The following is a 54,960-nucleotide window of genomic DNA, read 5'->3' as shown; positions in this document are numbered from 1 at the left end:
ATCCGGGGATGCGTTCAATTCAATTTTAAAGCTTGACACAGCGAGCAACCGCCCGTTCAATCCAATGATCAACGCTGGGGCCATTGAGGTTGTAAGCCTTCTGTCCGGGCGCTTCTCTTTCGAGCAGATGCTGGAATTTATCCGCACCTTATGTAATGACAATGAAATCGTTCTGGATGAATCCGTCTACCGCTCCGAAAAAGCGACCGGCGACAGGAATCGGGCGATCGGATATCTGTTAAAGAGCAAGGGCGTGTTAAAGGGGGATGTTCTCCAGACTCTGGATCTCTACTTTAAGCTCTGTTCCTTAAGTGTAAATGCCAGATCATTATCAGAATTAGGTCTTCTTCTTGCAAACGGAGGTATTTCCACCACTACCGGAAAACGCCTCCTCGACAAAAAAATCGTCCGAACATTAAAAACCCTTATGCTGACCTGCGGCATGTACGACCGTTCCGGGGAATTTGCCGTTCGTGTGGGAATCCCATCCAAAAGCGGTGTCGGCGGCGGAATCCTGTCCTGTGTGGGAGGCCGTATGGGAATTGGAATCTATGGACCGGCACTTGACGAAAAAGGCAACAGCATCGGCGGCGGATATACACTGGAATATCTCTCTGAACATTTGAATCTTCACATCCTTGATTCCGCCGATGCAAAAGAAGCATAAAATTAAGTCTTTTAATGCGACATATACAGTTTTCATGTAACTGTTGACTGCTTCATAACCATAAGTAAAAAATTGCCTTCGACAATGGGGCAATTGAGTAAAGAAAGGAAATGACATTATGAAAAACAGCAAACCAACAATTTATGATCCGGCATTTTTACCAAACAACATTTACAGCGGAGTTCCGTCTTGGCTGAATCTGCCAGTTCTCGAAAATGAAAGTGAACTTTCCTCCATGGATGCCGTTGTCACCGGTGTTCCGTGGGAAGGCGGATGCACGATCGGCGGATACTCTTCCTGCACAGAAGGACCGAAAGCAATCCGTTCTGTATCGATCCGCTATACCGGCTATCTTCCGGACTTTGACCTTGATGCATTCGATTACTTAAAAGTCGGTGATTTCGGCGATGTCGCATGCAGAAACGGCGACTATCCGCTCACCTTTGAAGCGATCAGAGAGAGGATCGGCCAGATTGAAGATGCCCACGCACTCCCGATCACATTCGGTGGTGACCATGGAATCGCTTATCCGATCATCAGTGAGATTGCAAAGCGTCATCCGAAACGCGTAGGTGTTCTCCACATTGACGCTCATCTCGACAACTACTCCATCTTCGGCGACGATGAATACTCCAGATGCTCTCCTTTCTATCAGCTTTACAACGATCCAAACATGGACTCCACAAAGATTGTCCATATCGGTATCCGTGGTCCGCGTAACCATAAGGAAGAATTCGCAAACGCAAAGAAATACGGTGCAACTGTCATTCTTGCAAGAGAAATTAAAGAGAATGGCTGGAAAGAGTCCATCCGTAAAGCAATCGAGATTGCATCAAAAGATACTGATCTGATGTATATCACTGTTTGCGCTGACTGTCTTGACGCAGCAAGCATGCCGCAGGGACCGCAGGACATGTGCGGATTAACATCTTATGAATTGTGCATGATGCTTCACGAGGCCGGACTCGCAGGTGCAAAGGGCATGGATTTCGTGGAGATCTATCCAGATACTCTGAGCTACCAGACCGCCGCACACGATGCATGCTGGGCAACTCTCTATTACCTGAATGGACTTGCAGAGAGAAAGAAAAACGAGGGCGAACAGAAATAACTTCTGAAAGACGCAGCAGTTCAGCCAATCCGTGGTCGGACTGCTGCTTTTTTATAAAAAAGAATCAAAAAATCAATTTTCTTACCGGTCTGTAGCAGCCGGGACTTAGTACACATGAAGGAGGAAACCACATGAAGACAATTTACGATGTACCAATTATTTTGAGAAGAGAAATTGAAGCACTTATGGTCAAGCCATTTATCGACGCGTTTGAAAAGGAACTCGGCCATGAAAAAACATATGAGATCGTAAAAAAAGTCATCTTCGACATCGCCTTTAAAGAAGGTCAGGAATATGCGGAGCTCTTCGGAAGAAATGACCTGCAGGCAATCCGTATGCAGATGGAACCCTGGTCATCGAACGGTGCCTTAAACCTTGCATGGAGCGGAGACGGAAAAAAACATCTTTGTGAAGACGTTCTGGAATGTCAGTATGTTGCCATGTATGAACGTATCGGGATGAAGGATCTCGGAGCTGTCTTATCCTGCGGACGCGATGAACCGTTTTACAAAGGCATGAATTCCAAGATCAAAATGACAAGAACAAGAACTCTGATGCAGGACGGTAAATGCTGTGATTTTGTATTTGATCTGGAGGAATAGCTGTGGACGTTCTGAAATTCGTAAAAGCGAAAAATGACTATCTCGGCAAGATCGAGGGCGGTGGACTTTCTTGAAAATTCAAATAACGAATGACATCATATTCCCCTATATCCCCCATTCCTTGCTGGGGAAATTTTCAGAATTCCATGACAGTTAAAAAGTGGGACTACTTCACCGACGCTTTGCTCGCCGGACAGCAATCCCACTTTTTATTTATTGATTTCTCTGTATATGATTTTTATTATTTTTGCAAAATATCAGACGTTCTTTGCCTCTCTCTCCTCGCGCTCCCGCTCCGCCTGGGACTTTCTCAGATAGTCCGGCTTATGCTCCATGGCGGTCTCTGTCTTTCCTTCCGCGAAGTAGACAGCGCCCAGAGCGGCCACAGAAGCGGCTCTCTGGCGGTTTACATGGGCCGGGGCAAGATCGTAGGGCACGGTCATTTTCTCCGCGATCTGCTTCTCGTAGACCGGCACACCGTCACCTAAGAAGATCACGCGCTCTCCCATTCCATTTAACTTCCCGATCAATTCTCCCATGTCCATGGCATCCTGATCCATCACAGTCTCAAACTCTCTCTCAAAGCAGTAGATTCCCGTGTAGACCTGGTTTCTTCTGGCGTCCATGATCGGGCAGATCAGGCCGGAAGCGCCGAACAAGTTGTATGCTGTCGCGTCAAGTGTCGGAACATGGATCAGCGGCTTATTTAATGCCAATCCAAGTCCCTTCGCCGTCGCAGATCCGATTCTGAGACCCGTAAAGGATCCCGGACCGCCGGATACTGCGATCGCATCGATCGTATTCAGATCAATCCCTACAAGTTTTACCATCTCATCGATCATCGGCAGCAGGGTCTGCGAATGGGTCATCTTGAAATCCACCGTATACTCCGCCATCGTGATCCCGTCCTCATAGATAGCCGCCGATGCCACCAGTGAGGAACTTTCAATTCCTAAAATCCGCATCTATTTTTCCTCCACCGTGATCTTTCTGTAATCGAAGCCCTTTTCCAGGTTCTTCTCGATGGTGACAGTCTTCACATGCTCCGGCAGGATCTCCTCGATCATGTTGGACCACTCAATAAGAGTCACGCCTTCCCCGTAAAAGCAGTCTTCATATCCGACTTCATCCATCTCGCTGATGTCACCGATCCGGTACACATCAAAATGGTACAACGGCATTCTTCCGCTGTCATACTGCTGGACGATCGTGAAGGTAGGGCTGTTTACCGGCTCCGTGATCCCGAGTCCCTCAGCAAAGCCCTTCGTAAAAACTGTTTTTCCGACGCCGAGATCGCCGTTCAGGCAGATCACTTCGCCCGGCTTTGCCTGTTCCCCAAGCATTTTTCCAAAGGCGAAGGTCTCCTCCGGTGCGTTTGTTTCCTTTATCATGCCTTTAATCCTTTCGTCTTCTTCGGCGGAAGATTCCGCTTGCAGAAATCGACAAACTCCTGTTTTCTCCCTTCAATGGACCGGAATGGCACAAGATATCCGTTTGTCGGTCCGACCTTGATGATATACATGTTCGGGATCCGAACGACTTTCCAGATCTGATCCCATTTCAATTCTCCGGTCACGCCGGCCTGTTCGACCCCGATCTGCTCATCCGAAACGTCAAGATTGATCGGCGTTGAGTATCCGGTCGTTTTCGCATGTGCTTTTGCCTTCATCCAGATCATGATCGGCTGGACAAACACAAAAAGGATGATACAGCCCAAAAGCATGACTCTCTGCATCACTGCCACTGAGCTCCATGCGTATCCGAGGATCCCGATGACCAGGATCAGGAACACGAATGTAAAGATCCCGGCAAATCCCGAATACGCACTGTACATGGAGAAATCAAAGATATCTCTCGCTGTCATTTTTACCTGAATTTTCATACCAGTTTTTCCTCTTCAAATGCCGTCCGGATCCGGTTCATACACTCCTCGATGACGCTGCGCGGGGAAGCGACGTTGATACGCTCAAATCCGCGTCCCTCCTCACCGAAGATATATCCCTCATCCAGAGCGACCTTTGCTTTCTTCTGCATCAGTTCTTCCAGTTTTTTCTCATCCCGGTCAACGTATCCGTTGAGATCAAGCCACGCGAGGTAGGTTCCCTCCGCCTTGACGAGATGGGCCTTCGGAAGGTATTTCTTTAAATATTCGTCGATATACGCGAAGTTTCCATCCAGATAGTCCTTCAGCTGCTCCAGCCACTCTTCCCCCTCTGTGTAGGCCGCGATCATCGCCGTCATACCCAGAGCGGAAGCGCCATCCATGGACAGGCTGCCATTCACATAGTCTTTCCACTTTTTCTGAAGTTCCTTATTGTGGATCACGATGTTGGAGGTCTTCATTCCGGCAAGGTTGAAGGTCTTGCTCGGCGCAGTGCAGACAACGATCCGGTCCGCATACTCCGGAGCTACATTCATGATCGGTGTGAAGGTCACACCACGGCGGATCAGGTCGCAGTGGATCTCATCGCAGATGATCCATTTGTCGTACTTTTTACAGATCTCAACCGTCTTTTTAAGCTCGTCCTCCGTCCAGACACGGCCTGTCGGGTTATGCGGGCTGCACACCACGAGAACCTTGTTTGCCGGGTCCGCCATCTTTCGATCGAGATCTTCAAAGTCGATCCGGTAAGCACCGTTCTCATAGATCAGGGCGTTGTCCACCGGAATGCGGCCGTTGCTGTTGGCCTTATTCGTAAATGGATAGTAGATCGGGCGCTGGAGAACGATCCCGTCCCCCCGCTCCGTGAGGAGGTTGATGAGCGCTGCATAAGCCGCCACAACGCCCGGACAGAAGAACAGATTCTCCCTGCTCTCCTCCCAGCCGTAGCGCTTTTTCATCCAGCCCGTCACCGCGTCCATGCACTCGTCTGCCTCGTACATGGTATAGCCGAAGATCTTCCGGTCGATCCGCTCATGGAGAGCCTTTAAGATCGGTTCTGCGCAGGCAAAGTCCATATCCGCGATCCAGAGGGAGATCGAATCCTTGTCCGCTCCCTTCGGCAGGCGCTCAACCTTCACTGCATGGGTTCCCTTACGGTCGATCACTTCATCAAAATTATACTTCATGACTGACTCCTCCATTTCTTCGGCTCGCCGGAATATTCACCGTCTGGCCCGTGTATTCCTTTTTTATCTGGTTCGTCTCCTTAAAAGCCTTATATCTCTGGCATTCCTACGCTGAAATCAGCTTCTTCCTGCCACAGGGATTTTATGACTTTTCCGTCAACTAAACGTTCCTTCGTATCGATAGTTTAAAATTTATTCCTCGTCCAATATCATAGATAAGGAAATCCTCTTCTTCGCCATATCCACTCCGAGAACCTTCACCTCAACGATATCCCCAACGCTGACAGCCTCAAGCGGATGCTTGATATACTTCCTGGACATCTGGGAAATATGCACCAGACCGTCCTGATGGACACCGATATCTACGAAAGCGCCAAAATCGATGACATTTCTGACGGTTCCCTTTAAGATCATTCCCGGCTTTAAGTCCTTCATATCAAGGACATCGGTCCTTAAGATCGGTTTCTGCATCTCCTCACGCGGATCCCTCGCCGGTTTTTCCAGCTCTTTTACGATATCCTTTAAGGTCTCCTCACCGACTTCAAGCTCCTCGGAAAGTTTCTTGTAATCTGTGATCTTTTTGCTGATTCCGGCCGCGCCGCCCTTCGCGATCTCCTCCGGTTCAATCTTTGCACGCTTTAATAACTCCAGCGCTGCCTTATAAGACTCCGGATGTACGGAGGTTCCGTCAAGCGGATTATCCCCGCCTGCGATTCTCATAAATCCGGCACACTGCTCAAATGCCTTCGGGCCAAGCTTTGCGACCTTTAAGAGCTGGCGGCGGTTCGTAAACGCGCCGTTCTCCTCACGGTATGCGACGATGTTCTTCGCAATCACCTTGGAGATACCGGAAATATACTCTAAAAGAGATGCGGACGCCGTATTTAAGTCGACACCCACCTTATTTACGCAGTCTTCAACAACGTTTCCAAGAGCCTCGCTCAGATGTTTCTGGTTCATATCATGCTGATACTGGCCGACACCGATGGACTTCGGATCGATCTTTACAAGCTCCGCAAGCGGGTCCTGGAGACGGCGTGCGATGGAGACGGCACTTCTCTGTCCCACGTCGAATTTCGGGAATTCCTCTGTGGCAAGCTTGCTGGCAGAATATACGGAAGCTCCCGCCTCATTTACGATCACGTACTGGACGTGTTCCGGGATCTCCTTGATAAACTCCGCGATGATCTGCTCGGACTCTCTGGAAGCCGTTCCATTTCCGACGGAGATCAGGGAGATCTTGTATTTCTCGATGAGCTTCTTTAAGGTCTTCTTCGCGTCCTCCACCTTGTTCTGCGGTGCGGTCGGGTAGATGACCACGGTATCCAGGACTTTTCCTGTGGCGTCAACGACTGCTAACTTACAGCCGGTACGGAACGCCGGATCCCATCCCAATACCACGCGGCCTGCGATCGGAGGCTGCATGAGAAGCTGCTCTAAGTTCTTTCCGAAGATCTTGATGGCACCGTCCTCCGCCTTCTCGGTCATGAGATTTCTCACCTCACGCTCAATTGCCGGGGCAATGAGACGGTTGTAGCTGTCCGCGATCACTTCCTGTAAGACCGGAGTTGTCACCGGGTTCTCTCTGGTGATGACCATCTTATTTAAGTAGCGTAAGATCTTCTCCTCCGGAGCCGCGATCTTTACAGTCAGGATCTTTTCCTTCTCACCGCGGTTTAAGGCGAGAATCCTGTGTCCAGCGCACTTTCTTACAAGCTCCTCGTGATGATAGTACATCTCGTAAACGGACTCTGTCTTCTCGTCCTTCGCCGCGGAGACGATAGAACCTTCCTCTTTTGTCACATTGCGGATGTATGCACGGTATTTTGCCACCTCGGAGATGCGCTCCGCAAGGATATCCTTTGCGCCGTCAATGGCCGCTTTCGCGTCTGCAACGCCTTTTTCCTCGGAGACATACTGGGCAGCCAGTGTCTCAATCGGTTCTTTTGTCACCTGCAGCAGGATCGTATCGGCCAGCGGCTCCAAGCCTCTCTCCTTCGCCATGCTGGCTCTTGTCTTTCTCTTCGGGCGGAACGGCAGGTATAAGTCCTCCACCGCCACCATAGTCTCGGCTTCCTCGATCTTCTTCTTTAAATCAGCCGTCAGTTTTCCCTGATCCTCGATTGATGCGAGAATCTGAGTCTTGCGGTCTTCAAGACCTCTCAGATATTTTAATCGTTCATCCAGGTTTCTTAATACCTCATCGTTTAAGGAACCGGTTACTTCCTTCCGGTATCTGGCAATAAACGGAATCGTGTTTCCCTCGTCAATGAGCTTCACAGCCGCCTCGACCTGGCTCATTTTCACTCCCAATTCCGCAGTCAGTACGCCTAAAATGTCCATGTTCTTTCTCCTTCTAGTTCTACCCCGGAAAGCATAAAGCCGCCGGAGATGTCATTCTCCATTATAATTCAATCCATGCTCTTATGCAACTTAAATGTGGACATGGACGGCATTTCATGTTAAACTATACGATAACTGTTCCGTATTATTTTTCTTAAACATCGAGGAGCTGACCAGCCTTTTTTATCAGGGAACAGTGCTATGAGCATTTTGGCGGCAGCGCCGCAGAATTACAACAGGAGGAATTTTCATGGCAGATTACGAAGATCAGAATTCATCTGAATATAAAGATATAAACCAGGAAACACAGGCTGCTGATCCGAATCCGCACAGCGCCGGAAACGTTCCGCAGGCTCCAGATCCAGCACAGCCGGACCAGCAGAATCCACCCCAGAATAACGGACAGGATCCGTATTGGCATAATCCACAGAACGGACAGCCGATCCCGCCACAGAATAACGGACAGGATCCATACTGGCAGAGTCCGCACAACGGTCAGCAAGTCCCGCCTCAGAATCCTGGACAGGATCCATACTGGCAGAATCAGCAGAACAGCGGGCAGTTCCCGCATCAGAACGGTCAGCCACCATATTGGCAGAATCAGTACAATAACGGACAGCCGCCCTGCTGGCAGAACCAGCCGCAGCGCCCGAGACGCGAGAAAAACTCCTTCGCGACGATCTCTCTGATCAGCGGAATCTTCGCCCTCTTAACGCTCTGCTGCTTCGCCTTCCCGGTCGCTATCATCTGCGGCGTCGGCGCAGTCTGCTTCGCCATTATTTCAAAAAAAGGCCAGCCCTTCAGAGGCACTGCAGTAGCCGGAATCATCCTTGGCGTCATCGCCGTTCTTCTCGGCATCGGCGAGTTCTTCTATGTACTCACCATCACAAACTTAATGAAAGACCCGGCAAACGCCGCGGCATTCAACGAGTTCTTTGAGCAGTTCCAGCGACAGCTCGGAATAAACTAAACACGAAAGTCACAAAGACCATAGACACATTATTTATCAGATAGTGTCTATGGTCTTATTTCGTACTATGAGTCCGCTCAACCTGGCCACCCGCTCACTCGCAAACTCGCGATTACGCGCTCTATTGCCTGCTTCGCAGGCTGTTTGCACGTTAGTAGCGCAGGGAAAGTAAATCTCTGCTTCACAGCCGCTTGTATTTCCTCTGCACTCACTAAAAGAAGACCAGCAGAACGCGCTCACACGTATTCTACCGGTCTTCAGCGATTTCGTATTAAATTAGAATTAAACGAGCTCGATCAGAACTGCCATAGCACCGTCGCCCTTACGCTGACCGATCTTGATGATTCTTGTGTAACCACCGTTACGGGAAGCGTACTTCGGAGCGATCTCGTTGAACAGCTTGTTTGTAAGATCAACTTTCTTTGTGTTTTTCTTCTTACCAGCTGCTGCTGTCGGAACCTCTGTTACGTCATAAAGAGCTTTTACCATCTGTCTTCTTGCATGAAGTCTGGACGGCATGTCCTTCTTGATTTCCTTCTCAACTTCGTCGTATACAGTAACTTTCTTACCGTCAACAACTTCTTTTACTCTCTTGCCGTCAGCGTCCTTGCGGGCAACCTTAGCTGTAACTTTAACAGTCTCGAAGTTATCTTTCTCTTTTACTGCAAGAGCGATCAGGCTCTCAACGATCTTTCTTACTTCTTTAGCTCTAGCCTCAGTTGTAACGATCTTTCCATGATATAAAAGGTTTGTAGCCTGGATTCTAAGTAATGCTTTTCTCTGACTGGAAGTTCTTCCGAGTTTTCTATAACCTGCCATGATTTAATTTCCTCCATTTGTGGAACAGCCGCCCACGCTTCTTTGGACTTACTGGACCGCCGCCTTTTTTTCCATAATGAGTCGCTCTACGCCCTTCTGCGCCCTTCGGACTTACCTTCCGGGTGAATGTATCACAACCAAAAATTTACTGTTCGTCGCTGGAATTGAGCTGTAAGCCCAGTTCTTTTAACTTTGCAAGTACTTCCTCGAGGGACTTACGACCAAGGTTTCTAACCTTCATCATATCCTCAGAAGTGCGGCTGCAAAGCTCTTCAACGGTATTGATACCTGCTCTCTTGAGACAGTTGTAGGAACGAACGGATAACTCCAGCTCGTCGATGTTCATCTCAAGAACTTTTTCTTTCTCGTTGTTCTCCTTTTCAACCATAACCTCTGCAGTCTTTGCATTCTCAGAGAGGTCGATGAAGAGATTCAGATGCTCGCTTAAAACTTTAGCAGCAAGGCTGACTGCCTCGTCCGGATCCAGTGTTCCGTTTGTGTAGATCTCAAGTGTGAGCTTATCGTAGTCTGTCTGCTGACCAACACGGGTGTTCTCAACAGACATGTTGACACGCTCAACCGGTGTGTAAATGGAATCTACAGCGAGAACTCCGATCGGAAGATCGTCGCTCTTGTTCTTATCAGCGCTTACGTAGCCACGGCCGTTGGTGATCGTAAGTTCCATATAGAACTTGCTGTCTGCACCGCCGCTTAAGGTTGCAATAACCTGATCCGGGTTAAGGATCTCGATGTCCGCGTCTGTCTGAATATCAGAAGCGTGAATCACGCCCTCGCCCTCGAACTCGATATACGCAGTCTTCGGCTCGTTTGTATCACTGTTGTTCTTAATTGCTAAGCTCTTGATGTTCATAATGATCTCAGTCACATCTTCCTTAACGCCGGCGATGGAACTGAACTCATGAAGTACACCATCAATTTTCACCTGGCTGACAGCAGAACCCGGTAAAGAAGAAAGCATGATTCTTCTCAGGGAATTTCCCAGAGTTGTGCCGTAACCCCTCTCAAGCGGTTCTACGACAAACTTTCCGTATCTTTTATCTTCGGAAATCTCAGCAATCTCAATGTTTGGTTTCTCAAAATCGAACACAAAAAGCCCCTCCTTTTGGGTATGCTTTGACAAATGCCACGAAGCGTTCTTTTAGAACACAAAGCATCCGGCCGGAAATGGCCAGATACTTTGTAAAAACCGCTCCGGTGAATTATTTGGAGTATAACTCGACGATGAGCATCTCGTTTACAGGAACGTCGATCTCTTCTCTTGTCGGAAGAGTTTTGATCTCGCCCTTTAAGTTCTCATGGTCAGACTCTAACCATGCCGGAACAAGACGGCCAGCTGTGGTCTCGAGAACCAGCTTGTAGTGGTTGTCGCCTTTGTTCTTTTCTCTGATCTCAACAACATCGCCAGCCTTTACAAGGTAAGACGGGATGTTTACGCACTTGCCGTTTACAAGAACGTGCTTGTGGTCAACGATCTGTCTAGCTTCCTTTCTTGTTCTTGCGAAACCAAGACGGAAGATAACGTTGTCAAGTCTGCGCTCAAGAAGGATCATAAGGTTTTCACCTGTCTGTCCGTTTAAACGCTCAGCCTTATCGTAGTAGTTACGGAACGGCTTCTCCAGAACGCCATAGATGAACTTAGCTTTCTGTTTTTCTCTTAACTGAAGACCATACTCACTGATCTTCTTGTTTGCTCTTTTAGATTCTCTGTTGGATTTTTTATCTATTCCTAAATAAATGGGATCAAGGTCAAGGGATCTGCATCTTTTAAGAACAGGAACTCTATCAACTGCCATTTTACTTCCTCCTAATTAGACTCTTCTACGCTTTGGCGGACGGCATCCGTTGTGCGGAACCGGTGTTACGTCCTTAATGCTTGTTACTTCAAGACCACATGCCTGAAGGGCACGGATAGCAGCCTCACGGCCAGATCCCGGTCCTTTAACCATAACGTCTACGGATTTTAAACCATGTACAAGAGCTGCCTTAGTTGCAGTTTCTGCAGCCATCTGTGCTGCATATGGAGTAGATTTCCTTGAACCTCTAAATCCCAGACCGCCTGCACTTGCCCAAGATAAGGCATTACCCTGTGCATCTGTTAATGTCACGATTGTGTTGTTAAAAGATGACTGGATGTGCGCCTGTCCGCGTTCAACGTTTTTCTTTACACGCTTTTTTGTCACTTTTTTAGCAGTGGACACTTTTTTAGCCATTTTAAACTAACCTACTTTCTCATTTACTGAACCCTGTTTCCTGTCTTTAAAACATGCAACGTGATTCAAAACATTTGTTACTGATAATTATTTCTTCTTGTTTGCAACAGTCTTTCTCGGACCCTTGCATGTTCTTGCGTTTGTCTTGGTCTTCTGACCACGGCAAGGAAGACTCTTTCTGTGACGAATACCTCTGTAGCATCCGATCTCCTGAAGTCTCTTGATGTTTAAAGCGATCTCACGACGTAAGTCACCTTCAACAGTCTGAGTCTCAGCGATTACTGCTGCAATGTTCTTTACTTCGTCATCGGTTAAATCCTTTACACGTGTGTCAGGATTTACACCAGCCGCAGCAAGAATACGGTCTGCACTTGCTCTACCGATACCGTAGATATAAGTTAAGCCGATTTCGACACGTTTTTCCCTTGGTAAATCAACACCTGAAATACGAGCCATGAGTGGTACCTCCATTTAAATATTGTAGAAATAGTTATTGCCGACACAACAACGCACTCTCGCGTTTCATGTCAAAGCCGCGCGAAAAAATACAGGCAAATTGCGGCATCAGCCCTGTCTCTGTTTGTGCTTAGGATTTTCACAGATAATTCTGATACTGCCTTTTCTCTTAATAACCTTGCACTTCTCGCAAATCGGTTTTACTGATGATCTTACTTTCACAGTAATTCTCCTTTCCTTCGTAGTCCGCTTCCCTTTACTGCCGGAAACACACCGATTCCGTGCCATCTGGGAACGGCATTACGGGTTGCTATACCTGTATAAAAAGCACCTGAAAATGGGCATAATACAAGCGTTCCAACAAAGTTCGCTTGAGCATTATAACACTTCCTTGGCGGAAAATCAAGCATTTTTATTGGTTTTCTTCAACTTTTTTAGCCCTTTGTCAAGGATACTATTTATCTCTCCAAATAATACGTCCCTTGGATAAATCGTAAGGGGACATCTCTAATGTTACCTTATCACCCGGAAGAATACGGATGTAGTTCATACGCAGTTTTCCACTGATGGTAGCTAATACCTTGTGACCATTCTCAAGTTCAACCTGGAACATAGCGTTCGGCAGCTTCTCAACAACGACGCCTTCGATTTCGATTACGTCAGCCTTAGACATAAAATTTACCTCCTGTTTCGTTTCTTAATGATCTGGACATGCTTTTTATTTTTCCGGAGGACCCGGCCGTTTTCTGCAAGCAGAGAAACGTATGTTCCAAGATCCTCCGATATGACATAAATTTTATCCTTGTCATTTCCGGCAATCGATCTTGCCAGGAATCCCGGGGTCATTTCCATGCCGGACCTCCTATTCAAGGCCCGGGCGCAGGGAAAGGATCTCCGGCTCGCCCTCAGTGATGAGGATCGTATTCTCATAGTGAGCGGACAGGGCATGATCTGCTGTAACAACGGTCCAGTCATCGTCCATCCAGATTACATCCGGTGTGCCGGCATTGATCATCGGTTCAATGGCCAGAGTCATACCCGGCTGTAAAAGGATTCCCCTTCTCTTTGTCGCAAAGTTCGGGACCTCCGGATCTTCATGAAGGTGGGTACCAATTCCATGTCCAACCAGCTCGCGGACAACGCCATAGCCGAATTTTTCGGCGTATGCCTGGATTGCCGTGGAGATATCATTCAGATGATTGCCAGCTTTCGCAAATTTAATACCTTCGTAAAAGCACTGTTTTGTGACATCCATCAGTTTCTGTGCTTCCGGGGAGACGTTTCCTACTGCCCAGGTGCGGGCTGCGTCGGAATGGTATCCCTTATAGATCGTCCCCGCATCAAGGCTGACGATATCGCCATCCTTTAAAATACGGTGCTTATTCGGGATTCCATGTACGATCTCATCATTTACGGACACGCAGATGGATGCAGGATATCCATTGTAATTTTTAAAGGAAGGAATACATCCATGGCTGCGGATCAGACGCTCTCCCAGCTTATCGATGTCCAGAGTGGACATTCCCGGGTGAACAGCTGCATGCAGCTCCTCGTGCACCTGCGCCAGAATTTCTCCGGCTTTTCGCATCAGTTCGATCTCTCTCGGCGATTTAATTGTTACTGCCATTATTTTAAGCTCCTAAAATCTTTGTGATAGCCTCAAATACCTGTTCCATATTCTGCGTTCCGTCTACGGTGTAGAGGACGTGCTTATCCGCATAGAAGCTGATGAGCGGGCGCGTCTGCTCATGATAAACAGAAAGACGTTTTGTAACAGTCTCCGGCTTATCATCATCTCTTAAAATGAGTTCAGCGCCGCACTTGTCGCAGATGCCTTCCTTCTTCGGAGCAGCATATACGATGTGATAAGTCATTCCGCACTTTACGCATGCACGGCGGCCTGCCATACGGGTAACGATCTTTTCGTCCGGTACGTCAACATCGATCGCGAAATCGATCGCCTCTCCCTTTTTGGCAAGAGCCTCTGTGAGAGCCTCTGCCTGCGGGATCGTACGCGGGAAACCATCGAGAATGTAACCCTTTTCGCAGTCCGGCTGGCTGATTCTGTCCATAACAAGATCAACCGTCAGTTCGTCCGGAACAAGAAGTCCCTGGTCCATGAATGCTTTTGCCTTCTTGCCAAGCTCTGTTCCGTTCTTAATGTTTGCCCGGAAGATGTCTCCGGTGGAAATGTGCGGGATTCCGTACTTTTCCGCGATTCTCTGTGCCTGGGTGCCCTTTCCGGCTCCCGGTGCGCCCAACATAATGATTTTCATAATTGTAATTTCCTCCACTCGTCCTAAAAAACCGAAAAAGCGGGCGAAAAGCATCTTTCCGCCCGCTCCGATTTTCAGCACGCAGCTGCTGCTATTTCTCTATTTGATCAATCATTTAAGAATCCCTTGTAATTTCTTACAAGCATCATAGACTCCACAGCCTTGATCGTCTCGAGGATTACACCTGCAATAATGATCAGGGATGTGCCGCCGAAGGAAAGACTGCCGACAGAAAAGAGACCGGATGCGATGATCGGGATAATGCACACGATCACCAATCCGCAGGCACCGATAAATACAATATAGTTTAAGATATTGTTGAGGTAGTCTGAGGTTGGCTTACCTGGGCGGATGCCCGGGATAAAGCCGCCGGACTTCTTCATATTATTAGCAACTTCCAGCGGGTTAAACGTAATGGACGTATAGAAATACGCGAACAGTACGACTAATACGATATATACGAGCATACCAATGGAGTAAGCCGGAGCTTCCGGTTTAAACCAGTTGGATGAGCTCAACGCTAACAGGATCTTTCCACCGATGGTTGAATAATCAACGTGGAAGAACTGAGCAATCATAACCGGCATTGACATGATGGAAGAAGCGAAGATGACCGGAATAACGTTCGCGGTGTTTACCTTCAACGGAATGTAGGTAGACTGTCCGCCGATCATTCTGCGGCCCTGCATCTTCTTGCTGTACTGCACCGGGATCCGGCGCTCTGCATCGTTTAAAACGAGGACAAAGACAACGATCGCAACGATAATTGCCAGTACGATGATGCCTGATACAGTTGCGACTGCAACTGATCTGCCTGCCATAAAGCGCTCATATAATGTCATCATATCCTGCGGAGTACCAGATACGATATTGATCAGAAGTACGATGGAAATACCGTTTCCTACTCCATTGTCTGTAATCCTCTCGCCAATCCACATCAGAAGAGCAGAACCTGCGGTCATAGCGGCTACGACCGTAAGATATCCCCAGATGTTACGGTGGTCTTCGAGAAGAAGTCCCTTTCCGCCAAGGCCGACTGCCATTGCGCAGGACTCAAAGAGAGCCAGGCCGACGGTAAGATATCTGGTGTACTCTGCAATCTTCTTTCTTCCGTCCTCACCGTCCTTCTGCATTTCCTCAAGCTTCGGAATTGCAATTGTGAGTAACTGCATAATGATGGAAGATGTGATATACGGGGTGATACTCAATGCGAAGATAGACATGGAGGAGAAAGAGCCTCCTGTGATCGCATTAAAGAATCCCATTCCGGAGTTCTGCAGATTTGAAAAGAAATCATGCAGATAGCTCGGATTAACGCCCGGTATCGGAAGACAGCAGCCGATTCGGATGACTACAAGCATCATAAAGGTGTAAAGAAGTCTGTCGCGGACTTCTTTCACCTTAAATGCTTTCTGTAAGGATTTTAACATATTAGATCACCTCGCAGGTTCCACCTACTGCCTCAATTTTAGCTTTTGCGCCTTCACTGAAAGCATTGGCTTTAACGACAAGTTTCTTTGTTAACTCTCCGTTACCAAGAATCTTAACGCCGTCCTGCGGGTTTTTGATCACACCTGTCTCCAGTAATGTCTCAACGGATACTACGGAGTCATTCTCAAATCTCTCTAATACGCTTACATTAATTCCAACGATCTCCTTGGAGTTGATGTTTGTAAATCCTCTCTTCGGAAGACGTCTGTATAACGGCATCTGGCCGCCCTCGAAACCAGGTCTCGGTGCGCCGGAACGTGCCTTCTGGCCCTTATGTCCCTTACCAGCTGTCTTACCATTTCCAGAAGCGTGGCCACGGCCTCTTCTGAAACTATCACTATGCTTAGATCCTTCAGCAGGATGTAAATTAGATAAGTTCATCACTGCACCTCCTTACTTTATATCAATTAGATTTCTTCAACTTTAACCAGATGTCTGACATTCTGGATCATGCCTCTAACTGCACCATTATCCGGCATCTCGACAGTCTTGTGCATCTTCTTTAAACCAAGTGCTTCGATTGTCGCTCTCTGCTTCGGAACAGCGCCGATAGGGGATTTTACTAATGTGATTTTTAACTTCTCTGCCATTTTATTATCCTCCTATTAGCAAACAACGTCTTCAACAGATTTGCCGCGGTTCTTAGCAACCTCTTCCGGAGTCTTTAACTTTGTAAGACCTTCGATTGTTGCAAGAACTACGTTTGTCTTGTTGTTGGAACCTAAAGACTTTGTACGGATGTTCTTGATGCCTGCAAGCTCTACTACGGAACGAACCGGACCACCAGCGATGATACCAGTACCTTCCGGTGCTCTCTTGATCAGTACGGAAGCGCTTCCGAACTCGCCAAGGAAGTCGTGCGGGATGCTCTTGTTCTCATCCATCGGGATCTCTACAAGGTTCTTCATAGCAGCTTCTTTACCTTTACGGATAGCTTCCGGAACCTCACCTGCTTTACCAAGGCCTGCGCCTACGTGACCATTGCCGTCTCCTACTACTACCAGAGCGGAAAATCTCATGGTACGTCCACCTTTAACAGTCTTGGATACGCGCTTAATGGCAACAACTTTGTCATTTAACTCTAACTGACTTGCGTCAATGATTGTACGCTTCATGCTGTTTTCTCCTCTCTATTAGAATACGAGACCAGCCTCACGGGCTGCATCTGCTAATGCCTGAATCTTACCCTGATAAATGAAACCGCCTCTATCGAAAACGACCTCTTTGATGCCTTTCTCGATTGCTCTCTTAGCAACTACGGTTCCGATATATGCAGCTGCATCAACTGTGTCGGTGTTCTCTAATTCTGCCTTGATCTCTTTCTCAAGAGTGGAAGCAGATACTAAAGTATGTCCAACGGAATCGTCGATGATCTGAGCATACATATGATTATTGCTTCTGAACACTGCTAAACGCGGTCTCTCTGCTGTACCAGCAAAGCGATTGCGTAATCTATAGTGTTTTTTTCTGCGGATTTCGCTTCTTGACTGCTTGCTAACCATTTTTACACTCTCCTTAAATTATTTCTTACCAGTCTTACCAACTTTGCGTCTGATAACCTCATCAGCGTACTTGATACCCTTGCCCTTATACGGCTCCGGTCTTCTCTTCTCTCTGATTTCAGCTGCATACTGGCCAACTTTCTCTTTGCTGATGCCCTTAACGATGATGATGTTCTGGCCATCGAGGACAGTCTCGATACCTTCCGGATCTTCCATCTCTACCGGATGGGAGTAACCAAGGGAAAGTGTGAGCTTCTTGCCCTGCTTCTGAGCTCTGTAACCAACACCGTTTACCTCAAGCTTCTTCTCGTAGCCTTCAGTAACACCCTGGATCATGTTATGGATTAGCGTTCTTGTAAGACCGTGTAAAGATTTCATCTTCTTTAAATCGTTCGGTCTTGTTACGACGATGTGTCCATCTTCTTCTTTGATTTCCATCTCTACCGGTAAATCTCTTACCAGTGTTCCCTTCGGACCCTTAACGGTCACATTGTTGTTCTCTGCGATTGTTACAGTTACGCCTGCTGGAATCGCTACCGGCATTCTACCAATACGTGACATGCCTTTTACCTCCTACTTAGATTCTCGGAAAGTGCTTTTACACTTTCTGTTTTCAGTTTCTATGTTATATCTGGTCTGAAGCTGCCTCCAGACGCACGCAAACTCCGCCCTGCTGGATCAATGTTCAGCTTTGCAGGCGGGGTGCGATAACATCAATGGGAATAATTACCAAACAAATGCAAGAACTTCGCCGCCGACACCAAGCTGTCTAGCCTGCTTGTCAGTGATGATGCCCTGGTTTGTGGATACGATAGCGATACCAAGTCCGCCAAGTACCTTCGGCATATCTTCCTTGCCAGCGTATACACGTAAGCCCGGCTTGGAGATCTTCTTGATTCCGGAGATGATCTTCTCGTTCTTGTCAGCGCCATACTTTAAGGAGATGCGGATTGTCTGGAATGCACCGTCCTCAACGATGTCATATTTCTTGATGTAGCCTTCTCTTACAAGGATATCAGCGATAGCTAATTTCATCTTGGAAGCCGGAACATCTACTGTATCGTGTTTAGCAGTGTTTGCATTACGAATTCTTGTAAGCATATCTGCAATCGGATCGCTCATTGTCATGATTATATTTCCTCCTAATGGATTGTTGGTTTGTCACTGTGGTTCGCGAATCATTCGCGCTGCACAGGAGTGTTGTTCGGCCTGGGGAAAACAAGTTTTCCGTATAGGCGTTGTTACGATGTATAGGGAAGTTCTTTTCCCTGTGGTCGAAGAACGGGACCAGTCAGCCTATTAAGCGCTTCTCTGCACGGCCAGGCGGGGAAACACGATGTTCCCACCTGACTTCTGACGCTTTTCTAAGCAGCTAAATCCTACCAGCTTGCCTTCTTTACGCCCGGGATCTCGCCCTTGTAAGCGAGCTCACGGAAGCAGATACGGCAAATGCCATATTTTCTCAGATATGCATGTGGACGACCACAGATTCTGCAGCGGTTGTATTCTCTTGTGGAGAACTTTGCCGGACGCTGCTGTTTAATCTTCATTGAAGTTTTAGCCATGGATAAATCCTCCTAATTACTTTGCAAACGGCATGTTGAATAATGTTAACAGTTCACGAGCTTCCTCGTCAGTCTTAGCGGTTGTAACGAAGATGATATCCATACCTCTAACCTTGTCAACTTTGTCATATTCAATTTCCGGGAAAATTAACTGTTCCTTGATGCCGAGTGCGTAGTTACCTCTGCCGTCGAATGCGTTAGCGTTAACGCCGCGGAAGTCACGTACACGCGGAAGAGCGAGGTTGATCAGACGATCAGCGAACTCATACATCTTCTCGCCGCGAAGGGTAACTTTGCATCCAATAGCCATGCCCTCTCTGAGTTTGAAGTTTGCGACAGACTTCTTAGCCTTTGTAAGGACTGCCTTCTGACCTGTGATGATCTCAAGGTCACGAACTGCAGAGTCAAGGACTTTCGCGTTGTCTTTTGCTTCGCCTACGCCCATGTTGATAACGATCTTATCGAGCTTCGGCACTTCCATGATATTCTTATAACCAAATTTCTTGATCATTGCTTCAACGATCTCGTTCTGGTACATTTCTTTTAATCTAGCCAACTTGTGTTTCCTCCTCTCTGCTATTAGTCAATTACTTTACCGGTTGCCTTAGCAACGCGGACTTTCTTACCGTCTTTAACTTCAAAGCCAACTCTTGTAGTTTTTCCGTCAACGAACAGCATTACGTTGGAGATGTCGATCGGAGCTTCCTGATGAACAATTCCGCCGTTCTGGTTTGTCTGGCTCGGTTTGGTATGCTTTGTTACCATGTTGCAGCCTTCAACGACAACTTCGTTCTTCTTGGTGTCTACGCTCAGAACTTTACCAGTTTTATCTTTATCTTTACCTGCGATGATCTTTACCATATCATCTTTTTTGATTTTATGCATTACCTGGCACCTCCTTATAATACTTCCGGAGCCAGAGATACGATCTTCATGAACTGTTTCTCACGAAGCTCTCTTGCGACCGGCCCAAAAATACGGGTTCCTCTTGGAGTCTTGTCATCTTTGATGATAACTGCTGCGTTCTCATCAAATTTAATATAAGAACCGTCTTTACGACGTGCGCCTTTTACAGAACGAACTACAACGGCTTTGACTACATCGCCCTTCTTAACAACGCCGCCTGGTGTTGCTTCTTTAACGGAGGCTACGATTACATCACCGATGTTAGCATATCTTCTTGTAGAACCGCCCATAACGCGGATACAAAGCAGTTCTCTTGCACCTGTATTATCGGCAACCTTTAATCTGGATTCCTGCTGAATCATGCCTGATACTCCTTCCTCGAATCAATTATCTTGCTTTCTCGACGATTTCAACAAGTCTCCATCTCTTATCCTTGGATAACGGTCTTGTCTCCATCACTTTAACTGTATCGCCGATATTGCACTCATTCTTCTCATCATGAGCTTTTAACTTATATGTCTTCTTAACGATCTTTCCGATTAACGGATGTTTTACGTGGTTCTCGATAGCAACGACGATTGTCTTGTCCATCTTGTTGCTAACTACCTTACCAGTACGTGTTTTTCTAAGATTTCTTTCCACGACGGATAATCTCCTTTCAAAATCGATTTGTTACACGCATCGGCGTGTGTCATAATGACAACTAATCAACCCGCAAGCATGCCTTGGGGTTCTTCACCGATACGGGATTAGTTAGCAACTCTTGCCTTCTCTGTGATAACAGTCTGAATTCTTGCGATGTTCTTGCGAACCTCTTTGATTCTGCTTGTGTTATCTAACTGGTTGGTTGCGTTCTGGAATCTCAGGTTGAAGAGCTCCTTCTTTGCTGCAACTAATTCTTCATTTAACTCTGCAGCGGTTTTCGCTTTTAATTCTTCTACATACTTATTAGTTTTCACTGTTATCACCGCCTTCTAAATCTGCCTTGGAAGCAATTTTACACTTACACGGGAGTTTGTGCATAGCAAGACGAAGAGCTTCCTTTGCTGTTTCCTCCGGAACGCCAGCGATTTCGAACATAACACGGCCCGGTTTAACTACTGCTACCCAGTACTCAAGAGCGCCCTTACCGGAACCCATACGAGTCTCAGCCGGTTTAGCTGTTACCGGTTTGTCCGGGAAAATCTTGATCCAAACTTTACCACCACGTTTGATGTAACGAGTCATGGCAACACGGGCTGCCTCGATCTGATTAGATTTGATCCAGCACGGCTCAAGGGCAACAAGGCCATATTCACCGTTGGAGATTGTATTTCCTCTTAAAGCTTTACCGGCCATAGTTCCACGGAACTGTTTGCGGCGCTTTACTCTTTTCGGCATTAACATTATTTATCGCTCCCTTCCTTATTTCCCTTAGTCGGAAGAACCTCGCCTTTGTAGATCCAAACTTTAACGCCAAGCTTGCCGTAAGTTGTATCTGCCTCTGCGAAACCATAGTCAATATCTGCTCTTAATGTCTGAAGCGGGATTGTTCCCTCGCTGTAAAACTCTGTACGTGCGATATCAGCACCGCCAAGACGACCGCCAACAGCTGTCTTGATACCAAGAACGCCAGCCTTCATAGATCTGGACATTGTGGACTTCATAGCACGACGGAAGGAAACACGGTTCTCAAGCTGCTGAGCGATGGACTCTGCAACAAGCTGAGCTTCACGGTCCGGTCTCTTAACTTCCTTGATGTCTACAAATACCTTCTTAGCAGTCATCTTCTGAACTTCAGCTTTGACCTTCTCGATCTCAGATCCGCCCTTACCGATAACTACGCCCGGTTTTGCTGTGAAAACGATAATTTTAACTCTATCAGATGCGCGCTCGATCTCGATCTTGGAAACGCCAGCGCTGTATAATCTCTTCTTAAGGTAAGTTCTGATTTTGTGATCCTCGATGAGGTTGTCAGCGAAATCAGCTTCAGCGTACCATCTGGAATCCCAGTCTTTGATAACGCCGACTCTCATGCCGTGTGGATTAACTTTCTGTCCCATAACTGCCTCCTATTATTTCTCGTTCAGCACGATGGTGATGTGGCTCATTCTCTTTTCGATTCTGTAAGCTCTGCCCTGTGCTCTCGGTTTTACTCTCTTCATAATCGGTCCCTGAGATGCGTAGCACTCCTCCACATACAGGTTCTCTGCGTTCATGCCGTTGTTGTTCTCAGCATTTGCGATTGCAGATTTTAATAATTTCTCGATTAAGCTGGAAGCATATCTAGGATTGTAAGTTACAATACCAAGTGCTGTCTGAACATCTTTGCCTCTGATGGCATCTAATACGAAACAAGCCTTCTGAACGGATACTCTTGCGTAAGACAGCTTTGCAGACGGTCTTGTATCCTTCTGGGCATTTCTCTCTCTCTTAATCTGACTTCTATGTCCCTTAGCCATTACTGGAACCTCCTTTCAAAGCGTATCTATTATTTACGTCCGGACTTTTTCTCGTCTTTGCCGTGGCCTCTGTAAGTTCTTGTAGCAACAAACTCACCAAGTTTGTGACCAACCATATCTTCTGTTACGTATACCGGTACATGCTTTCTGCCGTCATGTACTGCGATTGTATGACCAACCATCTGCGGGAAGATTGTAGAACGGCGGGACCAGGTCTTGATAACCTGTTTCTGTCCTGCCTCGTTCATAGCGTCTACCTTCTTCAGTAAGCTAGCGTCTGCAAATGGTCCTTTTTTAAGTGAACGAGCCATCGTTTTACCTCCTATCGATTATGAAATCGCCTTACCATTTCTTCTTCTTACGATTAACTTGTTAGACTGTTTGTTTTTCTTTCTAGTCTTAAGACCAAGAGCAGGCTTGCCCCACGGTGTGCACGGACCCGGACGGCCGATACCAGTCTTACCTTCACCACCACCATGCGGATGGTCATTCGGGTTCATAACGGAACCACGGACTGTCGGGCGGATACCCATGTGACGTTTTCTACCTGCTTTACCAATCTTAACAAGGTTGTGGTCGCCGTTGCCTACAACACCGATTGTTGCGCGGCACTCGATCGGAACCATTCTCATCTCGCCGGACGGTAAACGAAGTGTAGCGTACTTTCCTTCTTTAGCCATTAACTGTGCAGCGTTTCCTGCGGAACGAACCATCTGGCCGCCCTTACCCGGGAAAAGCTCGATATTGTGAACCTGTGCACCAACCGGGATTAAGGATAACGGTAAGCAGTTGCCGACCTTAGCCTCTGCGTGCTCGCCGCTCATAACCTTCATGCCGTTTGTAAGGCCCTGCGGTGCAAGGATGTAAGACTTCTCACCATCTGCATAGCAGATTAATGCGATGTTAGCACTTCTGTTCGGATCGTACTCGATACCGATTACAGTTGCCTGAATTCCGTCTTTGGAATTTCTCTTGAAGTCAACGATTCTGTATTTCTGTCTGTTTCCACCGCCCTGATGTCTAACGGTGATCTTACCCTGGTTGTTACGACCAGCGTTCTTCTTTAAAGAAACTACTAAGGACTTCTCCGGAGTTGTCTTTGTGATCTCGGAGAAATCAGAACCTGTCATATTTCTTCTGGAAGGTGTATATGGGTTATAGGTTTTGATTCCCATTTCTGACTCCTTTCAACGCCTTCTGGCGTTTCTATTTTTCGTATCGCGGCTTTGGTTGCCGCATAGTTTCAAAAATTACAGACCCTGGAAGATCTCGATGTCTTTGCTGTCTGCTGTGAGCTTAACGATTGCTTTCTTGGTCTTAGCAGTCTTACCAACTACCATACCACGTCTGCGGTTCTTACCGTCAGCGTTCATTGTGTTTACGCTCTCGACCTTTGTGCCCGGGAACATCTTCTCAACAGCTTCTTTGATCATGGTCTTGTTTGCTTCCGGATGTACGAGGAATGTATATTTCTTCTCGCTCATAGCGTTCATGCTCTTCTCAGTTACAACCGGTTTGAGGATTACGTCGTAGTACTGTACGTTTGCCATTATGCGTATACCTCCTCGATAGATGCTACAGCAGCCTTAGTAGCTACTACAGTGTTGTATTTCAGAATGTCGAATACATTGATTGTGTTAACAAGGGAAGTTTTTACTTCCGGAATGTTTCTTGCGGAAAGAACTGTGTTCTGATCGTTGTCAGCAAGAACTACGAGAGCCTTGGAAACTTTGAGGTTGTTCATAACAGCCTTGAAGTTCTTTGTCTTAACTTCGTCGAACTTTAACTCATCAACAACTACGAACTTGTTCTCGTTTACTCTGCTTGTAAGAGCGGACTTGAGAGCAGCTCTCTTCTCTTTCTTGTTAAGAGTGATTGTGTAATCTCTCGGAGTCGGAGCGAATACCATTCCGCCGCCTGTCCACTGCGGAGATCTTGTGGAACCCTGTCTAGCGTGACCTGTTCCTTTCTGTCTCCACGGCTTTCTGCCGCCACCGGAAACCTCAGAACGTGTTTTTGCTTTCTGTGTTCCCTGACGTTTATTTGCAAGCTGTGCAACAACAGCCATGTGTACGAGATGCTCGTTCACTTCAACGCCGAATACAGCGTCATTCAGCTCGATTGTGCCAACTTCTTTACCTTCCATATTGTATACGGATACGTTTGCCATTTCTGTTTCCTCCTTTCCTGTAAAAGCTTATTTGCAAGCCTTTACTGTTTCCTTTAATGTTACTAAGGACTTCTTCGGTCCCGGTACAGCACCCTTAACAAGGATCAGGTTGTTTTCAACATCAACCTTGACAATCTCGAGGTTCTGAGTGGTAATCTTCTTGTTACCCATCTGACCCGGCATGCCTTTACCCTTGAATACGCGGCCCGGAGTTGTTGCGGAACCATTGGAACCCTGATGACGGTGGAATTTAGAACCATGAGCCATCGGTCCTCTGCTCTGTCCAAGTCTCTTAATAGCGCCCTGGAAACCTTTACCTTTGGAGATAGCAGTTGCATCTACCTTATCGCCAGCAGCGAAGATATCAGCTTTGATTTCGTCTTTTACGTTGTACTCTTCGGAATTCTCAAAACGGAACTCTCTAACGAATCTCTTGTAAGATACGCCAGCCTTGTCAAAGTGACCCTTTACCGGCTTGTTTACAAGTTTCTCTCTCTTATCAACAAAGCCAACCTGTACAGCTTTGTATCCATCGTTCTCCTCTGTCTTAACCTGTGTCACTACGCACGGACCAGCCTGAAGAACTGTTACCGGAACAAGAACGCCTTCATCGTTGAAGATCTGAGTCATTCCGACTTTTGTAGCTAAAATCGCTTTCTTCATTTTTTTACCTCCTGTTACTAATCTACAGCGGAACGCAAAACAGAATTTTCTGTGCGTTCATCCTAGAGCAGCCCAACATAGGTGGAACACTATGACATTACATTTTGTAATGATGTTGATTCCCTTTCAGGATGAGTAGTGTTGCTTTTATATCAGAACCATTCAGGATTTCTAATTTTAATGTTTGCTGCATGTTTCGCAGCGTGAAAAATAAATATCTTTAATTATTTATTTTTCATTTTGATGTCGATATAAACACCAGCCGGCATTTCCAGTCTGGACAGTGCATCTACTGTCTTCTGGCTCGGGCTTGCGATATCGATGAGTCTCTTATGAGTTCTCTGCTCGAACTGCTCTCTGGAATCTTTGTACTTGTGAACAGCTCTTAAGATTGTTACAACCTCTTTCTTTGTCGGCAGCGGAACCGGACCACTCACCTGTGCTCCTGTTTTCTTTACTGTCTCGATGATCTTTCCAGCGGACTGGTCGATCAGCTGATGGTCGTAAGCCTTTAATGTGATTCTCATAACCTGACTTGCCATAAAAAAAGTCGCCTCCTTTTCGCACTTTTAATCGAAGTACGACAAGCGGTGACTGTACACGGTCTCGTGTGTATCATGCCGATTCACACGTTGTTACTGCCCCTTACCCTGAGCAGCTGTTAATTTGGTACAGTGACTTGTCGCCAGTTTCCTAACTTGACATTCGCTCCACGGAACACCTGCCATTCTCAGGCAGCAACCTCTCGCTTCAACGCTATCATGTCACAGCCAGATAAGAATAACACATCGAAATCGAAAAATCAAGCTTTTTTTGCTTATTTTTCAAGGGTTTTTTCAATTTGTGGATAACCGGCAGGAGCATGTTCAAATCATGGTTTTCCATGCACAGATTGAAACGAAAAAGAGGAAAAAGTACACTTCATATTAATTTTCAAGTGTCTTTTTCCTCTTTGATGAGCTGTATAATGCACTGTTTCTTCTATATATAATATAGTAGAAACGCAAATTTATCTGCCAGGCAGATTCTACTGCGCAGCCCCTGCTTCGTTCTCGATCTCCAGATTCTCCTTCACCTTCGCCTCAAAATCATCGTCCGCGGCCGCTGTCTCCCCGTTCTCTGCGGAGATCTTTTCATTTACGGCATCCACGCCTTCATCGAAGACCTCCAGAGCTGTCTGAAGCTGGTTGTCCTCATCCTTCGGGATCTCGATCTTTGACTTTAAGTCTTCGTCGAGAGCTATGGTCACATCCGGCTCGATGCCAAGTTTGTGGATGCACTCGCCTGACGGGGTGTAGTAGTATGCCGTTGTGAGCTTCAATCCGCTGCCATCCGGCAGGTTGAAGATGCCCTGAGCGATTCCTTTTCCGAAGGTCTTCTCGCCTACAATCGTTGCCCAGTCATTGTCCTTTAAGGCACCTGTCAGAACTTCGGAGGCACTGGCGCTCTCACCGTTTACAAGAAGAATGATCGGGACATCTACCTCATGTCCGTCATCGGAGGTATAGACACTGTCATCAATTCCTTTTCCCTTGAAGCTTACAATGGTCTTTCCATCCGGAAGCAGATAGTCCGCAATATCCTTCGCCGCCTGAACAACGCCGCCGCCGTTGTTTCGAAGATCTATGATCAGCTTTTCCATTCCCTTGGAGGCCAGATCATCCACAGCGCTCTTAAACTGTTCGGAGCTTACCTCCTCAAAGGAAGAAAGAGAAATATATCCAGCATGAGCATCCAGCAGCTCGTACTCTACCGTTGGGTTCTCCACCATACGGCGCTCCACGTCCATCTCCACATACTCATCCGTGGACTGGCGGTACACGGTCAGATGAACCTTCGTCCCCTCCTCACCTCGGATATGGTCGCTGACAAGAAGAGACAGATCCTCTCCGGTAGCCTCGATATCTTCTACTTTATAGAGGATATCTCCCGGCAGCATTCCGGCTTCCTGGGCCGGGGAATCCTTGAACACCTTGACTGCCGTGATAATTCCCGTGTATACATTCTGGCTCACCTGAACGCCGATTCCGCAGTAGGTTCCGGAAGTCTCCTCATTCAGGCTTGTGTACTCGTCCTTATCGTAATATACGGAATACGGATCATTCAGAGAGTACATGTAGCCGCGGTAGATCCAGTCTTCCGCAGTTCCATTCTTCGTCTGTTCTTCCTCCGTCATGTTCTCATCGAACAGGAAGTATTTGTCGATCAGCGCCTCCATATACTGGAGCTTCGGCTCGATTTTCTTCATATCCAGCTGAGTGCCGGATGTCTCCGCGGTCTGTGTGCTCTGGCTCTCAGATGCACGCCTTCCTACGGTCCAGATCCCCGTTGCAACACCTACGACTGCAAGTCCGGAGAATGCTGTCACAAGGACTCCGACAAGGACGCCTTTCCAAAATTTATTTTTTGTCTCTTTCTCTTCCAATGTCTTTTCTCCTTCATCCCAGGGCAGCCAGATCTCATCCGATAAAAACTGTGCCAGGATCTTTATGTAAAAAGTCTACAGGTCATATTTCCCTGCGTTCAGCACCGCAGGCTCACTTTTCTGCCTGTCAGTCCCTACGGGCTCACATATTTCGTCGGATTCACATAGGAACCGTTCACCCGGACTCCGAAGTGGAGATGGGACCCTGTGGAGTATCCCGTCGAACCGACCTTCGCGATGGTCTGTCCCTTTTTCACACTCTGCCCCTGTGATACAAGCAGGCTCGATGCATGCATATAAACTGTATACACGCCGCCGCCATGGCTTATCATCACATAATTTCCTGCAGAAGAGCTGTAAGTCGCGATCACGACCTCACCCGCAGCAGCAGCCACGATCGATGTTCCCGTCGGCGCGCTGATATCGATTCCCTGATGGTTCGAGGACGCGCCCTTCGTCGGGGATTTTCGCCCTCCAAAGCCGGAAGTAATCCGCCCGCTGGCAGGACACGGCCATGTAAAGCTAATGTCCCCAAGACTCACGGTTTTATACGTCTGTGCCGCCTTGTTTGCCGCTGCGGCCTCTTTCTTTTCTTCCTCGGCTTTCTTTCTCGCTTCCTCTTCCTTCCGCTTGATCTCTGCCTCGATGGACTTGATCTGGTTCTCCTGGGCCTCGATGGACTTCGCGTACTCGGAGATCTGTCCCTCCGCGGAGGCGATCTTCGTCTCGTAGTTCTGAAGCTCCGTCTGTTTTGCAGCCAGAAGCTTCTCCACGGACGCCTGTTTTGCCTCCGTCTCGTCCTGAAGCATCAGGAGCTCGGCATGTTCACTCTCTAAGCTCTTTTCCTTCTCCGCGATTTTCTCCTTCGTAGCGGCATATTCATCGAGCTTCTGCCGGTCGTAGGACGAGATCTTTGTGATGTACTCCGCCTTGCTCAAGAGCTCCGAGAGGGAGCCGGACTCCATGAGTAGGTCCACATAGGTGCTGTCGCCCTTCTCATACATATATTTTATCCGCAGCTTCATGGATTCATACTGGCTTTTCTCTGTCTCCTTCGCCTCGGATAATTCCTGTTTCGTCGTATCGATCTGTTTTTCCTTCGCGTCTATGTCATCGCCAAGCTTTGAAAGCTCATTTCCGATGGACTCCAGGCTGGAATCCAGCTTTTTGACATAGGCCGTCGTATCGCTTTTAAGGCCTTCCAGGTTCTTTAGCTCCTGTTCCGTCTTCTTTTTTTCCGCCTCCAGCGCCGTCTTTTTGCTCTTCGCGTCACTCAATCCGCTCTTTGTCGCCTGGGCAGAAAGCGGTGTCGCAAGAACCAGGGCAAAGGACAGGGCCGCAGCCAGAAATCTTCCTGATTTTCTCATATGCTGTCCCCTCCTACACACGCAGCTCTTTGCGAATCGTAAAGAAGCTTACAAAAAATCCAAGTCCGCCGCCCAGCGCCAGGGCGATCGCCGCCATCATCGGATAGAAGGTTCCAAGCGGCAGGAACTGGATGATTCCGGAGAGAAGTTCAAACCGGTTCATCACATACTCCACCGTCTGTCGGTAGACGAAAAGCATAACCCCCAACGGGATCGCCGCTCCGACAAGCCCCAGGATCGTTCCTTCTACCACAAACGGGGCCCGGATCATAAAGTTCGTCGCTCCGATAAGACGCATGATCCTGTTCTCGTTCTTCCGGAATTCAGCCGCAACGGAGATCGTATTGCTGATCAGGAATACCGCAACAGCCAACAGCATGGCGATCAGGACGCCGAACAGCAGGCCCAGGATCTTATTGAAGCTTGCAAGTCCCGTAGCCGCACTGTTGGAATAGTTTACTTTCCGCACACCATCAATACTTTCCAGGTATGCCACCATTCCATCCTGATCCGTAATATTGTTCAGGCGGATCTCGTAGGAAGAGGAGCCTGCAAGCGGGTTGTCATCCGCAAAACCTTCCGCTAAGGCTTCATCCTCACCGAAATACTCTGTCTTAAAGCCGTCCCACGCCTCCTCAGCGGAGACGAATTTTATCTCTTTTATCATTCCCGACTTGTCCGACTCGATCTTCGCGCCGATGTCTTTGATCTCGTCCTCCGTCAGGTTCTCATCAAAAAATACCGTGATTCCCATTGTGGTCTCCGCCGTGCGGACCATATATTCGATGTTGGTGATCACGGAGAAAAATACGCAAAATAAAAAAATACATGCAGAAATGATCGCGGTCGACGCAAGGGAAAACCAGATATTTCTGCATATATTTACCAGTCCCTGCTTCATGCAGAACCAGAATGTACTAATCCTCATAACGGTACCCACTTTCCTCCTCATCACAGACCACCATTCCGCGGTCGATCGTGATGACGCGTTTCTTCATCAGGTCCACGATCTCATGGCTGTGTGTGACAACGATCACCGTTGTTCCACGCCGGTTGATCTTCTCCAGGAGTCCCATGATCTCCATCGCATTGTGGGGATCCAGGTTTCCCGTGGGCTCATCGGCAAGCAGGATCTCCGGGCGATTGATCAGTGCCCGGGCAATCGCCACGCGCTGCTGTTCTCCACCGGAGAGCTGATGCGGGAAAAACTTATACTTGGAAGAAAGGCCTACCATCTTTAACATCTGCGGAACCGATTCCCGGATCGTCCGGCTGGACTCCCCGATCACCCGCTGGGCAAATGCCACATTCTCATAGACCGTCTTGTCCTTTAAAAGACGGAAATCCTGGAATACGACACCGAGACGCCGGCGGTACTTCGGAACATATCTTCGCGGCATCTTTCTGAGGTCCATGTCATTAACGACAACACGACCGGAGGTCGGCTCCACTTCCTTCAAGAGGATCTTGATCAGTGTAGATTTTCCGGAACCGCTCCGGCCGGTTATGAAGACAAATTCCCCGTCATCGATGGTGATGTTCACGTCCTTCAGGGCTTTCGTACCCCTGTCATAGGTCTTTGTCAGTTTTGAAATTTCTATCATAATTTAGTAGTCCAGATTCTCCATGTACTTCATGTACTTTACAACCATCAGGGCAATTTTGAAGGTGATCGCATCCTCAAATACTCGCAGATCCAGTCCGGTGCTCTTCTGGAGCTTATCCAGACGATAAACAAGCGTATTTCTATGGATGTAGAGCTGTCTTGATGTCTCGGAGACATTCAGGCTGTTCTCAAAGAATTTGTTGATCGTTGTGAGTGTTTCCTCGTCGAACTCATCCGGGTTCTTTCCATCAAAAATTTCTTTGATAAACATCCGGCAGAGTGGAAGCGGAAGCTGATAGATCAGACGGCCAATACCGAGGTTGGAGTACGCTACAACGTTCTTGCTGCTGTAGAAGATCTTTCCGACATCGAGAGCCATCTTTGCTTCCTTGTAGGAACGGGAAACATCCTTGATCTCGCCAACGATGGTACCGAACGCGATGCGCACTTTGGACATCGCCTCTGTGTTCAGCATATCTAAAATCGTATTTGCTGTCTTCTCGAGATCTTCATAGGTCTCACCCGGTTTCACCTCACGGACAAGAATGATATTCTTCTCGTCGACTGCGGTGATAAAGTCTTTTGTCTTTGTGGAGAACAGGCTGCGCATGGTCTCCAGGGCATTCGTATCTTTCTCATTCTTTGTCTCGATCAGGAATACGACACGTTTTACATTTGTCTCGATATGAAGTTTCTTCGCCCGGTTGTAGATATCAACGAGCAGAAGATTATCAAGAAGCAGGTTCTTGATGAAATTATCTTTATCGAATCTTTCTTTGTAGGCCACCAGAAGATTCTGGATCTGGAATGCTGCCAGTTTGCCTACCATATACACGTCATCGCTGCCGCCTTTTGCAAGCAGGATGTACTCAAGCTGATGTTCATCAAATACTTTAAAGAACTGATAACCGGAAATCACCTGGCTGTCCGCCGGAGAATCCACAAACGCAAGTATGGAACTTTCATACTCTTCCGCATGCTCGAATGTGGAAGCCAGGACCTTTCCCTCCACATCACAGACGCACAGGTCAATTCTTGTAATCTCTTTCAGTCCTTCGATATTCGACTGTAAAATCTGATTTGAAATCATAGCGCCCTCTCCTTTTCGCAGTATGGACATATCCACATTTATTCTAATGCAAAATCACAAAAAAGAAAAGATTTTTTTTGTATTTTTTACTAAAAAACATGGAAAAAGGCAGACCGGATTTCCCATCTGGAACCGGTCTGCCTGATATTTTGGTTATTCGTAACGATTCAGTACCTTCATATGTTTCCTTACGGTCAGCGCAGCAAGTGCGCAGACCTACTGAACAGTTATGGTTATTCTTTAATAATTTTTTCTGTTTCTTTGTCGAAAAGGTACACATCATCTCCGGAGACCGCAAAGGACATTTTCTTTCCGGACGGCTTTTCACCGTCGGATGCTTTTGCAAGAAATTCGTTTTCTCCAACATGGAAACGGATGTATGTGGCATCCTCAATCTCCTCGCTGCCAAGAATGTCTCCGGTGATCTCACCCTTTCCATCTTCCGCCGGAACGATCTTTTCCGGTCGTACGCCTGTGAAGACTTCTTTTCCGACATAGCCGAGTTTCTTTAAAAGTTCAGCCTTTTCTCCGGAAAGCCGGATCTTTCCTGACGCAAACTTCAGAATAATATTTCCGTTCTCCTCCAACACCTTGGCAATGGAAAGATCCATTCTCGGTGTTCCGAAGAATCCTGCCACAAACAGACTCTCCGGATGGTCATAGATATTCTGCGCGGAGTCTTCCTGGCAGATCTCGCCCTCGTTCATGACGATCGTTCTCGTTCCTAATGCCATAGCGGTCTTCTGGTTGTCCGTCGCGTAGATCACGGTAATTCCAAGCTCACGGTTGATATTTGCGAACTCTTTTCTCATCAGTTCCTGGACATCTGGGTCTGCCTCCGCGATGGTGCGGTCCAAGAGCAGGATCCCCGGGCGGCGCATCAGGGCGCGTCCGAGAAGAACGCGGTATGTATCAGCTGCCGAAAGTTCCTCCGGCATTTTTTCAAGGATTCCATCGATTTTCAGGATCCCCACAGTCTCATCCACTCTTTTCGCGATCTCTGCAGCCGGCATCTTTGCCATTCTGAGGGAGAATGTAAGGTTGTCCTCCACACTCATTCCAGGATAGAGCACGCTGTTCTTGAAAAGCATTGCGACGTTTCTCTCTTTCGGGTCCGCATCCGTCATATCCATTCCATCGATCATCAGACTGCCTGAGGTAATCTCCTCCAGGCCGCCGATCATCCGAAGCAGTGTCGATTTTCCGCATGCCGTCGGTCCCACCAGGATCAAAAATTCCCTGTCCTTCACTTCCAGATTGAAATCCCGGATTGCCTGCTGGTCACCCGGGAATGTCTTGTTGATATTCTTTAACGTTAAACCGGACATTGACTTCCTCCTGATCTGTATTCTTCATGGTTAACTGGAAAATTGCAGACTTAACCTATTTTTATATCGGTTGTATTCATCATACACAAATAACACTTGTTTTTCCATATGGTTATTCCACAAAAAAATTCCGTTTTTTCCATGCATATTCCATATAGTGAATTTAAGTTTTTGACAAATATACTCTTTTTTCATAAAAACAGGCAGGAAGATAGTTAAATCATTATCAAAATTGCCAAAAAAGCGGCGGCTGTCCTTTTCTGACAGCCGCCGCTTAGGTTCCAAAAATTTCATAACTGCTAATTCCATTCACAGTCACGCACAAATCCATTCCAGCCCCGCTTATTTTACAGCAATTGCCTCCATCTCAAGCAGAACATCCTTCGGAAGTCTTGCAATCTCCACGCAGGAACGTGCCGGGCAGTCTTTTTCGAAATATTTCGCGTAGATGCCGTTGATGGTTGCGAAATCATCCATATTTTTGATAAATACACTTGTCTTTACAACCTGGTCGATGGATGTTCCTGCTGCCTCAAGAAGATTCTTCATGTTCTTCATAACCTGCTCCGCCTGTGCTTCGATTCCCTCCGGGATCACACCTGTCTCCGGATCTACCGGGATCTGTCCTGACGCGAATACGAAGCCGTTTGCCTCAATTGCCTGAGAATACGGTCCGATTGCTGCCGGTGCTTTTGTTGTGCTGATTACTTTCTTCATGTGATTGTCCTCCATATTTTCCTTATTTATCGATTTTTCGGATGCTCTTCTCCGTGATCTCGATCTTTCCTTCTTTTAATAAGTGACCTACCGCGCGCTTGAACGCATTCTTACTGAGTTTAAATTCTCTCGCGATAACTTCCGGTGATGCCTTATCGTTGAACGGTAAAACTCCGTCAAACTCTTCGATGACCTTCATGACAAGATCGGAGTCAGAAAAGATCTGGCTGCCTGCCTTGTCGCGTGTTGTGAGGTCAAGCTTTCCATCCCCACGGACTCTCGTCACACGGACGCGGACCTCATCGCCCACCCGGTATCCGGAAAAGAGTTCCTTTTTCGGAATCAGGCCGTGATAGATGCCATCGACTGCAACAAAGGCACCGATATCCGGATTGATCTCAAATACGAAGCCGTCCGCCTCGTCACCGGTGTGATACGGGGAGTCGCTTCTCAAATACTGGTATGCCTTCATAGTTGCGGCAAGGCGCTTGCTCTTATCGACGTAAAGAGCCACAAGGCACTTCTCACCTTTACGCACCTGATGGGTCTGCTCCTTAAACGGGAGAAGAAGGTCCTTTTCCAGTCCCATATCGAGAAACGCACCGATCTTGGAAACTTCCTTGACCTCAAGGACAGCCGTCTCACCGAGAGTCACCTTCGGTTTTGATGTGGTGGCGATCAGGCGGTCCTCAGAGTCCTTGTAGAGGAATACCTCCAGCTCATCACCGATCTTTGTTCCTTCCGGCACCTGTTTTTTGGGGAGAAGAACACCCTGGGCGTCCGCCTTGTCCCCGTCAGAAAGGTAAATTCCGAAGTCTTTCTCCTTGATCACCTTTAGTTTCTGAATTTTTCCAATTTCCATCATGTCTTTCGTCCTCCCGCAGCCGGATACTTTTGCGGCTGCGTCCTCTCTTTTATTTTCCGCTGCTCTTACAGCTATACCTGTCTATAACCTTTTGGCATTCTGTCCGCAGAATCTGCGGTTGACAGATTCTTACGGGGCTCATTGAATTATATTTCTGTTTCCTTTAACTCGACATTCGCGAACACATCACCGTCGGAATTACAAAGCGACACGAGATAAGATCTTCCCTCCCTTGTGCTTTTAATAACCATCTCATCCCCAAGCACAGCCGCTTTCCGGTACTCCGCCCGGATCTCGCCGATCTCCGTACCTGCTGGAACAAGTTCTCGTGCAATATCCACATACTGAGCATTATTTACATGGAGATTTGTGTCCAGGAGATGCTTCATAACTACCAGACGACCGGTCTCTTCCATCTCCTTCGGCACAGCGATCTTTCTTCCTGCATCTTCCATCTCGATTTTCGGGCTGAATTCTCCGTAAGGAGCCGTATCGGACTCCAGTATCCGCATGGGACGTCCCGTCTCCGTATTCATCAGAAACCAGTAGGAATTTGCTTTTACAAGATATCCGCCATTTTCATCAAGGATCGCGAAATTTCTCAGTGCATAAAGCCCCTTCACCGCATATGGCCATGTCACTACCTTGATCCGTTCTCCAAGTACCGGGCGTCGTTCGATCACGATCTGCCAGGAGGATAAAAGCCACGCTTTCTTCTCCCGTCCCAGATATCCGATCCCGACCCCCGCATCCTCCGACTGCATCGTCGAACAATCCTGCATATAATTCATAATTCCGGTCAGGGACAGCTTCGCGTCAATATCCGTCTCGCTGTACCGGACCCGGCTGTTTAATTCATACATAATCTAACCTCTTTGTTTCAACTTTCCCTGCGTGCCTTTACATTAACACAAATGCCTGCCAAGCGCAAGAAAAAAGACCATTAAGCCTTGCATTCACAAAGATTAACAGCCTTTTGTTAGCTGGGCTACAAGGATTCGAACCTTGAAAATGACGGAGTCAGAGTCCGTTGCCTTACCATTTGGCGATAGCCCAATAATATGTGTCTGAAACACTTGGACGATATTAAGTTTTAAAACTGGGCTACAAGGATTCGAACCTTGAAAATGACGGAGTCAGAGTCCGTTGCCTTACCATTTGGCGATAGCCCAATGCATCAACAGGTTGTATTATAACGCAACGACTCTGATCCGTCAACTGTTTTTTTCAATTTTTTTACTTTTTTAATTCTGATTTTTCGGATTATCCGGATCTTCAAATCCCGGTCCCCTTAAGTACGCCGGTGTTTTCGTCTCCGGCGTCAGCATTCCGGACGCGGCGGTAGTCTCTGTAACCGCTGCTGTTGTCTCCGGGGCTGTCGGCGGTGCAGTTTCCGGCGGCACAGTTTCCGATGCTGTAGTTCCCGGTTCCGCAGTTTTCGGCTCCGCAGTTTTCGGTTCCGCAGTTTTCGGCTCCGTAGTTTTCTGCGGCGCAGTCTCTGTCGGAGAGGTCCGGGAATTCGATGAATGCCGGTCTTTCTCATCCGGATCGCTCAACTCCCTGTTCGTCTCCTGATCCACCCAGTCCACGCTCTCCCCGGCCTCCAGAGCTTTTCTCCGTCTCTGCATCTCGGAAAGTCCGTCATTTTTCGTGGATTCTCTCTCCTCACCCGTATCCAAAGCCCCAGATTTCTGTTCCGACACAGCTTCTGTTGTCTCTAAAGCTGCTGTCTCCTCCGGTGTACTCTCCTCCGTGGTCTCTTCGCTTGCTTTTTCGAAAGTTGTCTTTACGACCACCGGTTTTAAGGATATCTGATATTCCTGCTCATTGATCTCCCGGATCAGGCGTTTTGAGGAATACCCGGCAAGTTCTTCCTGCTTTCCTATCGTGATCCCCGGATTTTCCGAAAAAAGATGCTTTAAAAATTCTGCCTTCGTCACCGTGATCCCATATTTGTCCGCAATCTCCCGGGTTTTTGTGTCCTCTTCTGACTCAAACACATAGACCGTCGCCCTGGACTCCTTTTTCTGAAGCTCGGATTCCGTCTGCTTTTGCAGCTCTTTTACGATCTTTTCCGGTGACGCCTTTACTTCCGCGCCGGACTTCCGGACGGAGATCAGGATTCCCCCATCCTCTCCGAGACTGTTGTTATCCGCAAGCCTGTCAAAGATCTTCCCCACTGCGATTCCAAGGCTTTTCCCCTCAAATACGGTCATGGAAACTGCCTCATTTGATCTGGCCATCATTCCCTTTGCAGATAACACGGATCCCCGCCGGTTCATGGTAAATTCCATCATAATATCCGAATTTACTTCCATGATCAGTGACTCCTTCCGGTTCTTCCCCATCATCAGCACCGCCATCAGGCATACTGCTGCCGCGCAGATTGACAGAGCTCCTCCGGCCCGTCTGAACCACTTTTTCAGAGAGTCCATAGAGAATTCACCGTTTACGTCCATCCCGGCTTCCCGTAACTCCTGCTTCTTTTTCTTTTCCTTAACTGGCATGTCCTCATATTCTTTGTTCTGATTCATCATACCGTTTCCCTTTCGCCCTCATAGCCCACGTGGAGAAGGAATAATCCCTCGGGCGGAGCTGTTCTTCCCGCCATATCACGGTTTTTCGCTGCAATGATCTCTTTCATTTTCTCCGGTCTCCGCGTTCCACTGCCGACCTCCAAAAGCGTTCCCGTTAAGATCCGCACCATGTTATAGAGAAAGCCGTTTCCTGTATACAGGAATTCGAGCTTCGTTCCATGTTCCACGATCCGGATCTCATCGATCCGGCGCACCGTGCTTTTTTTCATTCTGCGGTTCGCGCAGAAGCTTTTGAAGTCATGTTCGCCGATAAGAAATTCCGCCGCCTGTCTCATCGCTTTCACATCCAGCTTCTTCCCGCAGCCATAGACATATTTTCGTTCGAATACGTTTTTCTTATCCCCGGTCTCCACATAATATCCATATGTCTTTGATGTGGCAGACAGGCGGCTGTGAAACCGTTCCGGCACGATCTTCGCAGAGAGGACCCTGATATCATCCGGAAGATACCGGTTCAGATATTCCCGTGCTGCCTCTCCGTCCGGACAGATTTCCGCATTAATATGGAAATTAGCTACCTGACCTCTCGCATGGACCCCCGCATCCGTTCTTCCGGATCCATGGACCTCTATCTCTTCTCCAGCCATTCTGAAAAGCACATTTTCCAGTTTTCCCTGAATCGTATTGTCGGTATTTCCCTGTTTCTGCCACCCATCATACCGGCTTCCGTCGTATTCCAGAGTAATGCGGATATTCTTCTTCATGATTGTTCCTTCCTGATCTCCAACTGAATGCGGCCCGTCACATTCAGATGTCCCCGCGGCCGCTTATTTTCTTTTAAACCAAAATTCCCGGCAGAAATTTCTCCTTATCCGCCGGGAATGTCTGGCTCATCTGCCTGTTACCGTCTGAAAAAGACTACTGATCTTCCAGAACCGATGTACAATGCGGACAGCGTGTCGCATGAATATTGATTTTCGTTTTGCAGTACGGGCATTCTTTTTCCGTAGCTGCTGCCGGAGCCGCCGGTTTATCGAATATTTTTTTAGCCCGGTTCAGTTGTTTTACCACCATAAAGATCACAAACGCCATAATAACAAAGTTGATGATCTCTGTGATAAACAGACCGTAGTTTACGGTCGGAGCTGCCGCTGCCTGTGCCTCAGCTAAAGTCGCGTAATGTTCTCCGTTCAGCGAAATAAACATATTGCCGAAATCCAACTTGCCCGTGAAAAGTCCGATCACAGGCATCACCATATCACTGACTAAGGAGTTTACAAGATCCTTAAATGCAGCACCGATGATCATGCCGACTGCCATGTCGATCATGTTGCCCTGAACGGCAAATTCACGGAATTCTTTCAGTATCTTTTTCATTGAAAGACCTCCTGATATTCGTTTTCCGCAGATTTCACCATTATTTTACCAATTTTTTTCTCTGTTGGGAATACCCGGAGACCGTTTTTTTATCTCTGTGCCTGTTTTTTTATCATTCCGCCGTTTTAGACGGGTTGAATATATGTGTCAGGAAAATAAACATCTCATGGGCGAACAGCGGCATGGCCGCAAGCACGAGCAAAGTTTTCCATTCCCCGGCATTCAAACGCACCGTCTGAAATGCCGCAACCAGAGCCGGCTGTTCCGTCACCATAAGCTGCAGAGCAAATCCAATGAATACTGCAGCGATCATCAGAGGGTTCCCTCCATGATCCATCCGAAATACAGATTTTTCCACATCACGCATTCCGATCGCATGAAAAAGCTGTGACAATCCAAGAACCGTAAATGCGTATGTCTGGCAGCATGCAAGAAGCTTTGGAGACTGTAAGACGTCCGCCACCGCTGCCGGGGTCAGCTGCCGTCCGCTGCTTACAAGAAGCTTTGCAGGAACGATCAGAAACGCGGTCAGACTGATCAATGCGATCAGGAAACCGTAAAACAACGTACAGACTCCGCCGCCATGCGCAAACAGGCTCTCTCCTTGCTTTCTCGGTTTTTCTTTCATCAGTTCTCTCCCGTCACATACATCTGTCCCCAGGGCCAGAGCCGGCAACGAATCCGTGATCAGATTGATCCACAGGATATGACTTGCCTTAAGAGGTGCCGGAAAGGAAAAAAGGATCGCAAAAAACATGGTCATGATCTCACCAAAATTCGATGATAAAAGAAAAATGACCGTCTTTTTAATATTGGCATAGATCTCTCTTCCTTCCCGGACAGCTTCCCGGATCGTTGCAAAATTGTCGTCTGTCAATACTATATCTGCTGCCTGCTTTGCCACATCCGTTCCGCTCATTCCCATCGCGATCCCGACATCCGCCGCTTTTAAAGATGGGGCATCATTAACTCCATCCCCGGTCATCGCCACGATTCCGCCGTTTTTTTTCAATGCCCGGACGATCCGTACCTTATGATCCGGAGAAACTCGTGCAAATACCCGGATCTCCGAAATCTTATCAGCAAGCTCCCCATCGCCCAGGCAATCCAGCTCTGACCCTGTCATGCACTGAGAGGGAGAATCCGCGATCTTAAGCGTTCTTGCGGTCGCAAGTGCCGTATCCTTATGATCCCCTGTAATCATGACGGTCGTAACACCTGCATGGCGGAATTCTTCCACTGTTCCGGAAACCTCCGGACGGACCGGGTCCTCAAGCACTGCCATTCCCAGAAAGGTCATTCCCTTCTCGGAAAGATCCTTTCCCTCCTTTACCGCCGCCCCAAGAACACGCCCACCGGACGCAGACATTTTTTCTGCCCGCCTCATGTACCATGTTCGTTTCGATGCTCCCATCGGATGAACTCCCATTTCGTCTCGGTAGGAGGTGCAATTTTCAAGGATTATGTCCGGTGCACCTTTCGTGAACGAAACTGTCCGCATTCCGTTTTGATGCACCGTCGTCATACACTTTCTCTCCGAGTCAAACGGACGCTCCGCAATTCTTTTCCACGCATCCCGGATCTGTTCGGACTGTTTTTCCCCATTCCTTGCATTTTTATCCGCATATAAAAGAAAAGCTGCTTCTGTAGGATCTCCGATGATTCCGTGCTTTCCCCATCTTGCATCATTGCAGAGTAAAAATGTTCGTAAAAGCCACTCTCTGTCCCCATCCAGATTCCGCACCGTCATCTGATTTTTTGTCAATGTCCCCGTTTTGTCCGAGCAAACCACATTAACCGCTCCAAGAGTTTCCACAGAAGGAAGACGTCTCACGATCGTATGTACCTTCGCCATCCTCGAAACAGAAAGCGCAAGGACGATCGTCACCACAGCCGGAAGTCCTTCCGGAACTGCTGCCACAGCCAAAGAGATCGCTGTCAGAAACATCTCCCCAACATCCCGCTTCTGCCAGACTGCCGCCAGAAAAAGGATCGTACAGAGACCCACAGCCAGAATACTAAGAAATGTTCCCAACTCTCCCAACCGTTTCTGAAGCGGTGTAATCTCTTCCGGTGTTTCATGGATCATTTTCGCGATTCGTCCGATCTCAGTTTGCATCCCGGTATCTGTAACAATCCCTTCACCGCGTCCGGCAGTCACAAAGGTTGACATATATGCCATATTTTTTCGATCACCGAGAGGTGTTCCGGTCGAAGCCACATACTGCGCATCCTTTTCCACCGGTACAGACTCTCCGGTAAGTGATGCCTCCTGTACCTTCATATTTTCCGAACGGATCAGTCGGAGATCCGCCGGTACCTGCTGCCCGGCATTTAAAAGCACCCTGTCGCCCGGCACCAGCTCCGCCGCGTCCATCTCCGAAAGCTTTCCGTCCCGCCGGACAAGCGCCTTCCTTGTTGTCAGCTTTTTTAATGACTCCAGCGCTTTCTGGGCCTTTCCCTCCTGAATCACACCAACCGTTGCATTGAGCAGCACAACTGCTGCAATGATCACCGCATCTCCTCGTTCTCCAAGAAATACAGAAATTCCTCCTGCCGCTAAAAGTACATAGATCAGCGGATCCATCAATTGCGAAAGCATCCGTTCTGCCACAGACGGAGGCCTTTTCTCCTCCAGCTCGTTCCGCCCATACTCCCGAAGCCGCTTTGTCGCTTCCTTCCCACTCAATCCCCCGTCATCCGACGATCCCAGCAGCATTTTTGTCTCAAAAACAGAGCACCGTTCAAAATCCCCCGGCTTTTCCATAAAAAAATTCTCTCCATCCTCTTTTGCTCAAAGCAAGTTTATGAGGATGGAGAGGAAATCATGCCTGCATTCCCATTCTTCGACTGACCGATCAACGAAATTTATAATTTTTTATGATCGCCTGCAAGGTACGTGTCCCATTATATTCATTTACATCCGGATAATAGATCATGTCGATCGTATTCTGCCCTGTCTGCTCTTCCAAAAAACGATCTCCATCTGCAAACAGCAGACCATCGAACGGATGTCCAGTGTTCGTCACCAGATTCATTTTCACGACATTTCGATTTTTTCCAAGCACACGTACATTTCGAATCGTCAGACTTTTCTGGGCAAACAACGGTTTTTCATTTCCCTGCCCGAATGGTTCCAGACCTTTGAGCTCATCCACGATTTTTTCATTCACATACTCAAACGGCATCGGAACATCGATCCAGATCTGCGGAACGAAATCATCTTCCGTAAGCTTTGCATTTTCATTCAGTCTTCTCCGGAACTCATCAATATCACTTTCCTCAATGGAAAGTCCCGCTGCCATTGGATGTCCGCCAAATTTCACCAGCAGATCCGATACCTCGCAAAGCCCCTGGTACATATGGTATGCCTCTATGGAACGTCCGGATCCCTTCGCACTCTGCTCGCCTCTCGTCAGCACAAAGGATGGCTTATGGAAATGCTCCCGGAGTCTTCCGGCTATGATCCCGGCAAGTGATTCATGGCACTCCGGTAAGAACACCACCAGCACCTTATCTGACATATAGAAACGTTCTACCTGTTCGATAGCCTCTGTTTCTCCCTTTGCCGTCATATCCTTTCTCACATCATTGAGTTCCTTTAATTCATCCGCCAGCCCACTGACCCGGTCCGGATCCTGTTCTAACAACATCCGGAGCGCGACCTTCGCACTTTTCAACCGTCCACCTGCATTTAAGCACGGTCCGATCACAAAACCAATGTGATATGCGCTCAGATTGTTCATATCCAGATTGTTTTTCTCTACAAGCATTCTGAGACCGGTGTTCTTCGTCGAACCGATCTTTTTCAGTCCATATTTGACGATCAGACGGTTTTCATCCTGCAGCTTCATGACATCTCCCACAGTCGCAATGGCCGCAAACTCCAGAAGCTCCATCCACTCATGCTCCGGAATTCCAAGATCCTCATAGATCACGTTTATAAGCTTCCATGCTACGACCGCACCGCAAATTTCATGGTACGGATACGTCTCCCCGTCCTGCTTCGGATCAACCACTGCATCTGCCGGCGGCAGAATCTGTCCATAAGCATCTACCGGTACTTCATGATGATCGGTCACCACAACCGTCATGCCAAGCTGCTTTGCGATGCTGATCTCCTTTAATGCCGCGATTCCATTATCACAGGTCACAAGTGTATCGATCCCGTCTTCTGCTGCCTGACGGATGATGGATTCATTGATCCCGTAGCCATCCCGGATCCGGTCAGGTATCTCATAATCAATCTGACCATTTCCGGCAGCACGGTGAAAGCCCTTGAGAAGAATATATGTTGAACAAACACCATCAATATCGTAGTCGCCGATGATCCGGATTTTTTTCCCTTCTATCAACTTCTTTTCAATGATCCCCGCAGCGGTCTCCATTCCCTTCATCTGTCGCGGATCATAAAGATCATCCAGTGTCCCGTAAAGATACTTTCTCATCTCACGTTCATCCAAAAGACCTCGGTTTCGCATGATCCGAACAGCCACCGGACTCACCCCCAGACGCATCGCAAGCCCGTTAAAATCTGCTCGTTTTGTCTGAAGCATCCAGATTTCTTTCTTTTTCTGCATCGTTTCTCTCCCTCTTTGCGCTTCCTCATTCCGGCACGTTCAATACTTCTGGCCATTTTCCTTCAGCCATTGCCGCCGTTTTCGATAGTCCGGCAGAATCTTCTCCACTTCATCCCAGAATTCCGTGCTATGGTTCATCTGGAGCCGATGGGCAAGCTCATGGACCACAACATAGTCCAGAATCTCCTCCGGCATCAGAACCAGCTTCCAATTAAAATTCAGGTTTCCCTTTGCACTGCAGCTCCCCCAGCGCGTCTTTTGCTCCCGGACCGTGATCGATCCATAGGAAACGCCCATGAGCCCTGCGTAATAACAGCATCGTTCTTTTAACACGTTTTTCGCTCGTTTTTTTCCTTCAAGACGTTCCGTTTCTGTGTAGGACGGACGCACTGCAAGGATCTGTTCTCCGGCACGGAGCCTCACCTCGATCCAATCCCGATGACTCTCCACAAACCAATCCGCAGTCTCCGGCGGTGTCCGGAAAGGAGCACGCACCGTAATCGTTCCGTCAAGCTCCACCTTCAAAGACATGGAACGGCGCCTGGCCCGGACCAGCTCATATGTAAAATGTTCCGTTCTTCTTTTCATGATTTCCTCCAGAAGCTTCTTCCTTTTTCACTGCACAAGTTTCACAGAAAGTTCCATCAAAAGTTCCCATGAAATTGAAAAAAGGCATCTGCAATTGCAGATGCCTTAATCAGCGCGCCAGAGAAGATTCGAACTCCCGACACTACGGTCCGTAGCCGTATGCTCTATCCAGCTGAGCTACTGACGCACACTCTCTGAGTCTCAGATGTCTGTCACTCAACGAAGAATATTCTACTATATATTTTCTTCTTTGTCAACACTTTTTAAATTTTTTTAATTTTTTTTCTTTTCCCTTACACCAATATCATAAGCCGCAAAAAAGCTTTGGGGCCATCACGCCAAAGCGTAACAGCCCCGTCTTTTTTTACTTCTCGTAATAGCAATCTCCCAAATAATGGAAGGACGTATTTTTGTTAAATTTGAATCCCTTAAGGTCTGATCTTCTTCCTACCATGCTATATTTGTAATACAGAGGTACCCACGGACAGAGCTCATTTAAGCGAACCTGAAGGTCTTTATATATCTGGAGGCGTTTTTCTTGATTTGTTTCCACCGCTGCAGCATCGATCATTTCATCTACCTTATCATCTTTGAGATATGCACGATTGCCGCTCATTCCACAGTTTCTTGAATGGAATAACTGAGTTACACTATATGCCGGATCACAAGTAGTATTTACCCAGCCAAGAATCAGGAGATCATGTTCTCCGGCATTGATCGCATCCTGAAATGCTCCCCATTCATACACATTGATGTCTACATTAATGCCAACCTGAGCTAACTGAGCCTGAACTACCTGTGCAGCACGACTTCTTACTTCTCCGGATACGTACATCTTAAGATCCAGTCCATTTTCATATCCTGCTTCTGCAAGAAGTTCTTTGGCTTTTTCCAGATCCTGAGGATATGGCTTTACGTCCTCATTCCACCCAGGCACAGTCTTTGCAACAACGGAGGTGGCTACTTCACCGCGACCTTCTACAATCGTATCTACGAATTCCTGACGATTCGTGGCATAATTGATCGCCTGACGTACCCGGACATCATCCAATCCTTTTTTAGTTGTGTTCATAGCCATAAATTCTACAGAAGGTGCCGGCCAGCTTTCCAGGACAAGATCTTTACAGTTCTCAATATTGACAGCATCCACCGGATCTACGGCTAAGATCACATCAATCTCCCCTGTTTCCAGTGCGATTGTACGAGCACTTCCTTCCGGAATGATCCGGGTTGTAATCGAAGTGGCTGTAGCTGGTCCATCAAAGTAGTCATCAAACCGGACCAACGTCCAGTGGTCATTCGGAACCCACTCTTTAAACATAAACGGACCTGTTCCGATCGGAGCTTCTCCATATGTATCGCCAGCCTCTGTTACTGCCTTCTCTGATAAGATCTTCATACTGGTATCATTAAGGATATACAGGAATGCTGGACACGGACTTGAAAGATGGATCGTCACCTCGTAATCCCCGTCAACAGAAACATGATCAATGGCTGATGCATTAGACATTGCTTTTGGCATGGTCTTAGCACGTTCTAAACTGAATTTCACATCGCTGGCCTTCAGTTCATCTCCATTGTGAAACTTTACGCCTTTCCGCAGTTTAAATTTGTACTTTGTGTCATCCACAATCTCAAAACTCTCTGCCAGATCCCCTACAGGCTCACGGTTATCATCAATTTTGATCAAACCATTATAAATATGGTAATTCAGCGTTGCAGATGGTGAATCCACACCCACCTGTGGATCCATAGACCGGATATCGCTGCTATTCGCTGAAATAATGTCTGTCCGTCCAATGGACTCTGGTTTTTTCTCTGACGATGTTTCCGCACCGGATGAAGCTGATGTCTCCGCCTTTGAATCCGCTGTCGATGTACCGGAGTTTCCCCCACTCTGTCCGCAGCCCGACAATACCATAGCCCCGGCCAATGCCAATGCCGTCAGTTTTCCATATATCCTTTTTCTCATGCACATGTCCTCCTTGTTATTATATTGTTACATAATTTTTTCCTTCTCGCTTTATTTCCCCCATCCAGAGATCCATTTCCGGCAATTCTCCGCAACTACGTTCATCTGTCCTGTAAGCCGGTTTCTCTGACGCACAAATCTTGTCTGGACTGCCAAATAATAATCTGCTTCTGTATTTTCCCTTGTCAGACCCTCTGCCATAGCAAGTCCGGCAAACACCGTTCCCTTTACCGCCGGATCCTGATGATATGGGCTGGATGTCGTGTACATGATCCTTGCCAATTCTCCTGCTATTTCCATGATGACATCGTCTGTATGTTTCTGATTCTCCATAGCGTTTTCAAGATCTGCAACCGCTTCCTTCAGGCTGCCGATCGCCCTCCAGACCGGAGAAAGATCAAATTCCGCACTAAGCTTCTGTTCTATAGAACGAAGCTCGTTTTCCATAAAGCTGACAAACCCGCTCATCTCTGCAGGAAGCTTCTCACAATTAGCGAAAATGGCGGTCAACTTTGCAATGACTCTTGTATCTCGCAGTGTCACCTCCGGATCTACCTTATCAAAGGTGTCCTCTTTCGTATGCCACCAGGAAAATGTTTTATGATCCTGTTTTATAAACTGCGGCATCATAGCAAACGGAATATCCGCTCCCCAGAAGGTCTGATCTGCGAATCGTACCATCGGCGTCGGTGCCTCCGGTTCTTTATCATTAAACTCCCTTAAAAACTCTCGGTCAAAGGCTTCGCCCTCCAGCATAGATGTCCGCATTCCAACCATATCCGAACCTTTACAGCCGCAAATATCCATATTAATGTGGGCCACACAATTTTCTTTCAGATCTTCCCAATGGTGATCATAATACCAGGTCGATCCGGAATAACGGGCATCTGAATGACCGGACCACCAGGCAAGCACTACAGACCGCTCCAGATGTTCCTGATTTTCTTGAAATACCCTGGCAATCTCCATCATAGCAGCATTGGCAACGCCATTATCCGTTATCCCCTCATACCAGGAATCATAATGACCGGAAACCAACACATACTTATCCGATCTTCCCTGAATACGTGCTACCGGCATGGTACTGGAAACGATTGACTGACACATTTCAACGTTAAGGCATGCCGTCAGTGGACCTTCTTCCAGTTTTTTCTGCAATTCCTTTCCTGCACTTTTTGTGATTTCCACAAACGGAATTCTCGGATAATGACAAGCCAGATCCTCCGGCTCAGGTGTTCCCCATACACCTCCAAGCGTTCCATGGTGTGCCAGATCCGCATGCCAGATTGTGATCACGCCCAAAACTCCGGCACGTTTTGCCTCACATGCAAACGCAAAGCTGTTCTCATATGTCAGAACGATCTTTCCGGCAAATTCTGCCATTCTCGCTCTCTGCTCCTTCTGGCTGCAGCCTCCGGTTGCGCTGATCCGGTCGAAAACCAGTTCAGCTTCCAGATTTTCCGCTGTTCCACTATACACATACGGAGTCAGAGGCACGATTGCTTCCGAAGAATCCCCTTGGATCCGTATGGATGCTTCTCCCGGAAGGCTTCTATATACCTGATAAATTTCCCGCTCTACCGGGATTCCCAGTTCTTCCATTCGTTTTGCGATTCGTTCTGCCGCTTTCTCTCCATCCTCAGAACCTGTATAGCGGTCCAGGTGACTGAAACACTCTACATCCTTCATGATTCTGGATGTTTCTAAGGCTTTATCAATTTTTTCAATAAGCTTATTTCCTTCCGATGAACAAAGACTCATACCCTGCATGTTCTAATTTTCCCTTCTTCTTTCCCCATTCATTTGGGCACGATCCATTTCTTGTGCATTTATCTATTTTGTTGTGAAATAATTATTTTCGTCCTCAGATTTTAAGCATATTATACAATGCCGATTCTTATATCGTCTAATGCTTAATTCGAATATCATATATAATTTTTGCGAATACGATATAATATACTGAAATTATATTCAATTTGTACTATATGCAAAAAGCCCCCGGAGAATCCATATCTGATTCTCCTGGAGCTTTTTCTTAACGCTAAAATATCTAAAAAATGACTATGTTTTTACCAGAGTTCCGGTTTTACTTCCGGTGGAAGCGGATTCGGATACGTCTCTCCGTCCAGCTCTTCCAACCAGTCCTTATGAGCCTTTTTGATGAGTTCCGGATTTTCCAGAAGATCCGCTCCTGTGCATGCCATGACTTTTGCCGCCGTCAGCATGCCCTTATGGGCAATACTTGCCTTTCCCTGAGCAACAGCCTGCCAGGAATGAAGTGCTGTTCCTGCCGCATAGCAGCACACATTTGTCTGCACCGTCGGAACCACCCAGCTCACATCACCGACATCGGTAGAGCCACCACCGCCATATGATTCGCTCCGGTCCAGTTTAAAATCCAACAGTGGCATATCCAGGACTTCCTTCCGCCTGTCCTTTTCAACGACATGAGCGATCATGTCCTTTAAGCCCTCTTTGTCTAACTCCGTAACGACCTCTTTGAATTTTCCCGCGTACGCCAGCTCCTCTTCCGTATATCTGATCGGAATAAAATGGTCAAGATTTTTGTCCATGACCTCTTCCAGAACATCATTTCCGATCACGTTGGAATAAGCGGCAACCTGACGAATATCCACAGTCGTTCCCGTGATCAGCGCCGCACCCTTTGCAATGTCACACATCCGCTCATAAAGCTTTTTGACCTGAGTTACCTTTGGTGCACGGATCGCATAAAGGATCTGCGCTTCAGCCGGGATCACATTCGGAGCAATTCCGCCTGTGTTCGTGATCGCACCATGAACTCTCGCTGCGTCGATCATATGCTCTCGCATATAATTCACGCCAATGTCCATGATCTCCACTGCATCCAGCGCAGAACGTCCAAGCTCCGGCGCTCCCGCCGCATGGGAGGAAATTCCATGGAAGGTAAAGAACACACGGAAATTGGCAAGAAATTTATCGTCTCCCATTGTTTTGTTCGTCGTGCTTGGATGCCAGGTGATAGCGATATCACAGTCATTGAAATATCCGTCCCGGACCAGATATGCCTTTCCGCCCGCATTCTCCTCCGCCGGACAGCCATAGTAGCGGATCGTTCCCTTCAGGTCTTTTTCTTCCATATAGGACTTTAGTGCATCGACAGCCGCCACAGATGCCGTTCCGAGAAGATGGTGGCCACAGCCATGTCCATCTGTTTTTCCTGCGATCGGACGACGCTCCGTGCAGTCTGCTTCCTGCTGAAGACTGGAAAGAGCGTCAAACTCACCAAGAAATGCGAGGACCGGCTTTCCACTTCCCCACTCGGCAATAAACGCTGTCTTCTCTCCGGCAAGGTCAGCCCGGATTGAAAATCCGCGAGACGCAAGGTATTCCTGTTGTACCCTCGAAGATTCATATTCCTGAAAACGAGGTTCCGCATATCCCCAGATCTCATCCGCCATAGATGTATATGTGTCCTTCTGTTTCTCCACCAGTTCAGAAATTCTATCTTGATTCTTTGTTTCCATGCTGTCCACTCCTTCCTGTGTAATCCTTGTTCCTGCCACACACATTTCCATCAACAGACACTATGTGCAACACTTCCATAAGCAGAAGCTTGTTATACCTATTTTTTTAGGCAGTCTTCTGAAAACCATCGCCCTTGATGTTTCTCATTCCGACTGCCTGATCTATCCTATTACCAGATCGATGGTTTTAAATCTGCCGGAAGCGGATTCGGATATGTCTCTCCGTCAAGCTCTTCCTTCCAGTCTGCCTTTGCCCTCTCAATTAATTCCGGATTCAGAAGAAGTTCCGCGCCGACATACGCCATAACCTTCGCTGCCGCCAACATCCCTTTGTGAGCAATCGAAGATTTTCCCTGTGCAACAGCCTGCCAGGAATGAAGCGCTGTACCTGCTGCATAACAGCTGGTATAGACCTGTGCTGTCGGAACGACCCAGCTGACATCTCCGACGTCCGTGGAGCCGCCACCACCGTAAGCACTGTTTTTATCGACAATAAGATCCCACATCGGCTGCTCTAAGAGCTCCTGTTTATGCTCTTTTCCTCCGATCGCTGCCGCCTGATCCTTCATTCCTTCTTTATCCAGCTCTGTGATCACACCCTGGAATTTCTTTGCATACGCAAGCTCTTCCTCCGTATAGCCGATCGGAACCACATGCTCCAGATTCTCCTGAACAAGATCCGCCAGTGTATCATTATTGATCAGGTTGGAATATGCTGCAACCTGCTTGATATCAACGGTCGTGCCTGTGATCAGAGCCGCGCCCTTTGCAATATCGCACATCCGCTCATAAAGCTTCTTGACCTGTGTTACCTTTGGAGCACGGATCGCATAGAGGATCTGCGCCTCAGCCGGGATCACGTTCGGAGCGATTCCGCCGGAGTTTGTGATCGCGCCGTGAACTCTCGCTGCATCGATCATATGCTCTCTCATATAGTTCACACCGATATCCATGATCTCAACGGCATCCAGCGCGGAACGTCCAAGCTCCGGCGCCCCGGCCGCATGGGATGAGATTCCGTGGAAGGTAAAGAATGCCCGGAAGTTTGCCAGATGGAATCCGCCCTTCATAACTTTATTCATTGTGTATGGATGCCAGGTAATCGCGATATCACAATCATCAAAATATCCATCCCGGACCAGATATGCCTTTCCACCCGCATTTTCCTCCGCCGGACAGCCATAGTAACGGATCGTTCCGCTCATGTGATTCTCTTCCATATAAGTTTTTAACGCATCAACAGCCGCTACCGACGCTGTTCCGAGAAGGTGATGACCACAGCCATGTCCGTTTGTCTTTCCCTCGATCGGGTGACGTTCTGTGCAGTCTGCCTCCTGCTGAAGGCTGGAAAGTGCGTCAAACTCACCTAAAAATGCGAGGATCGGCTTTCCACTTCCCCATTCGGCGATAAATGCGGTCTCTTCTCCTGCGAGATCTGCCTTGACGGAAAATCCTCTCGCTTTTAAGAACTCCTGCTGAAGCTTCGTGGACTCGTACTCCTGAAATCTCGGCTCCGCAAAACCCCAGATCGCGTCACTGATTTTTGTATATTCATCGCGTCTCTGATCGATCGTCGTACCGATCTCTTTTCTAAAATCTGTTCCCATATGTATATGCTCCTTTCTATGTTTCCCTTATCCATCAGAACCATACAGGCACGTTTCCGGCTCTCTTCACCTCTTTGTCCCACATGGGCTTCCATACGTGCACACACCCGTCCCTCATGTTATTCATGTCTTTTTCCGGTGACGTTCTCAGTTACGATCTTCCAGACCGTCACTGCGTTCACCATTGCCTCCGCGAACGAGTTCTCTTCGAATGCCTTCTTCTGACTCATCTGATTCATGAGGCTCGCCAGAGCTTTTTTCTTCGATGTGAGATCTTCCACGAAATATGCAGTTCCGTTTCCGCAGATACTCTCAAAGCTTGTCGTCGACTTGCAGGCTGCATCATAATCGATCTCCAGGCTATTTTTCCCGTAAATACAATATGAAACCTGAGGATTCTCTCTGATCTTATCGATCTTCGTCCCTTCCTTCGCTCCGTGAAAATACAGAATCAGCTTTCCTTCTTCCACTTCTGCACCATAATTCAATGGAATTAAATAAGGACATGACTCATCGTGGAACGCAACGGTGCACACAGTCTCCCGTTTCGCGATCGCCACAATATCAGCCATGTCCTTCAATTCTCTGTCACTTCGTCTCATCCAGACCTCCATTCCAGTCATAAAGATCCTACACTTTTGCCATTCTCCATTTCGATCCTTCAGGATTTTCATCGAAATTCCGCATTCAGTGCCATCCGCCAGACTTCCCGTAAGATGAGACTATCATATCATAATTTTTTTAATATCTCAAGTAATATACCGTTATCTTGTTCCTTCTGTCTGAAATTATCTCTCAATTCAGAATACTAAATTGCAGTTCCAGCACCACCGCAGACTGATCATGACCCATGATCACAATTCCAGAGCTTTCTCCTCTTATCCTAAAATACGGCCTGAATCAAAAACATATAAAGTACAGTTCCTGCCGCAATACTGAGCAGTGTATTCCTCTTCCATACGTGCAGCCCGACAACCACTGCGGAAGCTGCAATCTCCGGAATTCCATGAGATCCCGCAAAAAAGCTCACATTTTTCAGGCAGTACACCACCAGCATCCCCATGATCGCATACGGAAGAACTCCCGATAAATATGTAATGTATCCGGGGATCTCCTTCTTCCTGCCGAATATCACAAACGGAAGAAATCTTAAAACAATCGTTACTGCAACGCATACCGCGATCAGTGTGACCGCCCTCAAATCCATCCTCTCTATTCCTCCTAAATCAAGCAAAATCCACCGCTACCGCTGTATTGTACGGAATTTTCAATTCGAAAATTTCCTACCCGTGTGCAGCAACCTGGGCACTGTTTTCATACTATTTCCTGTCCTTCGGAAAATATCATGAATTATGCCGTCGTCTGGCTGCTCTCAGTTTTCTTACTCCCACGCATCAGCGTCAAAATCACCGTGATAGAGATCATCGACGGGATCAGAAAGGCTGATGCCCCAAAGATCAACAGACAGATCACGGATGCAGCAACACCTGCAACGGCGCTTCTGTGATCCTTCGTGCTCATCCACTGTTCCGTAAATACCACCAGAAACAGAGCTGTCATCGAGAAATCGATCCCTTCCGTATTGATATTCAATACACTCCCGAGCACCGATCCCATCACGCTTCCAATTACCCAGTAAATCTGGTTCAACAGCGAGACAAGGAAGAAATATTTCTTCTCCTCGACCCCCTCCGGTACATCTCCACTGCACACCAGCGAATACGTCTCATCCGTAAGCGCAAAGATCAAATACGGCTTATATGGTTTTGTGTCCTTATATCGTTCCAGCATGGAGATTCCATAAAATAAATGTCTTGCGTTGACCATCAGTGTCATAAGTGCCGCTGAGATCAGCGATGCGCCACCTGTTATCAGATCAATTGCCACATACTGCATTGACCCCGCATAAATGAACACACTCATCGCGAGCGCCCAGGTGATGCCGTAGCCCTTCGCTCCCAGCAGCATTCCAAATCCGATTCCCAGAACGATATATCCCGCCATTACCGGAATTGATCGTTTCAACGCATATCGAAATGTCATATCTGTTCTCCTATCCATATTATTTCGAGATCTCTCCTGTTCATCTCCATCACGCTCCCATAATTCGGGTTTTTCGTTAAACAAAAAAAGAGCTTGCAAAACAAGCTCTTTTCATGCCGGTGACCGGACTTGAACCGGTACGGGGTTGCCCCCGAGGGATTTTAAGTCCCTTGCGTCTGCCTATTCCGCCACACCGGCAGACATATAAATATGTCGATGATGGTTTCCCATCAAATGGGACCTATAGGGCTCGAACCTATGACCCTCTGCTTGTAAGGCAGATGCTCTCCCAGCTGAGCTAAGATCCCAGATATGAAATTAATAATCCTTATTTCTAAGGAAACGACCCGGATGGGATTCGAACCCACGACCTCCGCCGTGACAGGGCGGCGCTCTAACCAGCTGAGCCACCGGGCCAAATATTTTATCAGTTGTATGAACCTTTTACCAGGTAGAGTGGACCTTCAGGGACTTGAACCCGGGACCGACCGGTTATGAGCCGGTTGCTCTAACCAACTGAGCTAAAGGTCCATAAGTTTAGGACTAAAAGCCGATGATCGGACTCGAACCGATAACCTGCTGATTACAAATCAGCTGCTCTGCCAATTGAGCCACATCGGCACATCAATGACCCCAAGGGGATTCGGACCCCTGTTACCGCCGTGAAAGGGCGATGTCTTAACCGCTTGACCATGGGGCCGCGTTCATTATTTGTACCAGAAGCTCATATCCATGAAACTGGCAAAATAAAAACTCCCCGAGTAGGACTCGAACCTACGACAGCGCGGTTAACAGCCGCGTGCTCTACCGACTGAGCTATCGAGGAATATTTCCTTTGTTCTTAGCTGTTCCTTAAGAACAGTGCTATTATATAATATGTTTTCGCATCTGTCAACCAGTTTTTTATATTTTTTGAAAAATTTCTACACTTTATTTTCCGGTATGTTTTATCCTTATTTTATCAGTATTCTCACCCGTTCATGCCTTGCTTTGAATTTCCAGCAACTATTCAGTACCTTCATAGTTACAAGCAAAAATCCATTTCAGATCGGCTGCACCGATGGGATTTTTGTCTTCCAGATTATGTTTTCTTACGGTCTGCGCAGCAAGTGCGCAGATCTACGGAACAGTTACAATTCCCATTCTAAAAAACCGCTGTACTTTTCTCTCATAAATTGGTAGGATAAACTCATCAATCCTCTGGACTCATCAAAAAACACACCCTATAGGTCAATTTACATATCGGGAGGCAAACATTCATGGATAAACGTTTAAAACAACAGTTAGATTTTGTACTTGAGATTGATAAAGAAAAGAATATCCTGCGCCAGACACATCTCTCCGGCCATGGCCGCCGGGAAAATGACGCAGAACATGCCTGGCATATGGCCATCATGTCCTACCTTCTCCGTGAGTATTCCAATGAATCCGTAGATATCGCAAAGGTCATGCTGATGTGCCTGATCCACGATATCGTGGAGATTGATGCAGGTGACACCTTCGCCTACGACGAGGAAGGTCGCAAGACCCAAAAGGCCCGCGAAGACGCTGCTAAAGAGCGTATCTTCTCCATCCTACCGGAGGATCAGAAAAATGAGCTCATCGCTCTCTTCGACGAGTTTGAGGACTGCGAAACATCTGAATCCAAATATGCCCATGCCATGGACAATCTTCAACCGCTTCTCTTAAATCACAGCAATAACGGTGATGACTGGAAGCAGCACCAGATCACCTCCAAGCAGGTCTACGGCCGCCAGAGCAAGACGAAGCTCGGCTCCGAGCGTCTCTACGAAATTACGGATCATCTGATCCAGGATGCGATCAAGAAAGGTTTTGTGAAAGAATAATAAAAAGAGTCCTCATAATAACACTTCAAATCAATTTAAAGCTACTACTATGAGGACTCTTGCGTCAATCTGCGCTTTACAAAAAAGACCAGACATCTCTGCCTGGTCTACTCACACATACCTTCAAAACCACATATTGAAATCATCTTTACCGTTTCATCAACCAACCAGACCTTCCTGGATAAGCCCTCGACCGATTAGTAACAGTCAGCTCCGTACATTA

The 54,960-nt window shown here is 47.5% G+C and carries 65 protein-coding genes and 10 tRNA genes (1 of these 75 only partly in view); 5 read left to right on the top strand and 70 right to left on the bottom strand.

What is annotated here, in order from left to right:
• The 3 genes from glsA to GPK83_RS10735 all read left to right on the top strand — a co-directional run.
• Window positions 1–667, top strand: the 3' portion of a protein-coding gene (glsA, locus tag GPK83_RS10745) for a glutaminase A (RefSeq protein WP_215704791.1). Its footprint begins 266 nt before the window's first position; 667 of the gene's 933 nt are visible here — the last part of the coding sequence; the start codon falls outside the window, past its left edge; the stop codon is at window positions 665–667.
• 118 nt (window positions 668–785) lie between these two features.
• Window positions 786–1,778: an agmatinase family protein gene (locus GPK83_RS10740; RefSeq protein ID WP_215704748.1), complete on the top strand. Its 993-nt coding sequence runs from the start codon at window positions 786–788 to the stop codon at window positions 1,776–1,778.
• Window positions 1,779–1,909: 131 nt separating this feature from the next.
• A complete protein-coding gene (locus GPK83_RS10735; RefSeq protein ID WP_117470163.1) occupies window positions 1,910–2,380 on the top strand; it encodes an L-2-amino-thiazoline-4-carboxylic acid hydrolase in 471 nt (156 codons plus the stop codon).
• 257 nt (window positions 2,381–2,637) lie between these two features.
• On the opposite strand, the gene tsaB is transcribed toward GPK83_RS10735, so the two are convergent.
• The 5 genes from tsaB to GPK83_RS10710 all read right to left on the bottom strand — a co-directional run bounded on the left by tsaB (window position 2,638) and on the right by GPK83_RS10710 (window position 7,792).
• A complete protein-coding gene (gene tsaB / locus GPK83_RS10730; protein WP_215704747.1) occupies window positions 2,638–3,345 on the bottom strand; it encodes a tRNA (adenosine(37)-N6)-threonylcarbamoyltransferase complex dimerization subunit type 1 TsaB in 708 nt (235 codons plus the stop codon).
• Entirely contained in the window at window positions 3,346–3,771 is a 426-nt protein-coding gene (gene tsaE / locus GPK83_RS10725; protein WP_015553816.1) for a tRNA (adenosine(37)-N6)-threonylcarbamoyltransferase complex ATPase subunit type 1 TsaE, read from the bottom strand.
• Window positions 3,768–4,262, bottom strand: a complete 495-nt coding sequence (locus GPK83_RS10720; RefSeq protein ID WP_021905509.1) for a YcxB family protein — start codon at window positions 4,260–4,262, stop codon at window positions 3,768–3,770. Before GPK83_RS10720 ends, tsaE begins: the two co-directional genes overlap by 4 nt.
• Window positions 4,259–5,449 (bottom strand): MalY/PatB family protein, encoded by a 1,191-nt coding sequence (locus GPK83_RS10715; RefSeq protein ID WP_215704746.1) that lies wholly within the window; start codon window positions 5,447–5,449, stop codon window positions 4,259–4,261. Before GPK83_RS10715 ends, GPK83_RS10720 begins: the two co-directional genes overlap by 4 nt.
• 192 nt (window positions 5,450–5,641) lie before the next feature.
• The gene (locus tag GPK83_RS10710) at window positions 5,642–7,792 is read right to left on the bottom strand and encodes a Tex family protein (protein WP_015553819.1); all 2,151 of its coding nucleotides are present in this window, start codon (window positions 7,790–7,792) and stop codon (window positions 5,642–5,644) included.
• A gap of 250 nt (window positions 7,793–8,042) precedes the next feature.
• Between GPK83_RS10710 and GPK83_RS10705 the strand changes: the two genes are divergently transcribed.
• Window positions 8,043–8,762 (top strand): DUF4190 domain-containing protein, encoded by a 720-nt coding sequence (locus GPK83_RS10705; protein WP_215704745.1) that lies wholly within the window; start codon window positions 8,043–8,045, stop codon window positions 8,760–8,762.
• 282 nt (window positions 8,763–9,044) lie between these two features.
• Here GPK83_RS10705 and GPK83_RS10700 read toward each other — a convergent pair whose 3' ends face one another.
• The 65 genes from GPK83_RS10700 to GPK83_RS10380 form a co-directional block, all read right to left on the bottom strand.
• Entirely contained in the window at window positions 9,045–9,581 is a 537-nt protein-coding gene (locus tag GPK83_RS10700) for a L17 family ribosomal protein (RefSeq protein ID WP_015553821.1), read from the bottom strand.
• A 145-nt stretch (window positions 9,582–9,726) separates the two neighbouring features.
• On the bottom strand, window positions 9,727–10,689 hold the full coding sequence (locus tag GPK83_RS10695) for a DNA-directed RNA polymerase subunit alpha (RefSeq protein ID WP_117470158.1): 963 nt from the start codon (window positions 10,687–10,689) through the stop codon (window positions 9,727–9,729).
• Window positions 10,690–10,801: 112 nt separating this feature from the next.
• A complete protein-coding gene (rpsD, locus tag GPK83_RS10690; RefSeq protein ID WP_015553822.1) occupies window positions 10,802–11,395 on the bottom strand; it encodes a 30S ribosomal protein S4 in 594 nt (197 codons plus the stop codon).
• 15 nt (window positions 11,396–11,410) lie between these two features.
• Window positions 11,411–11,812, bottom strand: coding sequence for a 30S ribosomal protein S11 (gene rpsK / locus GPK83_RS10685; protein WP_015553823.1), 402 nt, complete (start codon window positions 11,810–11,812; stop codon window positions 11,411–11,413).
• An 87-nt stretch (window positions 11,813–11,899) separates the two neighbouring features.
• The gene (gene rpsM / locus GPK83_RS10680; protein WP_015553824.1) at window positions 11,900–12,268 is read right to left on the bottom strand and encodes a 30S ribosomal protein S13; all 369 of its coding nucleotides are present in this window, start codon (window positions 12,266–12,268) and stop codon (window positions 11,900–11,902) included.
• Window positions 12,269–12,376: 108 nt separating this feature from the next.
• Window positions 12,377–12,490, bottom strand: a complete 114-nt coding sequence (gene rpmJ, locus GPK83_RS10675) for a 50S ribosomal protein L36 (RefSeq protein WP_003022746.1) — start codon at window positions 12,488–12,490, stop codon at window positions 12,377–12,379.
• 232 nt (window positions 12,491–12,722) lie between these two features.
• Window positions 12,723–12,941: a translation initiation factor IF-1 gene (gene infA / locus GPK83_RS10670; RefSeq protein ID WP_015553825.1), complete on the bottom strand. Its 219-nt coding sequence runs from the start codon at window positions 12,939–12,941 to the stop codon at window positions 12,723–12,725.
• Window positions 12,942–12,946: 5 nt separating this feature from the next.
• Window positions 12,947–13,120 (bottom strand): hypothetical protein, encoded by a 174-nt coding sequence (locus tag GPK83_RS10665; RefSeq protein WP_015553826.1) that lies wholly within the window; start codon window positions 13,118–13,120, stop codon window positions 12,947–12,949.
• Between the two features lie 10 nt (window positions 13,121–13,130).
• Window positions 13,131–13,895 (bottom strand): type I methionyl aminopeptidase, encoded by a 765-nt coding sequence (gene map / locus GPK83_RS10660; protein ID WP_015553827.1) that lies wholly within the window; start codon window positions 13,893–13,895, stop codon window positions 13,131–13,133.
• Between the two features lie 4 nt (window positions 13,896–13,899).
• Entirely contained in the window at window positions 13,900–14,544 is a 645-nt protein-coding gene (locus tag GPK83_RS10655; protein ID WP_117470223.1) for an adenylate kinase, read from the bottom strand.
• A gap of 107 nt (window positions 14,545–14,651) precedes the next feature.
• Window positions 14,652–15,974: a preprotein translocase subunit SecY gene (gene secY / locus GPK83_RS10650; protein WP_015553828.1), complete on the bottom strand. Its 1,323-nt coding sequence runs from the start codon at window positions 15,972–15,974 to the stop codon at window positions 14,652–14,654.
• 1 nt (window position 15,975) lies between these two features.
• The gene (gene rplO, locus GPK83_RS10645; protein WP_015553829.1) at window positions 15,976–16,416 is read right to left on the bottom strand and encodes a 50S ribosomal protein L15; all 441 of its coding nucleotides are present in this window, start codon (window positions 16,414–16,416) and stop codon (window positions 15,976–15,978) included.
• Window positions 16,417–16,442: 26 nt separating this feature from the next.
• Window positions 16,443–16,625, bottom strand: coding sequence for a 50S ribosomal protein L30 (rpmD, locus tag GPK83_RS10640; protein WP_015553830.1), 183 nt, complete (start codon window positions 16,623–16,625; stop codon window positions 16,443–16,445).
• 15 nt (window positions 16,626–16,640) lie between these two features.
• On the bottom strand, window positions 16,641–17,150 hold the full coding sequence (rpsE, locus tag GPK83_RS10635) for a 30S ribosomal protein S5 (protein WP_015553831.1): 510 nt from the start codon (window positions 17,148–17,150) through the stop codon (window positions 16,641–16,643).
• An 18-nt stretch (window positions 17,151–17,168) separates the two neighbouring features.
• Window positions 17,169–17,537, bottom strand: a complete 369-nt coding sequence (gene rplR / locus GPK83_RS10630; RefSeq protein ID WP_015553832.1) for a 50S ribosomal protein L18 — start codon at window positions 17,535–17,537, stop codon at window positions 17,169–17,171.
• Window positions 17,538–17,555: 18 nt separating this feature from the next.
• Window positions 17,556–18,098, bottom strand: a complete 543-nt coding sequence (rplF, locus tag GPK83_RS10625) for a 50S ribosomal protein L6 (protein WP_015553833.1) — start codon at window positions 18,096–18,098, stop codon at window positions 17,556–17,558.
• Window positions 18,099–18,263: 165 nt separating this feature from the next.
• A complete protein-coding gene (gene rpsH / locus GPK83_RS10620; RefSeq protein WP_015553834.1) occupies window positions 18,264–18,665 on the bottom strand; it encodes a 30S ribosomal protein S8 in 402 nt (133 codons plus the stop codon).
• 251 nt (window positions 18,666–18,916) lie between these two features.
• Window positions 18,917–19,102, bottom strand: coding sequence for a type Z 30S ribosomal protein S14 (locus GPK83_RS10615; protein WP_008396318.1), 186 nt, complete (start codon window positions 19,100–19,102; stop codon window positions 18,917–18,919).
• Window positions 19,103–19,118: 16 nt separating this feature from the next.
• A complete protein-coding gene (gene rplE / locus GPK83_RS10610) occupies window positions 19,119–19,658 on the bottom strand; it encodes a 50S ribosomal protein L5 (RefSeq protein ID WP_021905519.1) in 540 nt (179 codons plus the stop codon).
• A gap of 23 nt (window positions 19,659–19,681) precedes the next feature.
• Window positions 19,682–19,987, bottom strand: coding sequence for a 50S ribosomal protein L24 (gene rplX / locus GPK83_RS10605; protein WP_215704744.1), 306 nt, complete (start codon window positions 19,985–19,987; stop codon window positions 19,682–19,684).
• A 14-nt stretch (window positions 19,988–20,001) separates the two neighbouring features.
• A complete protein-coding gene (gene rplN / locus GPK83_RS10600) occupies window positions 20,002–20,370 on the bottom strand; it encodes a 50S ribosomal protein L14 (protein ID WP_015553836.1) in 369 nt (122 codons plus the stop codon).
• A 25-nt stretch (window positions 20,371–20,395) separates the two neighbouring features.
• Window positions 20,396–20,650 (bottom strand): 30S ribosomal protein S17, encoded by a 255-nt coding sequence (gene rpsQ / locus GPK83_RS10595; protein ID WP_021905520.1) that lies wholly within the window; start codon window positions 20,648–20,650, stop codon window positions 20,396–20,398.
• A gap of 107 nt (window positions 20,651–20,757) precedes the next feature.
• On the bottom strand, window positions 20,758–20,967 hold the full coding sequence (rpmC, locus tag GPK83_RS10590) for a 50S ribosomal protein L29 (protein ID WP_021905521.1): 210 nt from the start codon (window positions 20,965–20,967) through the stop codon (window positions 20,758–20,760).
• A complete protein-coding gene (gene rplP / locus GPK83_RS10585; RefSeq protein WP_015553837.1) occupies window positions 20,957–21,394 on the bottom strand; it encodes a 50S ribosomal protein L16 in 438 nt (145 codons plus the stop codon). Before rplP ends, rpmC begins: the two co-directional genes overlap by 11 nt.
• Window positions 21,394–22,050, bottom strand: a complete 657-nt coding sequence (gene rpsC / locus GPK83_RS10580; protein WP_015553838.1) for a 30S ribosomal protein S3 — start codon at window positions 22,048–22,050, stop codon at window positions 21,394–21,396. Before rpsC ends, rplP begins: the two co-directional genes overlap by 1 nt.
• Window positions 22,051–22,062: 12 nt before the next feature.
• Window positions 22,063–22,449 carry a 50S ribosomal protein L22 gene (rplV, locus tag GPK83_RS10575; RefSeq protein ID WP_015553839.1) on the bottom strand — a complete coding sequence of 129 codons (387 nt, stop codon included), beginning with the start codon at window positions 22,447–22,449 and terminating at the stop codon, window positions 22,063–22,065.
• Between the two features lie 29 nt (window positions 22,450–22,478).
• Window positions 22,479–22,760 carry a 30S ribosomal protein S19 gene (gene rpsS, locus GPK83_RS10570; protein WP_015553840.1) on the bottom strand — a complete coding sequence of 94 codons (282 nt, stop codon included), beginning with the start codon at window positions 22,758–22,760 and terminating at the stop codon, window positions 22,479–22,481.
• An 18-nt stretch (window positions 22,761–22,778) separates the two neighbouring features.
• A complete protein-coding gene (rplB, locus tag GPK83_RS10565; protein WP_015553841.1) occupies window positions 22,779–23,624 on the bottom strand; it encodes a 50S ribosomal protein L2 in 846 nt (281 codons plus the stop codon).
• 75 nt (window positions 23,625–23,699) lie between these two features.
• A complete protein-coding gene (gene rplW, locus GPK83_RS10560; protein WP_015553842.1) occupies window positions 23,700–23,999 on the bottom strand; it encodes a 50S ribosomal protein L23 in 300 nt (99 codons plus the stop codon).
• Window positions 23,999–24,619, bottom strand: coding sequence for a 50S ribosomal protein L4 (gene rplD, locus GPK83_RS10555; protein ID WP_015553843.1), 621 nt, complete (start codon window positions 24,617–24,619; stop codon window positions 23,999–24,001). The genes rplW and rplD overlap by 1 nt, the downstream gene beginning before the upstream one ends.
• Window positions 24,620–24,646: 27 nt before the next feature.
• On the bottom strand, window positions 24,647–25,282 hold the full coding sequence (gene rplC / locus GPK83_RS10550) for a 50S ribosomal protein L3 (protein WP_015553844.1): 636 nt from the start codon (window positions 25,280–25,282) through the stop codon (window positions 24,647–24,649).
• A 224-nt stretch (window positions 25,283–25,506) separates the two neighbouring features.
• The gene (rpsJ, locus tag GPK83_RS10545) at window positions 25,507–25,824 is read right to left on the bottom strand and encodes a 30S ribosomal protein S10 (protein ID WP_015553845.1); all 318 of its coding nucleotides are present in this window, start codon (window positions 25,822–25,824) and stop codon (window positions 25,507–25,509) included.
• A 485-nt stretch (window positions 25,825–26,309) separates the two neighbouring features.
• Window positions 26,310–27,707 (bottom strand): S41 family peptidase, encoded by a 1,398-nt coding sequence (locus GPK83_RS10540; protein ID WP_215704743.1) that lies wholly within the window; start codon window positions 27,705–27,707, stop codon window positions 26,310–26,312.
• A 134-nt stretch (window positions 27,708–27,841) separates the two neighbouring features.
• On the bottom strand, window positions 27,842–29,074 hold the full coding sequence (locus tag GPK83_RS10535) for a M23 family metallopeptidase (RefSeq protein ID WP_215704742.1): 1,233 nt from the start codon (window positions 29,072–29,074) through the stop codon (window positions 27,842–27,844).
• Window positions 29,075–29,087: 13 nt separating this feature from the next.
• Window positions 29,088–30,002: a permease-like cell division protein FtsX gene (locus GPK83_RS10530; RefSeq protein ID WP_117514248.1), complete on the bottom strand. Its 915-nt coding sequence runs from the start codon at window positions 30,000–30,002 to the stop codon at window positions 29,088–29,090.
• Entirely contained in the window at window positions 29,992–30,678 is a 687-nt protein-coding gene (gene ftsE / locus GPK83_RS10525) for a cell division ATP-binding protein FtsE (protein WP_015553848.1), read from the bottom strand. The genes GPK83_RS10530 and ftsE overlap by 11 nt, the downstream gene beginning before the upstream one ends.
• Window positions 30,679–30,681: 3 nt before the next feature.
• Complete coding sequence (locus tag GPK83_RS10520; RefSeq protein WP_015553849.1) at window positions 30,682–31,770, bottom strand: helix-turn-helix domain-containing protein; 1,089 nt, start codon at window positions 31,768–31,770, stop codon at window positions 30,682–30,684.
• A gap of 233 nt (window positions 31,771–32,003) precedes the next feature.
• Window positions 32,004–33,098 (bottom strand): ABC transporter ATP-binding protein, encoded by a 1,095-nt coding sequence (locus tag GPK83_RS10515; RefSeq protein ID WP_215704741.1) that lies wholly within the window; start codon window positions 33,096–33,098, stop codon window positions 32,004–32,006.
• A 30-nt stretch (window positions 33,099–33,128) separates the two neighbouring features.
• Window positions 33,129–33,407 carry a hypothetical protein gene (locus GPK83_RS10510; protein WP_215704740.1) on the bottom strand — a complete coding sequence of 93 codons (279 nt, stop codon included), beginning with the start codon at window positions 33,405–33,407 and terminating at the stop codon, window positions 33,129–33,131.
• A 33-nt stretch (window positions 33,408–33,440) separates the two neighbouring features.
• Window positions 33,441–33,815, bottom strand: coding sequence for a RidA family protein (locus GPK83_RS10505; RefSeq protein ID WP_015553851.1), 375 nt, complete (start codon window positions 33,813–33,815; stop codon window positions 33,441–33,443).
• A gap of 22 nt (window positions 33,816–33,837) precedes the next feature.
• Complete coding sequence (locus GPK83_RS10500) at window positions 33,838–34,680, bottom strand: S1-like domain-containing RNA-binding protein (protein ID WP_015553852.1); 843 nt, start codon at window positions 34,678–34,680, stop codon at window positions 33,838–33,840.
• Window positions 34,681–34,826: 146 nt separating this feature from the next.
• The gene (locus GPK83_RS10495) at window positions 34,827–35,543 is read right to left on the bottom strand and encodes an acyl-ACP thioesterase domain-containing protein (protein WP_015553853.1); all 717 of its coding nucleotides are present in this window, start codon (window positions 35,541–35,543) and stop codon (window positions 34,827–34,829) included.
• A gap of 120 nt (window positions 35,544–35,663) precedes the next feature.
• Window positions 35,664–35,736 (bottom strand) — tRNA-Gln (locus GPK83_RS10490).
• A gap of 43 nt (window positions 35,737–35,779) precedes the next feature.
• Window positions 35,780–35,852, bottom strand: a tRNA-Gln gene (locus tag GPK83_RS10485).
• 72 nt (window positions 35,853–35,924) lie between these two features.
• Window positions 35,925–37,214 (bottom strand): hypothetical protein, encoded by a 1,290-nt coding sequence (locus tag GPK83_RS10480; protein WP_215704739.1) that lies wholly within the window; start codon window positions 37,212–37,214, stop codon window positions 35,925–35,927.
• Window positions 37,214–37,981: a tRNA pseudouridine(38-40) synthase TruA gene (truA, locus tag GPK83_RS10475; protein WP_117470143.1), complete on the bottom strand. Its 768-nt coding sequence runs from the start codon at window positions 37,979–37,981 to the stop codon at window positions 37,214–37,216. Before truA ends, GPK83_RS10480 begins: the two co-directional genes overlap by 1 nt.
• A 154-nt stretch (window positions 37,982–38,135) precedes the next feature.
• Window positions 38,136–38,585, bottom strand: coding sequence for a large conductance mechanosensitive channel protein MscL (gene mscL, locus GPK83_RS10470; RefSeq protein ID WP_215704790.1), 450 nt, complete (start codon window positions 38,583–38,585; stop codon window positions 38,136–38,138).
• A gap of 121 nt (window positions 38,586–38,706) precedes the next feature.
• On the bottom strand, window positions 38,707–41,361 hold the full coding sequence (locus tag GPK83_RS10465) for a cation-translocating P-type ATPase (protein ID WP_215704738.1): 2,655 nt from the start codon (window positions 41,359–41,361) through the stop codon (window positions 38,707–38,709).
• Between the two features lie 91 nt (window positions 41,362–41,452).
• Window positions 41,453–43,174: a single-stranded-DNA-specific exonuclease RecJ gene (gene recJ / locus GPK83_RS10460; RefSeq protein ID WP_215704737.1), complete on the bottom strand. Its 1,722-nt coding sequence runs from the start codon at window positions 43,172–43,174 to the stop codon at window positions 41,453–41,455.
• Window positions 43,175–43,213: 39 nt separating this feature from the next.
• Window positions 43,214–43,762, bottom strand: a complete 549-nt coding sequence (locus GPK83_RS10455) for a SprT family zinc-dependent metalloprotease (protein WP_215704736.1) — start codon at window positions 43,760–43,762, stop codon at window positions 43,214–43,216.
• A gap of 113 nt (window positions 43,763–43,875) precedes the next feature.
• Window positions 43,876–43,949 (bottom strand) — tRNA-Arg (locus GPK83_RS10450).
• Window positions 43,950–44,126: 177 nt separating this feature from the next.
• Window positions 44,127–45,734: an ABC transporter substrate-binding protein gene (locus GPK83_RS10445; protein WP_215704735.1), complete on the bottom strand. Its 1,608-nt coding sequence runs from the start codon at window positions 45,732–45,734 to the stop codon at window positions 44,127–44,129.
• A gap of 51 nt (window positions 45,735–45,785) precedes the next feature.
• Entirely contained in the window at window positions 45,786–47,423 is a 1,638-nt protein-coding gene (locus GPK83_RS10440; protein WP_215704734.1) for a M28 family metallopeptidase, read from the bottom strand.
• Window positions 47,424–47,803: 380 nt separating this feature from the next.
• A complete protein-coding gene (locus tag GPK83_RS10435; RefSeq protein ID WP_252196319.1) occupies window positions 47,804–49,240 on the bottom strand; it encodes a M20 family metallopeptidase in 1,437 nt (478 codons plus the stop codon).
• A 170-nt stretch (window positions 49,241–49,410) separates the two neighbouring features.
• Window positions 49,411–50,847: a M20 family metallopeptidase gene (locus GPK83_RS10430; protein ID WP_215704732.1), complete on the bottom strand. Its 1,437-nt coding sequence runs from the start codon at window positions 50,845–50,847 to the stop codon at window positions 49,411–49,413.
• A 119-nt stretch (window positions 50,848–50,966) separates the two neighbouring features.
• Window positions 50,967–51,449 (bottom strand): pyridoxamine 5'-phosphate oxidase family protein, encoded by a 483-nt coding sequence (locus GPK83_RS10425; protein ID WP_215704731.1) that lies wholly within the window; start codon window positions 51,447–51,449, stop codon window positions 50,967–50,969.
• 281 nt (window positions 51,450–51,730) lie between these two features.
• Window positions 51,731–52,054 carry a branched-chain amino acid transporter permease gene (locus GPK83_RS10420; RefSeq protein ID WP_015553864.1) on the bottom strand — a complete coding sequence of 108 codons (324 nt, stop codon included), beginning with the start codon at window positions 52,052–52,054 and terminating at the stop codon, window positions 51,731–51,733.
• A 143-nt stretch (window positions 52,055–52,197) separates the two neighbouring features.
• On the bottom strand, window positions 52,198–52,890 hold the full coding sequence (locus tag GPK83_RS10415; RefSeq protein ID WP_015553865.1) for an AzlC family ABC transporter permease: 693 nt from the start codon (window positions 52,888–52,890) through the stop codon (window positions 52,198–52,200).
• Window positions 52,891–53,004: 114 nt separating this feature from the next.
• Window positions 53,005–53,088 (bottom strand) — tRNA-Leu (locus GPK83_RS10410).
• A gap of 37 nt (window positions 53,089–53,125) precedes the next feature.
• Window positions 53,126–53,198: transfer RNA gene (locus tag GPK83_RS10405), tRNA-Val, on the bottom strand.
• Window positions 53,199–53,233: 35 nt separating this feature from the next.
• Window positions 53,234–53,307 (bottom strand) — tRNA-Asp (locus GPK83_RS10400).
• A gap of 40 nt (window positions 53,308–53,347) precedes the next feature.
• A tRNA-Ile gene (locus tag GPK83_RS10395) sits at window positions 53,348–53,421 on the bottom strand.
• A gap of 17 nt (window positions 53,422–53,438) precedes the next feature.
• Window positions 53,439–53,511: transfer RNA gene (locus GPK83_RS10390), tRNA-Thr, on the bottom strand.
• Window positions 53,512–53,518: 7 nt separating this feature from the next.
• Window positions 53,519–53,590 (bottom strand) — tRNA-Glu (locus GPK83_RS10385).
• 53 nt (window positions 53,591–53,643) lie between these two features.
• A tRNA-Asn gene (locus GPK83_RS10380) sits at window positions 53,644–53,716 on the bottom strand.
• Window positions 53,717–54,149: 433 nt separating this feature from the next.
• On the opposite strand from GPK83_RS10380, the gene GPK83_RS10375 reads away from it, so the two are divergent.
• Window positions 54,150–54,737, top strand: a complete 588-nt coding sequence (locus tag GPK83_RS10375) for an HD domain-containing protein (RefSeq protein ID WP_015553866.1) — start codon at window positions 54,150–54,152, stop codon at window positions 54,735–54,737.
• Window positions 54,738–54,960 lie beyond the last annotated feature (223 nt).

The sequence above is a fragment of the Clostridium sp. MCC328 genome (genome assembly GCF_018785465.1).
Classification (GTDB): domain Bacteria; phylum Bacillota; class Clostridia; order Lachnospirales; family Lachnospiraceae; genus Pilosibacter; species Pilosibacter fragilis.
The sequence above is the reverse complement of the archived record's forward strand: the minus strand, read 5'-3'. Positions and strand labels throughout refer to the sequence as shown.

Excerpts from the sequence above, each read along its gene's own strand:
- GPK83_RS10740 (WP_215704748.1), top strand. The coding sequence starts at position 786 with ATGAAAAACAGCAAACCAACAATTTATGATCCGGCATTTTTACCAAAC.
- GPK83_RS10735 (WP_117470163.1), top strand. The coding sequence starts at position 1,910 with ATGAAGACAATTTACGATGTACCAATTATTTTGAGAAGAGAAATTGAA.
- tsaB (WP_215704747.1), bottom strand. The coding sequence starts at position 3,345 with ATGCGGATTTTAGGAATTGAAAGTTCCTCACTGGTGGCATCGGCGGCT.
- tsaE (WP_015553816.1), bottom strand. The coding sequence starts at position 3,771 with ATGATAAAGGAAACAAACGCACCGGAGGAGACCTTCGCCTTTGGAAAA.
- GPK83_RS10720 (WP_021905509.1), bottom strand. The coding sequence starts at position 4,262 with ATGAAAATTCAGGTAAAAATGACAGCGAGAGATATCTTTGATTTCTCC.
- GPK83_RS10715 (WP_215704746.1), bottom strand. The coding sequence starts at position 5,449 with ATGAAGTATAATTTTGATGAAGTGATCGACCGTAAGGGAACCCATGCA.
- GPK83_RS10710 (WP_015553819.1), bottom strand. The coding sequence starts at position 7,792 with ATGGACATTTTAGGCGTACTGACTGCGGAATTGGGAGTGAAAATGAGC.
- GPK83_RS10705 (WP_215704745.1), top strand. The coding sequence starts at position 8,043 with ATGGCAGATTACGAAGATCAGAATTCATCTGAATATAAAGATATAAAC.
- GPK83_RS10700 (WP_015553821.1), bottom strand. The coding sequence starts at position 9,581 with ATGGCAGGTTATAGAAAACTCGGAAGAACTTCCAGTCAGAGAAAAGCA.
- rpsD (WP_015553822.1), bottom strand. The coding sequence starts at position 11,395 with ATGGCAGTTGATAGAGTTCCTGTTCTTAAAAGATGCAGATCCCTTGAC.
- rpsK (WP_015553823.1), bottom strand. The coding sequence starts at position 11,812 with ATGGCTAAAAAAGTGTCCACTGCTAAAAAAGTGACAAAAAAGCGTGTA.
- rpsM (WP_015553824.1), bottom strand. The coding sequence starts at position 12,268 with ATGGCTCGTATTTCAGGTGTTGATTTACCAAGGGAAAAACGTGTCGAA.
- infA (WP_015553825.1), bottom strand. The coding sequence starts at position 12,941 with ATGTCTAAGGCTGACGTAATCGAAATCGAAGGCGTCGTTGTTGAGAAG.
- GPK83_RS10665 (WP_015553826.1), bottom strand. The coding sequence starts at position 13,120 with ATGGAAATGACCCCGGGATTCCTGGCAAGATCGATTGCCGGAAATGAC.
- map (WP_015553827.1), bottom strand. The coding sequence starts at position 13,895 with ATGGCAGTAACAATTAAATCGCCGAGAGAGATCGAACTGATGCGAAAA.
- GPK83_RS10655 (WP_117470223.1), bottom strand. The coding sequence starts at position 14,544 with ATGAAAATCATTATGTTGGGCGCACCGGGAGCCGGAAAGGGCACCCAG.
- secY (WP_015553828.1), bottom strand. The coding sequence starts at position 15,974 with ATGTTAAAATCCTTACAGAAAGCATTTAAGGTGAAAGAAGTCCGCGAC.
- rplO (WP_015553829.1), bottom strand. The coding sequence starts at position 16,416 with ATGAACTTATCTAATTTACATCCTGCTGAAGGATCTAAGCATAGTGAT.
- rpmD (WP_015553830.1), bottom strand. The coding sequence starts at position 16,625 with ATGGCAGAGAAGTTAAAAATCACATTAGTAAAATCCCCTATCGGCGCT.
- rpsE (WP_015553831.1), bottom strand. The coding sequence starts at position 17,150 with ATGAAGCGTACAATCATTGACGCAAGTCAGTTAGAGTTAAATGACAAA.
- rplR (WP_015553832.1), bottom strand. The coding sequence starts at position 17,537 with ATGGTTAGCAAGCAGTCAAGAAGCGAAATCCGCAGAAAAAAACACTAT.
- rplF (WP_015553833.1), bottom strand. The coding sequence starts at position 18,098 with ATGTCACGTATTGGTAGAATGCCGGTAGCGATTCCAGCAGGCGTAACT.
- rpsH (WP_015553834.1), bottom strand. The coding sequence starts at position 18,665 with ATGACAATGAGCGATCCGATTGCAGATATGCTTACAAGAATTCGTAAT.
- GPK83_RS10615 (WP_008396318.1), bottom strand. The coding sequence starts at position 19,102 with ATGGCTAAAACTTCAATGAAGATTAAACAGCAGCGTCCGGCAAAGTTC.
- rplX (WP_215704744.1), bottom strand. The coding sequence starts at position 19,987 with ATGCATAAAATCAAAAAAGATGATATGGTAAAGATCATCGCAGGTAAA.
- rplN (WP_015553836.1), bottom strand. The coding sequence starts at position 20,370 with ATGATTCAGCAGGAATCCAGATTAAAGGTTGCCGATAATACAGGTGCA.
- rplP (WP_015553837.1), bottom strand. The coding sequence starts at position 21,394 with ATGTTAATGCCGAAAAGAGTAAAGCGCCGCAAACAGTTCCGTGGAACT.
- rpsC (WP_015553838.1), bottom strand. The coding sequence starts at position 22,050 with ATGGGACAGAAAGTTAATCCACACGGCATGAGAGTCGGCGTTATCAAA.
- rplV (WP_015553839.1), bottom strand. The coding sequence starts at position 22,449 with ATGGCTAAGGGACATAGAAGTCAGATTAAGAGAGAGAGAAATGCCCAG.
- rpsS (WP_015553840.1), bottom strand. The coding sequence starts at position 22,760 with ATGGCTCGTTCACTTAAAAAAGGACCATTTGCAGACGCTAGCTTACTG.
- rplB (WP_015553841.1), bottom strand. The coding sequence starts at position 23,624 with ATGGGAATCAAAACCTATAACCCATATACACCTTCCAGAAGAAATATG.
- rplW (WP_015553842.1), bottom strand. The coding sequence starts at position 23,999 with ATGGCAAACGTACAGTACTACGACGTAATCCTCAAACCGGTTGTAACT.
- rplD (WP_015553843.1), bottom strand. The coding sequence starts at position 24,619 with ATGGCAAACGTATCCGTATACAATATGGAAGGTAAAGAAGTTGGCACA.
- rplC (WP_015553844.1), bottom strand. The coding sequence starts at position 25,282 with ATGAAGAAAGCGATTTTAGCTACAAAAGTCGGAATGACTCAGATCTTC.
- rpsJ (WP_015553845.1), bottom strand. The coding sequence starts at position 25,824 with ATGGCAAGTCAGGTTATGAGAATCACATTAAAGGCTTACGACCATCAG.
- GPK83_RS10535 (WP_215704742.1), bottom strand. The coding sequence starts at position 29,074 with ATGAGAAAATCAGGAAGATTTCTGGCTGCGGCCCTGTCCTTTGCCCTG.
- GPK83_RS10530 (WP_117514248.1), bottom strand. The coding sequence starts at position 30,002 with ATGAGGATTAGTACATTCTGGTTCTGCATGAAGCAGGGACTGGTAAAT.
- ftsE (WP_015553848.1), bottom strand. The coding sequence starts at position 30,678 with ATGATAGAAATTTCAAAACTGACAAAGACCTATGACAGGGGTACGAAA.
- GPK83_RS10520 (WP_015553849.1), bottom strand. The coding sequence starts at position 31,770 with ATGATTTCAAATCAGATTTTACAGTCGAATATCGAAGGACTGAAAGAG.
- GPK83_RS10515 (WP_215704741.1), bottom strand. The coding sequence starts at position 33,098 with ATGTCCGGTTTAACGTTAAAGAATATCAACAAGACATTCCCGGGTGAC.
- GPK83_RS10510 (WP_215704740.1), bottom strand. The coding sequence starts at position 33,407 with ATGGAATTAGCAGTTATGAAATTTTTGGAACCTAAGCGGCGGCTGTCA.
- GPK83_RS10505 (WP_015553851.1), bottom strand. The coding sequence starts at position 33,815 with ATGAAGAAAGTAATCAGCACAACAAAAGCACCGGCAGCAATCGGACCG.
- GPK83_RS10500 (WP_015553852.1), bottom strand. The coding sequence starts at position 34,680 with ATGATGGAAATTGGAAAAATTCAGAAACTAAAGGTGATCAAGGAGAAA.
- GPK83_RS10495 (WP_015553853.1), bottom strand. The coding sequence starts at position 35,543 with ATGTATGAATTAAACAGCCGGGTCCGGTACAGCGAGACGGATATTGAC.
- GPK83_RS10480 (WP_215704739.1), bottom strand. The coding sequence starts at position 37,214 with ATGAATCAGAACAAAGAATATGAGGACATGCCAGTTAAGGAAAAGAAA.
- truA (WP_117470143.1), bottom strand. The coding sequence starts at position 37,981 with ATGAAGAAGAATATCCGCATTACTCTGGAATACGACGGAAGCCGGTAT.
- GPK83_RS10465 (WP_215704738.1), bottom strand. The coding sequence starts at position 41,361 with ATGGAAAAGCCGGGGGATTTTGAACGGTGCTCTGTTTTTGAGACAAAA.
- recJ (WP_215704737.1), bottom strand. The coding sequence starts at position 43,174 with ATGCAGAAAAAGAAAGAAATCTGGATGCTTCAGACAAAACGAGCAGAT.
- GPK83_RS10455 (WP_215704736.1), bottom strand. The coding sequence starts at position 43,762 with ATGAAAAGAAGAACGGAACATTTTACATATGAGCTGGTCCGGGCCAGG.
- GPK83_RS10445 (WP_215704735.1), bottom strand. The coding sequence starts at position 45,734 with ATGAGAAAAAGGATATATGGAAAACTGACGGCATTGGCATTGGCCGGG.
- GPK83_RS10440 (WP_215704734.1), bottom strand. The coding sequence starts at position 47,423 with ATGAAGGATGTAGAGTGTTTCAGTCACCTGGACCGCTATACAGGTTCT.
- GPK83_RS10435 (WP_252196319.1), bottom strand. The coding sequence starts at position 49,240 with ATGGAAACAAAGAATCAAGATAGAATTTCTGAACTGGTGGAGAAACAG.
- GPK83_RS10430 (WP_215704732.1), bottom strand. The coding sequence starts at position 50,847 with ATGGGAACAGATTTTAGAAAAGAGATCGGTACGACGATCGATCAGAGA.
- GPK83_RS10425 (WP_215704731.1), bottom strand. The coding sequence starts at position 51,449 with ATGAGACGAAGTGACAGAGAATTGAAGGACATGGCTGATATTGTGGCG.
- GPK83_RS10420 (WP_015553864.1), bottom strand. The coding sequence starts at position 52,054 with ATGGATTTGAGGGCGGTCACACTGATCGCGGTATGCGTTGCAGTAACG.
- GPK83_RS10415 (WP_015553865.1), bottom strand. The coding sequence starts at position 52,890 with ATGACATTTCGATATGCGTTGAAACGATCAATTCCGGTAATGGCGGGA.
- GPK83_RS10375 (WP_015553866.1), top strand. The coding sequence starts at position 54,150 with ATGGATAAACGTTTAAAACAACAGTTAGATTTTGTACTTGAGATTGAT.